The sequence below is a fragment of the Echinicola soli genome, assembly GCF_006575665.1.
GTDB lineage: Bacteria > Bacteroidota > Bacteroidia > Cytophagales > Cyclobacteriaceae > Echinicola > Echinicola soli.
Window position 1 is genome coordinate 413,530 of sequence record NZ_CP041253.1, and the last position, 57,671, is coordinate 471,200.

The following is a 57,671-nucleotide window of genomic DNA, read 5'->3' on the forward strand; positions in this document are numbered from 1 at the left end:
TCAAACGGCTTGTGGCCTTAATATCAAAGGCATTTTCACGAATTTGTTTGACCGTGCTGATTCCTGCCAGTGGTAGAAAAAAGCCAAAGTGGTCATGGAAACTATGAAATTCACATGCGACGGTTTCTCCACTATTCAAATCTTCAGCCTGAAACTCCTTTCCGTCTGTAGCTAGAATGAACTTGGCTTTGGCCTTGGTTGTGGCCGAGCTTTCCTTTAGACGTTTAAGAGTTTCTATAACCGTACCTTCATCACAAACCGCTATATGAATATTGTTGTGCTGAAGCACCCCTCCTTTAATATCAGATTTGTTATTATTACCTGTTTTGAGGCGCTTTATAGTCGTTGGCTTATTGCCAAAAGCTTCCAGAAATAAATACGGAAATTCAACCGGATCAAAATCTTGTTCCGAGAGTAATGATATGGCCTCTTCAATTTCTACTGCATTCATTCCTTGTGATATCTCTTAATATAAATCTGCAAAGGTAAATTTTTATTTAAAATTCGTTTTTAAAAGTAAAAAATAAAAGCCAAAATCATATGGCTAAATTCAATTGCGCCCTTCCTTTTTGGTGTTTTAACAAAATTATCCTCCTACACAATCCTCTTAATATACATCGAATATTTGTTAACTCTCTTTGGAATTATTGGGGCTTTTAACAAAAAAGAGTAATAAAAGAAAAACCACAGTGTTAAATGCCACTTGCTTGATTTATAAGCAAACTTATTTTTGTTTAAATCAACTCAACCGAACGGTTACAGCGTTAAATTCAAAAAAAATAATCACTTCTAAACAACATCCAGCGGTCTTAACCCCTCATAACACTCCTCGGCCAAGTACCACAGTTCTTCACCTAAACTGGAAATAGGATAATCAAGGCATCTATCCATATAGCCCATATAAGTATCTAAAAAATCATTCTCGAAATGCTCTGGAACTTCCATCAGCCTCTTGACCAAATCCATAATGCCTAGATGATGGCGATGGCCAGCATCCAGGTCTAAATTATCCAATCCCTGAATCAGCTGGTTATGCTTAAGGTCTTGGCGGATCAATTCTATGATAAGCTCGTCTTTTTGAATATTGATCATATTGCTCTTGTTAAGTTTAAACAATAGCCTCCTTTATCAGGCTTTTTAAGACATCATTGCTGTTTTTGAGTTCTTGAAGTATCTCGATTAAGGAGTCAAACTGGTTGCTCTCCATTTGAATTTTCCTTTTTTCGAGTTCATATAAATACTCGATCAGTTGCCCCGGCTTAATGGTCAAAATATGAATGGGATCAACCTGCACATAATCAGCATATTTTTTAATAAGCTCCACGGTGATTTTGGTTTCTCCACGTTCATATTTGGTATAGGTGGCTTCGCTGATTCCTAAATGGAAGGCTAGCTCCATGGCCTTAAGGCTCCTCAGTCTTCTAAAGACCATCATATTTTGTCCTATCGACTGATTATCGAGGAGAGCTTCTTTGAATTGGCTTGGATCACTCATATCTACATAGTTTAGGAAAGGATCATTGCTATAATACAAATTCCTCAAACCGCCTTTTCTAAACTATTCCTTCAGGAATAATATATTCCTAGATTCTTGTATCCACCATTTATAAAAACCATTTCCCAAATTCCATCAATTTCCTTAACTTGTGTTTTAGTTTTTCAGCAATCAGGACGTATGACTAATTCAGCAGCAAGAAATATCCATCAAGGACGAAACATCAAACGCTTTAGGGAAATGCTCGGCATCAAACAAGATGCGTTGGCCCACGAAATGGGAGAGGATTGGTCCCAAAAGAAAATTTCCTTATTGGAACAAAAAGAAAGCATTGAAGAAAGTATATTAAAACAGGTAGCAGAAATCCTACAAATTCCAGTTGAGGCCATCCAGAATTTTGACGAGGAACAGGCGGTGAATATTATTTCGAATACAGTCAACAATAGTGATCATGCTACTGGAAACTCGCTCTATAGCTATTACCCAACCTTTAATCCGATTGATAAAATCGTTCAGTTGTATGATGAAAAGATCGAATTATATGAAAGGATGTTGAAGGAAAAAGATGAGATGGTAGCGAGGTTGGAGCAATTAATAAACAACAAGTAACAGCTAACCTACCGGCATGGAATAAATTATTCTTCTGGCGAATTTTCTACCCTATTGAAATGGATGAAATTATTACCATGTTTCATCTAAACTTTTAAGCTATGCTAGTGATCAATAACTTCAATACAGGAAATAACAGCCGGACCATTATTGCGGATCAGGTCTTTACCTCGGATGAGGAAACTTATATCCCCACACTCCTTTCCAAATCAGAGAAAGAAGATTTACCAGCGTTCTTTACACATTTTTTTACCCAGCAATATGCCTTACCAGAAGCTAGGGCAGCTCTAGGTGCCTTGTCCATCAAAATAATCCATGGGGGACTGGTCACTTATTGGGAATCTGTAAGCCACGCATTTAGTTTTAAGCAGGATTTCGCCAAGCTGATTGAAGCAGCCTTTCTGATTTCACAGGAAAACCACCCACAGTTGAAAGTGAAAGCTATCTCCAAATCCAATCTTGTCCCCAAAGCCATTTTGAAAAAGAGCAGAAAGCTATCCCATATCCTGCCATATTTACCTTATTCTACTGATCCAAAAGACTCCCTAGATCCACTCCTCAACCTAAAGATGCTTTTTATCGACCCCAAACCTAAAAAGTTGCTATCTGTCTTAAATGACTGGATCCTGTGTACTCTGGGAGACTTAAACCCCTCCTATGAACTTAAAAGTGATCATTATTTTTACGATATGGTATTTAACCTGATCCTGGATGCTTGTCACTTGGTTTATGTTCGTGAGAATATTTAATGTTGTGCTCACTTCCGTTTTAATCAAATAAGATAAGTAAGTCATGAGTTATACGAACAATACAGTACTTTATGATATCGTAAGCAACCACTATAATAATTGACATGAAAAAAATCTAACGATTTATCTCATAAAGACTTCAAAGTCAGCTCCAGAATAAAAACAAAGGTGTGCTTTCCGTTATCTCAACAGCTGGTAAATCTGAATCAAACCATTTTGACCTACATGAGTGTATATAGCTTTCCTTTGAATCTGAACAAACGCATTTATCCACGGAATAGCCGTAACTGATTATTAAACCGTTGTCAAAATATTTTTGAAGATCTATATTTTCAACCTCAAATATCAAATTTTCATTTTCATTTTCATCTAGTTTGAATTCATAGTCAAATTCCAAAAGAGTCCTTTTGGCATAAATAACACCATCTTTCTGAAGTATATTATCCATTATTGGGGTATCTCTTCTTTCATATCCTCCAACATATTTTTTTTGCTTTTCAAGCCAGTCAACTACAGTTTCTCTCTTGGTTGGTAATACAAAATTCCCTTTGAACCACTTAACTATCTCATTAATACTACCATAAATCCCAAATTGAATTATCACTTCATCAATTACTAATCCCAGATTAATTGCAATATTGAGATCAATTTCTTTCTCTATCATTCCATCAAACAATAATTGTACTGCTCTTAGCGTTTCGAGAAATAGCTTTTCGGATTGAATACCATTATGCATTATTAGTGGTATATTCCAATAACCGTCGTTTGTTTTAATAAGTAAGACATCATCAGGAATTTCTAAATCACCGCCAATTCTTTGAAGAGCTTTTCTTATTTCAATAGTAAAGAAATCAATACATTTGAATTCTCTCTCCTTTGATGCTATAATATCATATGTATGGATATACCTACCTTTCCTTAAATCCTTTGGTAGTGTAAAATGGGATAGTTGAAACCTTAAACCATCTTCCTTTTTAATTTCATAAGGAACTAATTTTTGACGTAAAGATAAAGTCAAGTCATAGGGAGCCTTTAACATCTCTAGCTCCTCCGACTTTCCAAAATATTCATAAATTAAGGGGTTATCCCTAAGAAAGAGAGTTACCATTAGTTTCCAGTCTGCAATTCCAAGATTACCATTTATCTTAAAAAGCTTAGTATAACCGGCTTTCTTTCCATAGACATTAATTGGCGTATCAATCCTACCAAGCATATCTTGAGTTGAGTAACTCCTAATTGCCCCATCAAAATGGACCAAAGAAGAATCTACTTTATCATAAATAGTATGTACATATCTACAATTATAAATTTCCTTATCCGAACGTGATTCTTCATTTTTTATTTCTTCCATTTGAAATGAAAATCTTCTTTTCTCCTTATCCCACTCCCATAAAAACTCACTCCCACTGATATCATAAATATCCTGCTCATCTCTATTAATTATATGTTTAGAAACTCCCTCTTTAATCGACTTAATTTCATCATTGTATTTTGGCCCCCATTGATAATCTAATTCTGCATACTCTGTAAAAGAGGGTGAATACCCCACCATATCTTCATCAATTCTTAAATAAACTTCTAGCTCTCCCGAATAATAATATTCAATTAATTTATTTAAAAATATTACGTTCAAAGTATTTTGGATGGATTCAGATCTTCTAAAATACTTGTGGGCAACAATGACAAAATCCGTTTTTAAATTTTTAAAGACTCCATTCCCCAAGTATTCAAAATCTTTGAATATCCTACCTAAAGGCACTAAGCCATCTCTATCTTTCTTTTGGAACAAATCTGGAAATATTTGTTTTACAACTCCCCTTTTTATTGCATAGGCACAGGCTTGATAGAAAACCTTATAATCATTAACATATTTATCTTCAAGAATCTTCTTAAATGGCTCCAAGTATTGCTTAGTTGATTCTACCTGCCTATTCCTCTTAAAAGCCTGGTTATTTTGAATTATTATATTTTTATCATATTGTGTTTCAGGAACAAAATGTAATACCAATAATCTTGATAGACCAGGTTCAAGATATAGCCCAAATGTTTTTCCCCACCCTAAAAGTTTATGCTGATCGTGATTAAAAAGGAGAGGGATTCCATCCTTAAAATTATCAAAAAGTGAATGGTATAATGCTCCGATTGTCATACAGCTTCCATACCTGTTTACTGTGTCCGTTGAAATTGTAAAAATTGAGGTTTTCATTTTCTAATTTATTTTCTGTATATATCACATATGCTTAGATCTGATTTAAAGGTAAAAAATCAAATAATCATTTATTAAATAAACATCCTTTACTCGCTACTATTTGTAATAGTTTCATTAGATTATCTAAATCTTCTTTCCTCTTTTCCGCTTCTTCTTTCTCTTTTTAGGTGTTTCTCCTACCTCCCCAGCAGTAGGAGCAGGCCTAAGCAACAGGTCAAGAATATTAATGGCACTGCCAATAACTTGATCACCAAGGTCAATTTCTTTTCGATCTTTTGGTGCTGCTCCTGCTGGTGTTGAAGCTGTATTTTGACCGATTCCAGTTTGGAATTCATTTTCACCCCGCATTGATAATTGGTCTCGATCTGTTCGTTCTGTCTGTCCAGCTTTCTGCTGATGTGCAGGAGACTGTCCTGCATCTTCGGAATGTAGCCCATGAACTCGAGTTGTTTTTTGACCATTTCCTGATAACCCTCCCGGGTATTTTGATGTTGTTCTTGTGTTTGCCTGGCCAATTGCTTGGCGATCTCTAGCTTGCTCATAGTGTAGTATATTTGCGATGTTCTTCCATTTGAATTGGTTGCCCAAGGATTGCCCTTTGGCCTTGAAGCCATCATAGCAGTAGGCCACTCCTGATACCCTGCCGGTACTGGCCTGGTTGAACAGTAGATTGGCGCCAGCTGCCTCGACTTGTAGGATAAAGTCTTCCATGGTATTGGTCTGGTTCAAGGCCTCTCCTACTATTTGTTGGAGCACCATTTTCTTGGAGGGTTTTCCGGTCCTCATCACCATTTCGATTTCATCCTTATTGGGTGCCTTGACTTTGGCTTCCTTGCTGCTTTTTACTTGTTGAAGCCCATATTTCTTTTCCAGTTTCCGTACCAGGCTTTCACTCTTTCGATAGTTGTTGCTGTCAGAAACCACCGATCCATCAAACCGGTTTCTCAGTGCCAACAAGTGGCAGTGGGGATGGTCGGCATCATGATGCCTGAAAATAACATAGGCATTGTCATCGAAGCCCATGCCTTTCAGGTACTCACCCGCAATGGACATCATTTTTGCATTTGATATTTTTTCCTCCTTGGCAAAGCTTAGACTGACGTGGTAGGTGTTCCGTTTTAGCCGGGGATTCATACTCTTCATCAACTCCACTTCTTTCTGTACCATTTCCCTGTCCAGGCTACTAAAGTTTGTTTCCAGGATCTCCGCTCTTTTTGACTGCTCCCGGACAAACATCTTTTTGATATTGTAATCCAATGCTCCCATAAAGTTTTTTCCGATGGACTGTTTAGCGATCATGGAGCAGCAGTTTGATGATTTGATCCAGTTTTGTAGAAAGGGCATCAATGGCCTTCATCCTATCTGCAGACACCTCAAATTTTGAATTGAGGTGTCTTGCAATCTGGTTGATATTGTTGCCAATTCTTTTGAGCTCCACATAGGCCTGCCTGTCCACTTTGGCTACCTTTGCCTTGGGCAACCTGCTTTTGAATACGCAGGACCTGACCACGTCCGCGGCCGGCATCGCTGCCACTTCGCATAAACTTCCCAACAACCTCACCTCCTCTTCGGTCATGCGGAAAGTAAACTTTATATTCCTCTTCTGATCTTCGGGTTTCTTTGGTCTTCCCATGAGTGAAATGAACGGAGTGAATTTCAACCTGAGCGAAGCGAAGCAAGCCGTTTTGGTAAGACCAAAACATGGCTTGCTTCGCTTCGACTTATAAAACGTTGCTACCTTCGCACGCCAACGCTTTTTGACTTTCGGTGGTAATCGTTTAGATCCTTATACCCTAAATATTTACCTGATTGGTCAATGCATTGACTGAAGTCTTTAAGCAATCTTTTTGTCCACACCTTGCCCTGTATATCATTGTCCAGGTAAAGGTTTACCCGTGGAAAATCTACTATAATCTTTCTTGCCGCATCCATGTTGGACAGGGAATTCAGCACCAGAAAGTCATCGGGTTCGACATCTTTTTGATTGCGCTCATAGAAGCTGAGCAGGTCAAAAATCCCTTCGAACATATGGAGGGTTTTGCCTTCCCCTGGATAGTAGCTGATGCCCTGCCCACTGCTGCCTTTCCAATAGGCATTCCGGATGGCCCAGCCGTTCTCGTTTTTGTTTCCAATCCCGAAATACTTTTTGTCCCCAATGGAATAATACACCTCCATACAAAACCTGGATGCCGTCTCGGTGCTGACCTTCCGATGAAGAAGGTAGTCCATTAAGGCCGGGTTACTTCCAATGGCTTTGACCGATCGGATTTCTATTTTATGCTCACGCTCCTTTTCGAAGGATACCTGTGGGTGAAAAGAAAAAGAGTTACCAGTAATATCTTCGATGTAATGAAGGGCATCGGAAACGGACAAGCCTGGTTTCAATTTCATGACCAGGTCAAGGACCTTTCCCCCATAATTGTTGTCCCCAAAATCAATCCATAGGTTCTTGGAGGCACTGACCTTAAAGGAAGGTGTGTTTTCTTTCCTGTAGGGTGAATGATAGAAATAACTGTCCCCGGAAACCTTTGAGGGCCTGATGCCAAGCTTTTCCAGAAAAGCAATAATGGACAGCTCGCTTGCTTGTTTGATGTTCATGGTAAGGTTGTTAAATGGTGAAAATGTAAAATATGTCTACTACAACTACTACATACTACAAATCGCTCCCTAATGAATATTGGAAGGTGTTTTTAGGGAAGTTTGTAGTGTAGTACCTTTTTTCTGGTGCTACTACAGGCTACTACAAGTAGCTGTGTAGTAAGCTGTAGTAGTTTTCTCTTTCAACCGCCCACTACACTTAAACCACTGTATATCTAATGGTTATAACCTTTGTAGTAGGTAGTACCCTGATTTTCTACTTTGACATAATACCCCTTTCTGGGATAGGCAGAGGAATGGTGGCCACGCTTGGAGCACTGCTCAAAGCCCAATCTTTTAAGCGCCTTTCCGACCTCCTGTATGCTGATCCTGACCTTTCCATCTTCAAGACCGGTCAACATGGTGACAATATCCGATGCGGTCATAAATGGATCTTCCTTGGTCCCAGGAACCAGGTATTTCTGGACCAGCTCAAACTCCACGGTAAGGGAACTGAAAAAGACATTGGCTCTTTCATTCTCCTCTATTTCTTCCCTAGTCATTTCAAACCGATAACCGGAATGCAGGAGCTGATAGGCCTGGGACCAGACAATGTTGATGTTAATGTCCTTTTTGTAGTCCCAGTCAATTCCCTTAAGGGGAAAGCAGAGCCAGCGGACACTCCCTGTTTCATCGATCAGGAATTCGGCCTTGTTGGTACTGCCCCAGATTGATGCCCTTCTTGGCTCCATCTTGGCCTTGCGATCATAGGGGTGACGAACTTTCACGGTTGACTTGCTCATCAAGGTTTTCTGCGCATTGATCTCTGCCCGGGAGAGGGTGGACAGTTCATCCTGAATAATCCCGAAATTCTGGCAAAGGGCAATTAAACTGTCCTTGTCCACTGAGATATTCTCGGCATAATACTCTCTTAGTTCCGGAGGGACCAAAAAGCGTGTTAGCGTAGTCTTCCCGGTATTCTGTTTGTCCTGGATAAAGATGAACGCCTGCTTGTTGTAATAATCGTCCCGTATACTGCAGGCCACACAACGCACCAGCCATTTCTTGAACTGTACATTAAACCTATCCTGGTCTTCGGCATGGATATAGGAAGCAAAGCGGGCGATATAATCGCCATGCTCTGCCTGGTTCCATAGTTCCTTGTGCTTCTCGAAATAGGCCACAAAGGGATCTGTTGAAGGGATATAGTCCGAACTGAGAAAGGAGGATATTTCACCCTCCGAAGTCCGGTAACCTCCTGCCCTGGCTTCTATGTAGAGTGTATTGGGATTGACCGGATGGTAAGGGTTGGTTTCTTTCTCACTGGCAAACACCTCGTTCAGTACAACGTTATTGATGAAATCATACTTGGACATAAGATACTTGATCATTCGTACCGTGGAAGAATTCGAGCCGCCGTCAAGGTCTTTGACTTTTTTATGGGTTCTCATAATTCTGCACTTAATCATTTGAAAATAAAGGCAGAAACAGTACTTTTATAATGAACAATAGGAAATACTGTTTCTGACAAAAGACTATGCAGGCTTTGACCGGCCTGCTTTTATTTTTTCAGGCCGTTCTTTTGCCTACCAGCATTCATTACTTCCGACTTCTTGAAATAAACCCTGGTATTAAAGACATGCTCCTTTAGAAAACCTTCTTTTCGCCAATTGTTGATCGTCGTGCGTGACCTCCCCAGTAGTTTCATCACCTCTGGGATTTGGATAAGTTCATCCTCTGGCTCTTGCGCAGGTAAAGGAGAGGAAAGCCTGGTTGCAACTGCATCAGCGATTTCGTCTACCAGTACTTCCTTGTCAATTTGTGTTAAGATTACATCATTCATGGCATAACTGTTTGATTATGCCCCAAACTTGTCAAAACTATCTTTCGGGTAGTTAATCCGGGTATACCCAAGTTTTCAAAAAAAGTTAGATTCTCACCAAAGGACTAGAAAATCTTCAGAATGACAACCTATTTCCGCATAAATCAATACAATTATTGAAATACAACCTTTTTGCCTACAGAATATTTCGGTATCTTTACCATTACTATACTGTTTTGAAAATTGATAAAGAAAAAACCCACTAGCTAATTTGGAGAATGAGCTCCTCGTTTTCACCAAAACTGCAAACTTCACTTTTTAAGAGGTATTTTAACAAGTTGGTGAAACCAAACAATAGTACATATGAAAAAAATATATTTAACATTTTTATTTGCTCTCACATCTGTAATAGTTTGTGCTCAATCGGCTATAACAAAAAACCAAACAGAAAACAACCAACAGCCAGCCGAAAACTCAGTTTATCAACTCTTTCCCACGCAAAACATTTGGACGTTTTTAAAGCTGAATACAAGGAATGGTAATATTTGGCAAGTTCATTTTAGTATAAGTGAAGACGGCTCACAAGGAGAGTTGCCTGTAAATACATTATCTCTTGTCAGTGAAGAAAGACAGGTTAATGGGAGGTTTACATTATACCCCACAGAAAATATTTACAATTTTTTATTACTGGATCAAATTGATGGGCAAATTTATCAGGTACAATGGTCTACCGAGGAAGATAAAAGAGGTCTAGTTGATGTATTCTAATACCTTATTATTTTTAAAAACAAATATGAGGGAACAAATACAATAGGAAGGGCCTTTATAGCCCTCCCTTCATCAGCATAGGAATAATAGGATTCACTTGTGACGATTATATGATCTAGAACCGGCAATTCCATCAATTTACCTAGGTTGACCATTCGTTCAGTTAAGTTGTTATCGGTATTGCTTGGAAATCGGTTTCCTGAAGGATGGTTGTGAGCCAAAATCATTCCTGAGCTATTCGATTTTACCGCAGCTGCAAAAATGATTTTTGGATCTGCAACAGTTCCAGAGGTCCCACCTGTTGAGACATCAACGACTCCAAGAACTCTGTTAGAACGGTTAAGCAACATCACTTTAAACTGTTCTACGAACTGCAGTTTTGACTCATCCCAGTTTTCTAAAAGCACGTCATAGGCTTCTTTGGAAGAGGTGATTTTAAGAACCTCAAAAAGTTTGACATGAGGTTGGTAACTAAGGACGATTTCGGCTACTTTGTTGGGAACGATTTTTCTGTTTTGGGTATCCATAACATTTCAATTTAAGGTTAGAAATTAATTTGGATACCATCCCAGCTTGAGGGCAATCAAGGCCAAGTGGCAACGGAATAAATGAAGGCTAAGCGGGCAGCCCTGTGTTTATGCCGAACGCTCTTGGCACGCTACAGCAGCCCGAAAGCTAACTTTGTATCTGATTAATGAATTAAATTAACACTGAACATATTTCGAAATTATTCCAAAAGCTATTAGCTTCAATTGTTAATTAGATACAGTAAATTCCATCCTCCTTTCTAATTAATAAAATATCAATCTATATTTTACTTAATGGCAATAATTAATATATTTGATTTGGCAATTCCCACTTTTTAACAAATAACACTACTCTCACTATGCAATCACACACTCACCGCGCGATGGCCATGGCGTATCTTAAGCGTTCATTCGGCCGGATTACACTCAAAGACATAGATAAACCATTGATTTCTCACCACTCATTAGCTAAAAACACCTTGTTTATGGTATTTTTTGATATCTGGGGATGGAGTAGTTTTAGGGAATGTTCGTTTGTAAGCGGCTGTAAACCTTCATTGTAGTTTGCGAACGGTTAAGATAAAAGAAATAGAAGCAATAGAGGTGCTGAATACAAGTGTTGTGCAATATTTGAATAAACCATGAATATAGAATCAGAATACTATAGCAACCTTAGCAAGATAATAGCTTCGGCAAAGTTTAACCTACCTGAGAATTACCTTGAAAAGCTCCGTGAGTCTTTACAATCATTGCAGACAATTGACTTTGATAATATTTTAAAGAATTTACCCGCCACAAGTAAATCAACGTCCTCGACTGCAATAAAAAAACTGAAGCAGGCTCATGAAGCAGAAAATTTAAATCTTGTATTAGGTGCAGGGATTTCTAGGCCCTATGGTTTGCCAACTTGGGATTTTCTATTACAAAAATTACTTCTTAAAACAATAGAAGAAACACCAGAAAAAGCCGTAGTTCTCTCCAAAGTCTTTTCTAAAGTTTTTAACCCAAGTCCATTAATAGCAGGAAGATACCTTCAGGGGTCTCTATTTAATTCTAAAGACAAGAATAAATTCGAAAAGGAAGTAAGAAAAACATTATATGAGTCTTTTGATAAAAATGCAGCTTCTCCAATAATGGACGAAATCGTAAAGCTGTGCGCCGCACCAGGAAATAGCCGGAACCTTGATGGAATAATAACCTATAACTATGATGATATTATAGAAACAAAAATCAAGGAAAAGAAAATGGACATACCATTTCAGTCAGTTTACGGTCAAGCGGTTGATCCAGATAACAGAGCTTTAGCGATATATCATGTACATGGTTTTTTACCACAAGAAGGAGAAATCAATGAATTAAACAATATTACACTTGGTGAATATGTCTATCATGAGCAGTACAGCAATATCTACAGTTGGAACAACATTGTACAGATAAATAAATTTAGGGATAAAACTTGCTTATTCATTGGAACATCTTTATCCGACCCAAATATTAGACGTCTACTCGACATAGCCAACTCTCAAAAAAAAGGAAGAAAATTCCATTATATAATAAAAAAGAAATCATCGAAAGTTTGGGTCCGAGAAAGACTTAAGCAAATTCTCGATGATAACCCACAAATATTCAACGAAAAGGTCAAAGCAAAACTTGACTTTGATGAAACAGTTAGCCTTCTGATTGAAATTCAAAATAGATTTGAAGAGAAAGACTCTGAATCGCTTGGAGTCAAAACTGTGTGGATTGATGATTATGATAAGGATATAGCAAATATTTTAAGGAAAATAAGAGAATAAAAAGATTGCAATCGAGTAGCTCGACCTGAGCCAATTGGCTCAGGTTAAGGCTCTCACACCACCGTAGGTACGGGTCTCGTATACGGCGGTTCGTAAAGCATAGGAATGTCGCTCTTTACACCACCCCCCCTTTCCGCTACTTCTAAGATAAGGCTACACAAAGGCTCCTTATCGAATTTTCACTTCACAATACATTCGGCCCTTCATCAACCCGTGAGAACTCTTCGGTTTTACGAAGCTCAAGTCCTGTTGACTACTATGGTCTCTGCTGACTTCTTGTAACCACCTTATAAAGTACATGTTTCATAGTGAGTTTTGACCACCTAGCTTTGTGGAAAAACAAGAAGATATGAACCTACAAGAAGAAATGCCCCAAGGTTTTCATGTATAAAAATATTATTTTCGATTGAAACCTGAGCCAGGGCCCAGTTTTTCATGCCACAGTTTTCTGTGAGGACGATCAGTTTTTCAGGACTTTCAGATAATTCTGCTGAAACTGTGATAAAGATAAGTGCGAATTTAACTTCTGCGGAATTTGCTGACCTTCTCAGTACTATTAGGTCCTATCCGCCAACATATAATCTAAATTCATACAATTGCACAGATTTTGCAATCAAATGTTTTAGTAAATCAAATACACAACTTCTAGATACACACGGGACTTGGCCTGGAGGAGGGGGGAGTAACCCTGGCGACCTTGGAGAGGATATCAGGGATATGACATCTAATTCAGATTATACTGTTATGACATCAAGCGGAACATCCAATTCAAATTCAGGCGATTGTGATTAAAAAAACTTAAAATCATGAAAAAAATATTTGTTTTCTTTATATATTTGTCTTTTTCCAATTTTCAGGTAATGGCACAAAATGAAATTGGCAATAACATCATCGATCGATTTATTTCCTCTATCGAAAAAGATAAAATCTCTCTTGGTGAATTGAAGGCTGATGGAATCATACGTCTATCAGAAAGTAATGAAGATTCCGTCCAAAAGTTTGACCAAGAATATGCACAACCAGTTTTTGAAGCTATCAGAAATAACCTTGAAATATGTAATAATTCTAAAGAAAATATTGAAATTCTTTCACTTAAGGAGGCTAAGGCAAGAAAGAAATATTTTCCTGAATTAATTTCTACCCCAGATGGAGATGTGTATTTATTATATTGTAAGGAAGAACTTATTGCACCTTTCTTAGTACAGGAAGGTAAAATCTCTTCATTTTCTACATTAAATAAAAGTGGAAAGGAAATATTTCTACTATTATAGAACCTAGAAAGTGTACTTGAATAAATCAAAAATATTTCAATCCAGATAAGTGCCCAGTAAAATTGGCCTTATTTGAGGGTAGGCTCTACTATCGGATACGATCTTAAATGGCATAACATAAAATGTACTGCCATGAAAAAGAAAAAATCTAAAGTGATCGTAGTGGACAAATACGAAAAACACACTGAGATCGGAAACATGTATTCTTCACGCTGGAGAAAAAAACACCAGGAAAGAGGGCCTTTCAGTATTGGAGAAATTCTAGGCTACTGGTGATGTGCATTAAGGCCTCAGATTCTCTTGTTTTTGTAACCATGATTATTTTCTAATAGAGTGTCTCAAACGACATCCATTAAAATACCCCTTATTTTCACATTATACTATGAAAAATACTAGCCTATCCCTCAACAAGAATAGGATAATCATTAATTTTCACACTATAATGTGATTTGTTTTGATTCACAATCGATTTATTGCTAATTTCATCAAAAATCACATTATAATGACAATTAATGAGATAGGCAATAGTATTAGGGAGCGTCGCAAAATGTTGGGCATAACACAATCAGACCTTGCGGAAATGGCCCAAATCAGCATCAACACTCTCTACAAAATCGAAAGAGGTGAGGCAAACCCATCGATAAGGGTCTTGAACAAAATTGCCAATATCCTGGGGTTGGAAATTTCCATTAATGTCAAAAAATTAACTGATCAATGAAAAGGGCCAAGGTATTAAGAAACGGAGAATTGGTAGGCTGGCTGACCAAGGAAGGCCCTGAAAAGTATACTTTTTCATATGACCAGACCTGGTTTGATGATCCGCAAAAACCTGCGCTTAGTCTTACTTTGCCCAAAAGCCAAAAAGATTATCGATCAGAGCACCTATTTCCTTTCTTTTTCAATATGCTTTCAGAAGGCGTAAACTTAAAGCTCCAGGCCCGTCAATACCAAATTGATGAATCCGATTATTTTGGACTTTTATTGCTCACCGCTGACAAAGAGACCATTGGCCCCATCACTATCCACCCCATAAATGAACCATGATTAAGATTACCAACTGCCCTGGCACACTAGCACCCGATCACGAGACTTATAGTACCCGTTGTATTAGGCATATGTTTGAAGGTAAAAAAACAAGCCACTTTTTACCTTACCAGAGCCATCAGTCCAATAATGACCAGGAAATGGCAGCATTGATGGATAACCGGAAACGGATATCCATTTCCGGAGTCCAGGAAAAATTATCTGTAATTTGGGATAAAGGAGTAATCCGCTTGACCAAAGCAGGTGAACAGGGCACTTATATCCTTAAACCAATCCCTAGGGATTTGGAACGGGTGGGACAGGTCCCTGCAAATGAGCACCTGACCATGCAGATCGCCAAGCAAGTATATGGATTGACAACCGCTGAAAACGCCTTGATATTCTTTCAAAATGGAGAACCCGCTTATCTCACCAAAAGGTTTGATGTATTGAAAAACGGAAAAAAATTAGGGATCGAGGATTTTGCCACACTAGCCGGTAAAACAAAGGAAACCGATGGTGATGAATTTAAATACAATTACAGCTATGAGGGTATTGCAGACCTCATTAAACAATATGCCACTGCTGCTCCCATAGTTTTGGAAAACTTCTATAAATTGGTATTGTTCAATTTCCTGTTTTCCAATGGAGATGCCCACCTAAAAAACTTCAGCCTTTTGGAAACCCCTGCAGGAGATTACCAATTGAGTCCCGCCTATGACCTTACAAATTCCCAGCTCCATGTAAAAGATCCGGAACTCGCACTAAAAGACGGTCTTTTCAAAAACGATTATGAGACCGAAAGCTACAAGGCCAATGCATTTTACGCCTATGACGACTTCTATGAATTTGGTATAAGAATAGGGCTATTAGAATCACGAACTTCGAAAATCTTGTCGAACTACATCGCCGAGCAAACCGAAGTTAAAACATTAATTTACAGGAGTTTTCTCAATGAGGAAGCCCAAAAGATATATATGCAGACGTACCAACAGCGGCTGAGGTCGTTGAATTACTCCTTTAATACGAAATTGTAGCGTAAACGAGAAATTCTCCCTCTTAATTAAAAGAAGAACAAAATGAACAAATTTTCATTTATACTTTTATTATTCCTGTTTGCTGGATGCAATGCAGATGCCCCCGAACCAATCCAAACTATGGATGGTATTAAAAAAGAAATAATAGGAGAATGGAACTGGGAAGAAACGATCGTTCAGCACAGAGGCCAAGACCCAGTCGTCAAAACACCTGAGAGTGAAGGAAAAACCAAAACCCATATCTTCAACGAAGAAGGCAGGTTGATCATCTTAGAAAATGGAGTCGTTTTACAAGAATCAAACTATATTGTTGTTTCCTCCCCTTCTCAAAATCTTCCAGAATTTAAGTTGAATATTTCAGAGCCAGCTGGATCTTTAAACATTACAATCTCCAATAACAAGTTAACCTTATCCACCGGATTAGGAACCAGCAGTAGTTTTACCGGAAAGCTAAACTAGGCTAAATGGTCATTACCTACGGCACTGTTAGGATACTGCATTCACTTTCCATTACCAAGCTAGTGCTCCTATCGGAGCATCACTGCGGCACCTTCTGTCCGCTAAAATAGTGAAGCGGATGTCTTAGTTAATTCCGCCAGGCATTAAACCCGCATGCATCAGAAAATCTACGGCGGGTTTAATCGGTATGTATAAAATATAGCGCAACCAAAAAAAAGCCGGTGAGTCATCCTCACCGGCTTTACTGTTAAAAGGTTTATAGGTTAATTAGTAACCAGCATTTTGCTCCAAGAAGCCTGGCTCACTGGAAGCGCCGTCCATGGCTTTTTGGGGAATGGGGAAAAGTCGTTTGTGCACGTCCGCATCGTTTTTCTCTGTCCAGCTGTCCTCGTACTTGCCATAGCGGATTTGGTAGTTTCTTCTGTGGCCTTCCCAGTACAGCTCAAAGCCACTCTCCCTGAACAGGATGTCCAGGTCAATGTCATCGAAGGGAGCAGGGGTCTGCGCAGGACGTGCATCTCTGGATGTCCTCAGTGTGTTCACATCGGCCAGGGCACCAGCATTGTCGCCTTTTCTCAGCTTGGCCTCGGCACGCATCAGGTAGATTTCTCCCAGTCGGATCAGTACCAAGTCCACACTACTGTTGCTACAGCAGTTGGGAGCCGTATGGCTAAACTGATACTTGGAAAACCGGTAGCCCGCATTGTGCAAGCTTCCCTCGGTGGTAAAGTCCACTTTGAGCGTATGATCTACATAGCGAATGTCTGCACCGCTGCTTCTTCTGTTTATCACAGGATAGATCCTTACAGTACCATCCTCGCAGGTCATGATATTACCACTCTCATCCTTTCTGGGTCCCCAGATGATATTGCGGAGGATTCCCCTGTCCACTTCAAACTCGGTGGCCTCCACGCAGTAGTAGTGATCTGCGTCATTGTTGGGATTAACCCCGGTAAGGTCCCTAAGGTCTTCAGGGATAACCGTATTTTCCTTAAAAAAACGTGCATCGGCATCTGCGGGATCCACATCACCATAAGCATCCACCCAGGACTGATAGAAATCGGGGGTTGCTGCCACAGCATCGGTTCCCCGGGTATTGGGAAATTCAGGTCGTGGAATTTGATCACCGGACATGGACCAGTAGGCCCATCGACTATGCTCTGTCTGAAGTACACCCCTTTGATCAAGTGAAAATATAACCTCTGGGCTGGCATCATTATCATCACTGAATAGGTCAAAATACTCTGCGGACAAGGCATATGGTCCATCAATGATATTACTTGTATACTCGATCACCTTATCCATGTCCTCTTGACGGAAGTCAGGTGTGCCATACGGATCGCGATACACCGCTGCATTCAGATACAACCGCGCCAGCAATGCTTCCACGGCATATTTGTTCAATCTACCGGGTCCTTTGTCACTATTGATCACATCGACCACTGACAACAATTCCCCTTCCAGGTACTCGACGGCTGCTTCACCCCTGAGGATCTCGGAAAGGTCATTGGAATATTCTTTCCTGAAAACCAATCCCCAGTTGTCCAGCGCGAGCATGTTGAGGTAAGCTTTCATGGCGATCATCTCATACAGTGCATCTTGTGCAGCCGAATTGCCATTTTCCACCTCAAGGCGTAGTCTTTCTTCTGCCAATACCGCTCTGGAAAGCGTCTGTGTAATATACGTCCAAGCGTCCCCTACCAAGCCGTTTGTAGGGGTCATCAAGTGCTGGTGAACGGCAATAAACTTACCGCCATCAAACCAATCCGTACCTCCACGGTAAGGGAGTATTCCCTCATCAGAAGCGACCTCCTGAAGACCAAAATTAACAGTATGCATCCATACCTGACGAAGCAGGCCGTATACCGGCGCGATAGATCCGCTGACCACCTCGGCCTGACCTGTACCGGTCAAGGACTCATCCAGTACCTCTTCTTCTAACGTCGTACAACTTAGAAATGCAAATATCAATGCAACGATCAGAAGTGTCTTGTTAAACATGCTATTTTTCATTTGATTAAAATTTTCTCTATGATTCGATAATCATCAATTTTCTTTTTAGAAGGTCAAATTCAGGTTGATCGAATAAGTCCTTGCTCTCGGATAGGTAAACCGGTCGATCCCGAAAGTCTGAATACCTCCGGCCGTGGAGCCCGTGTTTACCTCTGGGTCAAATCCAGTATAATCCGTAATCACAAACAGGTTTTGGCCTGTCACCGAAATCCGGATATTTTGGAAGGCATCACCCAAACCAATCATTGCTGAGTTCAGGTTATAGCCCAACGTGGCATTGTTCAGCCTGAAGTAGGAGCCATTCTCCAAGAAACGGGTGGATACCGTATTGGAATTATTAAAGGACTCTTCTGGGTATTGTGTCGCGAAATCCGTCGTGTTATTGGACCTGGCCAGTTGAGCCTTGGTAAAGAGTGACATGGTCGTGTGATTATACACTTTACTTCCTGCAGAACCATTAAAGTTCAGGCCTAAGTCAAATGACTTATAGTTGAAGTTCATGTGTGCACCATAGATCACTTTGGGGATAGCACTTCCGACCACCGTACGATCATTGTCCAGCACTTCGCCATCGCCATTGGTATCCTTAAATCTATTGACCCCATCTTCTGTAATACCATCAAACTCCAACATATAAAACGCCCCGATAGGCTCACCGTTGATATAGCCGTTAATGGTCGCGCCCGTTTGGCCGGCTCCCTGTGCAGCTCCTGTAGTCAATACCGAATAAGGGGAATCCTTTACCTCATTCTGAATGAACGTAACATTACCGCCGATCGAATAAGAGAAGTCACCGCGCTCTACACTTGCATAATCCAGGGCCAGCTCAATCCCACTGTTGTGGATTTTCATGTTTTCGATATTGTCCCAATAAGTAGAAGTGGGCTCTACAGGATCAGCAGGCACGACTTCCAGCAGGATATTTGAAGACACTTTCTTAAAGTAGTCCAAGGTACCGGTCAAGCGATGGTCAAAGAAGGCAAAATCAATCCCGAAATCGATTTGGGTGGACACTTCCCACTGCAGGTCAGGATTGGCCAATCTGGTGAAGACGATACCATAAGGATACCCGTCCAATGACGTGGCGTCGGTATCGATGGGGTAGGTATTGAGACTGCCCGATCCTTCTGACAACCTATCTTCGGAATAACTTGCTTTCGTAATTTTCGAAGGAATTTCCTGATTTCCGGTTTGTCCCCAGCTGGCACGCAGCTTCAGGTTATCGAAAACAGAATTGCTCATGAAATCCTCCTTGGTGATATTCCAGCCCAGGGCAAAAGAAGGGAAATAGCCATATTTGTTGTTCTCTCCAAACTTGGAAGATCCATCAGCCCGGAAGGTGCCGGTAAACAAATATTTGTCGTCAAAGGTGTAATTCACCCTCGCAAAAAACGATTGCAGTTCATTCTTAACAGCAGAGGAACTCACCGTAGTAGGATATTCACTGGTACTGTTATGGTCTTGATACCGAGGTTCTATATTATTATCGGCAAATCCCCTGGCAGAGGTCAACCTGTACTCATCCAAAAAGGTCTGGAAGGAATGCCCCGCCAAAACAGTCAGGTTATGCTGGTAATTATGCCAATTATACGTCAGCGTGTTCTCGACCAGTTTATTGGTGTTCTCGCTTATTCCTTCATCCAATGTACCATCCGATATATTGGACTCATTGATCACAGCCGTATAAGGTCTGTATTGCTGGTATCTATTGGTGCTGGAATAATCCACACCTAAGTTCAACTTATAGGTCAGCCCATCCAGGATCTCAAAAGAAGGCGAGATCGTCGCCAAGATCCGGTTGTTTGCCGCATCGTCGCTGTACAGCTCATACCGCTTCAACGGGTTCAGGGCATTGGTATTGAGCAAAGTGGGCTCACCATCGGTGTAGGTAGGAACCGTGGGGTTTAAGCTCAGCATATCGCTAATGGTAGAACCGATACTTGGCCGCAGGTTTTTGGTGTGGGAAGCCGTCAAGTTATAATCTACGTTCAGCCTCCCGTCAAAAGCCTTCTGGTTCATGTTTAGCTTGCCAGAAAAGCGCTCCAATTCACTGTTCTTCAGGATTCCTTCCTGATCTTGATAACCCACTGAAGCGAAGTAGGAAAATTTACTGGAGTTGGATCCACTCATCGAGAAATTGATGTTTTTCGATAAGGCCACTTGAGTCAATTCATCCTGCCAGTCCGTATTCCCCCCATAATCTTCCAAATCTCCTCCCGCAGCAACGACCTGCTCACGGAATTCATCAGCACCAAAAACATCTATTTTATTGGCCATCGAAGACCAGGCGGTGGAAGCGGACAAGTTCATCTGGGTCGCACCGGATTTTCCTTTTTTGGTGGTAATTACTACTACCCCATTGGAAGCTCTCGATCCATAAAGTGCCGTCGCACTGGCATCCTTCAGCACCTCGATACTTTCGATATCACTCGGATTTAGGAAGTTAAGCGGATTAGAGGCAATTCCCGTATCGGAATTGTCCAACAAAAAACCATCCAGCACGTAAAGCGGCTGTGTTCCAGAACGCAAACTACCAATCCCCCTGATAATGACATTTTGGGCGGCTCCAGGCTCCCCACTGGTGGAAGTAATGTTCACACCGGCCATTTTGCCTTGCAATAGATCCACTGGGTTAGAGATCACCCCTTTATTAAAATCTCCAGCTTTGACAGAACCAATGGCACCGGTAATGTCTGACCGCTTCTGGGTTCCATAACCCACGACAACCATTTCATCGAGTTGGGCAGCATCAGAAGCCAACTGAATGGTAAACGAAGTCTGGCCATTTACGGGCACCTCTTGCGCAACAAAGCCCACAAAGGAAACCTGAAGCACAGCACCTTCTTCTACTTCAATGGAAAATTCACCATCAACATCGGTAACCGTACCATTGGTGGTGCCTTTGACGCGAATGGTAGCACCCGGTAACGGGACTCCCTGATCATCCGTAACGGTGCCTGAGATTACTTTTTTCACTGAAACTAAATCCGAAAATGAGTCGTTACTCTTTAGGAGAACATCATTTCCAGCACCTTTGGCGATTAGGCCATGGGGGACAGTACTTGCCCCTGCCCATAAAGCCAGACATGCCGAGGCATAAATGGCTTTAGAAAATCGTAATTTTGAAATCATAAAATTTAAGTGTTGGATACCTGAAAATTTTCAATGCTTATTTTTGAGAGCCTGTTGGAGCAGGCTCTTTTTAAATCCGAACACAAAAGTAAATGATATATCGCCCTATGCGGTTAAGGATTCTTTAGCCTTATATTAATTATCCATGGACAAAAATTAATCTAACCAGCAATTGGTCATTCTTACTTAATTTGACTGCAAAATCGATTTATTAACTTGATTCCTTAAGGATCCACTTTCTTACCAGTCCAAAAAAGATCCGCTTCTCTGAATAGCTATATTTTACACTGAATACATAGAAAAACAAGGGTGTTACCGGAACCCCTTGGTCCACCATTGGTGCTTAAACAGTTTATATTTAGTCAGAGACTCAATTTATTTATGTACCGGGTGCTGAGATCCGGCAACACCTACACAAAGGGCCCTGTCCCCGCACATGGGGTAAAAAAATGAACACACATTGAGCTCCCTTTGCGCCGTATATGAGTAAAATATTTTATGCCCTACTACGCCTCATACTCCTTAAAAATAGCAGTGGCAATATGTCCTCCAAAACCAAAGGTATTGCTCATCGCGTACTGGACGGGCCGGTTCTGTGCCGTGCCCAAGGTCAGGTCAAAGCCCCTTTGACAAGCCGGATCCACCTCGACCGTATTGATAGTTGGCGGAATGACGTCATCCTGGATCGCCTTGATGCAGGCAATGGCCTCTATTGCCCCTGCTGCGCCCAGCAAATGACCGGTCATGGACTTGGTCGCACTGATATTGAGTTTACTGTCTCGACCAAAAACCCGCTCAATGGCCTTTAATTCACTGACATCACCCAAGGGAGTCGATGTCGCATGAACGTTAATATAATCGATCTTTTCGGGGCCTATGCCCGCTTCTTCCATTGCCGCTAACATGCCCAGATAGGCACCTTCTCCCTCAGGGTGTGTACCCGTCAGGTGATAAGCATCTGCCGCCATGCCGCCCCCCACTACTTCAGCGATGATTGTGGCACCGCGTCTTTTGGCACATTCCAGCTCTTCCAAGATCAGTGCTCCCGCACCTTCCCCCATCACAAATCCGTCCCTACTGACATCAAAAGGCCGGGAGGCTGTTGCTGGATTTTCATTATTGGTGGACAGGGCTTTTGCCGAACCGAAGCCACCAATGGCACTTTCAGTAATAGCAGCTTCTGACCCTCCCGTGATGATCATATCTGCCTTGTTCCACTTGATATGGTTAAAGGCATCAATGATCGCCGTATTGGAGGTGGCACAAGCAGACACGGTCGCAAAGTTTACTCCCCGCAACCCATATTTGATGGAAATCACCCCTGAGGCTATATCCACAATCATTTTCGGGATAAAGTACGGATTGAACCTGGGTGTGCCATCTCCTCGAACGTACTCCGCCACTTGCTGGTGAAAGGTATCTATTCCCCCATTCCCGGATCCCCAGATCACCCCGATGCGGTTCTTATCCAGTTGATCAAATTCAACCTTCCCATTCTCTATTGCTTCGGCTACCGCCACCAGGGCATATTGGGTAAACAAGTCATACTTCCTGGCTTCAGCTCTTGGGATATGGTCCTGCGGATTAAAGTCTTTTAGCTCACACGCAAATTTTGTCTTGAACTTTGAGGTATCGAATTTGGTAATGGGTGCCGCACCGCTTTCCCCCTCCTTCAGTGATTGCCAGAAATCTGCCACATTATTTCCGGTGGGCGTCAAAGCTCCCATTCCTGTAATTACTACTCTTCTCATGGTTTTCTATTGATTAAATCATTGATAATAGTCGCTTTGGCCTGCCTGAAATTATGGTAAAATGTAACCCTGGACAGCTGCTCTGCTCCAAGAATACTCGTAATGACCATTTGGGCCTTGCTTTTAGGATCTGAGGTATAGTTAAACGCCCCTTGCTCCTTCCCTTCTTTTAATGTCTCCATCAGCCACTGCAATGTACCATCGGTCAACACCTTAAGCTCGAGCTGTATGGCTTCATCTAACGTGAGGTAATCACTGGCCAAAGCGCCCAGAATACTTATTTTCCCATCAGATCTGGCCGTTGTGTAGGTAGTTAAAAACAACCTGACTTTTTCCAGGGGATCTTCTTCAGCCACCCGTCGCTTGAATTTCAAAAGAAGGCGACTGTGCTTTTGGATCACCGCTATGATCAGTGCCGTCTTGGTGGCAAAGTGATAGTGGATGGAGGCATTCTTTATATGAAGTGCTTTCGATATATCCCCGAAACTAAAGGCATTGCACCCCTTCGTCCTGATGAGTTCATCGGCAAGCTGTATGATCCTCTCCTTTGTATTCATGCCGCAATATACCTACCTACTAGTAGGTAAACAAATTTAAACACATTTTTTCTCAACACGCACATTCTGCCAAATCCAATTTTATCCAACAGGATGGAGGAAATGATAGGACACTACTCCGCATCTTTTCCCTACAATACAGGAAATCCCCCCCTCAAACCGTCGCAATAGCACCTTACTTTAATCGATAGAGTTGTCGAAATTTGGGATATAAACTTCCGACAAAAAGATCACAACCATGGATATGAAAACGTCATTGCTAACACTAATGCTTATTTTCAATCTAGCAATCAGCTCAGTAGCACAGACAAACAACGCCTCAAAAACTGGCTATGCCCCCGTAAACGGCCTTAAAATGTACTATGAAATCCATGGGGAAGGCCGGCCATTAGTGCTTGTCCATGGAAGTTTTATGACCATTCCTGCCAATTACGGCCAGCTTATTCCCGAACTCGCCAAAACCCACAAAGTCATCGCCCTAGAACTGCAAGGTCATGGGCGCTCAGCTGACATTGACCGCCCTTTTTCGTATGAAAATTTTGCAGACGATGTGGCTGGGCTCTTGGAATATCTAGAAATCGAAAAGGCCGATTTTATCGGGTATAGTCTTGGAGGAACCATCACGCTCCAGACTGCCATCGCCCATCCAGAAAAAGTAGGAAAGATCATTTTCATCTCTTCTGCTTTCAAGGACACCGGCTGGTCCTCGGATATCCAACAGTCCATCGCAAATTTGACAGTGGGGCAGTTTGAGGGGACTCCCATCCAGACGATATACGAGGAAGTAGCCACAGATCCGGGCAATTGGCGTGACTTTATGTCCAAGATGATCGCTTTCGAAAAGCAGCCCTATGATCTTGGTCTATCAAATATCAAAGCAATCCCCGGTCCGGTATTGATAATAAAAGGCGATTATGACGGTGTGGACATGACACACACCATGGAGCTATTTGAGGCTTTTGGAGGGGGAGGCACAGGCATGATGGAACCCTTGTCACCGTCCGGCTTTGCGGTCATCCCCAGCACAACCCACATCACACTAATGGAAAAAACGGAAGATCTCCTTGACTTCATCCAACCTTTCTTAGCGGTAGATTAAACACTTGGATCAAATTATATTGTTCTATAAGATTATGGTGGGTAAATATCAAAATGTGTATTGGAACGAGCCACTAGACTTCAAGGCATTTGGATAAACTCAACCCAGTCAATTTAGAAAAAAACAAAACCCTTTGCGTCTTCAAGTCTTGGTGGCAGACAAAATAAGGAAACTAAGGCACCGAGCCTTTTTGGACAATCACAATTCATTCTTAAAATTCACACTTTAAACATTAAACACTATGGCAGCAGTAAGCACTTATTTAAATTTTGATAGAGACACTGAAGCGGCATTTCTCTTTTACAAGTCCGTATTTGGAGGCGAGTTTTTCGGTGATGGCTTTATGCGTATGGGCGATGTACCACCGCAAGAAGGCATGCCTCCCCTCGCCGATGAAGACAAAGCTCTCGTGATGCACGTGGAACTAAAAATCCTTGGTGTCCACAACCTCATGGGAACGGATTCTCCTGAAAGTATGGGCTTCAGGCTGAACAAAGGAAACAATGTCAGCATCAACCTACAGCCCGACACCCGAAAGGAAACCAAACGGCTCTTTGACGCCCTTTCAGAAGGAGGAAACGTGACGATGGAACTCCAAGAAATGTTTTGGGGAGACTATTTCGGAAGCTGCTTTGATAAATTTGGCGTCCAATGGATGTTTAACTGCGGCGAAAAACCATCCTCGTAAGAAAGAAAGTTAAACCCTGCATGTTGGAACAGGAACATTATGGAATTTGTTACCGATCGTAAGAATCAAATCGATTTCTAATTTATCATGACATTTTCATAATTTTCACTTAATTTCATTGAATCATGAAATACAACTACGTAGGCAACACAGGGCTACTGGTTTCTGAACTTTGCTTTGGCACCATGACGTTTGGTGGCCAAGATGCTGGAATGTGGACCCAGATCGGGCAGCTACAGCAAAAGCAGGTCAACCAAATGCTTCAGGCGGTCATCGATGCGGGGATCAACTTTATCGATACCGCCAATGTGTATTCTTTTGGCCAATCGGAGCAGTTACTGGGCCAAGGCTTAAGGGATCTTAACATCCCCAGGGACGAAGTGGTCATCGCCACCAAAGTAATGGGCAAGATGAGCGAGCATCCCAACAGTGCAGGCCTCTCCCGCTACCATATATTCAACTCCGTCGAGGCCAGTCTCAAACGCCTTCAGGTTAATTTTATAGACATTCTTTACGTTCATGGTGTAGATCCGGCCACCGATGTAGAAGAAATAGTACGCTCACTGAATGACATCATTGATAGCGGCAAGGTCCGCTATGTGGCCATCTGTAATTGGCCTGCATGGATGGTGGCACAGGCCCAGACCATCGCGCAGTATAGTGGCTGGCACAAGTTTATTGGCCTCCAATATCATTATTCGGCCGCGACCAGGGACATTGAACACGAACTGGTACCCGTGGCAGAGGCACATCAGTTGGCCATTTTCCCTTGGAGCCCGCTGTCCGGAGGTTTTCTTACTGGGAAGTTTACCAGGGAAGGCAGCAAATCGGATAATGCCAGAAGGGCTAATTTTGACTTTCCTCCCATCGATAAGGAAAAAGCCTTTCACTTGGTGGATACAATGGCAGAAATCGGTAAGTCCCATGGGGCAAGCATCGCACAAGTGGCATTGGCCTGGGTCAGGCAGCAACCGGGCATTACCAGCACCATCATAGGCGCCAAAACACAAGAGCAATTAACATCCAATATTCAGTCTGTCGATCTTACATTGAGCAAGGAAGACTTATCAAAAATAGAGGGAATCAGCCCGCTCCAATCCCTCTATCCAGGATGGATGGTCGAGCACCAAAGTGAATACCGAAGGCCTATAAAATGAGCATACTTAAATCCATCAATAACTCAAAATAAACCACTATGAGACACAAAATCCTAAACGTCGTCGCTATTCTGTTTGCTCTGCTCATGGTCAATTCCGGCCTGGACAAATTCTTCCATTACATGCCCATGCCCGAAAACTTACCAGAAGAGATTATGGAAGTCATGGGTGCAATGATGCAGATAGGCTGGCTATTTCCCTTGATTGGTATTGGAGAAGTAGTCGGCGGGGTGCTTTTTGCCATCCCAAAATTCAGGGCACTGGGTGCTATCATGCTCTTCCCGATCATCATCGGCATCAATTTACACCACGGCATGTATGCCCCAGAAGGAATGGTCATCGCACTTATCGTCCTGGCCATTGATCTTTGGGCCATTGGCGAAAACTGGCACAAGTACCTTCCAATGGTAAAGAGCTAGTTTTAACATTAGCCCTGCCTATCATTAATATAAAAAAGCCATTGCCATTCCGGTTTTAGTCGGAATAGCAATGGCGTTTTTGGTAATTAATATGGCCACACCCCTTAAATACCGCAATTGATCACCAGTAATTAACGGATAGCTCCGGCATTAGCTACTTCCTGTCATTTTCTAACATTATTTCACCAAAAAATATTTCCCTCAGAAGATATTAGCCCTATCATGAATTGTTTAAGTTAAGGTTTCCGAAGCCTTGCGCAAAAAGACAATATCACGGATCAATTTAACTTACGCCAACTTTTATACTAAACTATAAACTATGCAGCTCTTTATCATTGGAGACGTTCATGGATGCTATCACACCTTCCAGCTGCTGCTGGAGCGCTGGAACCCAGCAAAGGAAAGGCTTATCCAGGTCGGTGACCTGATCGACCGGGGAAATTATTCAGCAGAAGTACTCCAGCTAGCACAACGTTTACAAGAAAAGCACCAGGAAAATGCGGTTTTTCTTCGAGGAAACCACGAACAAATGATGATTGACCATATCGAAAACGGAAAAACAGGAGGCAGCTGGCTTTTCAATGGTGGAGAAAAGACCCTACATCAGTTCAAGGCAAAGGATATCCCCGTCGAAAGCATGCTCCACTGGCTCAGAAATACCCCTCTCAAATGGGAAAGTCCAAGTCTACTGGTAACACACGCCGGAATTGGCAAAAACATCCCAAATCCTTACGATGTCCATGACCCTGACGGCATCCTATGGAACAGAAAGAAACTCAAAAAACTGCCTAAACTCCAAGTGATCGGCCACACTCCGCAGCAAGACGGACAAGCCAGCTTTACCACTGCCAGCCAGCATTGGAATGTGGACACAGGAGCATATAGGGGCATTTGTCTGACAGGCCTTAAGCTTCAGGAAAACGGGAATTACATGGAGGAAATCAATATCCCTACTGATGAACGGGATGTTCAGACGTAACCAGGATTTTCCTGTCCAACGCATCTTCCAACACGAAGCAGTTGCGCAGTGCCTCCCAAATTTCCAGGTCAGGATTTTCTTCACCGTGCACGGTGATACGTATTTTCTTGTCACTGATATCACAGCGCAGTCCTTCCACCCATTGGTTTTTGGTCTTGTCCAAGCCAATGGCTATTCGGAGAATTCCGGCGACCACATGGATCATTTTACGTTGTGCCTTCGAAAGCTTTTTATAGCGTTTGTGCTTCTTTCGGGGGCCTGATTTTCGATGGTAGCGGACGATCACCCCGAGCAGGGTAATCTCTTCATTTGTAAATCCCCTTAAGCGGCTATGTTCGATGATGTAACGGGAATGCTTATGATATTTAGGATAACCAATAAAATGGCCAACCTCAAAGACAAAACTGGCAAAATCCAATAGATCCCGACCATATTCTTCAAGCTCATGTAGGGACTTTAGCTGATCAAAAAGTGTCAGGGCGAGGTACGAAATATGTTTCTTTTGCTCCACGTCACTTTTATACTTCAGCGCCAAGTTCATCACACTCCGGAACCGAAGATTCTCTTCTGGATAGAGCATAGAAGGGCTTTTGCCCATGCCATTAAGATAGCCCAAGATCAAACCCTCCCGAAGAGAGGCATCGCACAAAGTAATCTCAGAAGCCTTGGCCATCTGTAGCAATCGAACCAGCAGTAAACTCCCCAAATGAATGGCATCCACCCTATTGGCGCTGATGCCAGGAACCTTTTCACGCTTCTTTGGTGGCATTGACAATAGCTTCTCTGACAGCTTTTCCAGCTCCTCAGTGGTGACCACTTCGGCGTTTACTGTAGCCAGGGAAGTCCCTTTGCCTGCAAGATGGGCCGCCTCGCCCAACGTCCTGATGGTGCCAGAGGTACCGATTACCCTGGTAAACCCCGCCTCCACGGCCTTTTTCATGATTTCCTCAGCAGCCAGATTGATATGATGGGTCAATTCCTCAATATCATTTTTCTCCAAGGTATCTTTCCCGCCAGCCATATCAAGCAGTCGCAACACTCCTAACTTGATGCTTTTCTTGAAGAATATCTCCTCCTGATCTCCTACCGTAGCTTCCGTGGAACCTCCACCAATATCCAACACCAGCACTTTCTCATCCCCAAAGGCAATCGCCCTTCTTACAGCCAAAAAAATCAAACGAGCCTCTTCGTTACCACTAATCACCTTTGGGGTCAGCCCGGTCTCTTCTGCCAAACGTCCCAGAAATTCTCCCCCATTCTTGGCCTCACGTGTGGCACTGGTAGCAGCTGTAATGATGTCGTCCACGCCATATTGGTCGGCCAGCTGAACGTATCGCTTGATCACTTCGATGCCACGGTCAAAAGCCTCTTGGGAAAGTCGATTGGTAGCAAAAACGCCCACACCCAATTTGACCATCTCTTTTTCATCGATCAACACATTGATGTTTTGCCGCTTTGTTACTTCCGCAATGACCAAATGAATGGAATTGGTACCGATGTCTATTGCTGCTAATTTCATGGAATGGTTATTGGGTTATTGATTATTGAGTGATTAGGTATGGAAAAAGGAAGTGCCTATGGTACCTATTGGAGCTTGGCTCATACTATATACTATATTCCACATACTCCATACTTTATACCTTGAACTCGCTATGCTGTCTTATGGCTTTAGCGCACTTTCCATCCACGTATTATGGTGTACTTTTCCAGAGGCATCGTCGATCAAACGATAGCCGTGCTCTCCAAAACAATCCCTCAATGCCTGTACGAGATTGGCAGCGGACCGATCAGTGCTCATTCCATAGAAGAAGTTAATTGCCGCAGACATGACAGGCATGGCCACTCCGGCTTTCAAGGCCGCTCCTACCACTTCAGCCATCGCTTTGGCATCAGTCTCAAAGGACTTTTGCAGCACTGAAGATTCCATTAAGCAGGAAGAGCGCTTGAACACATCTGCCAGTTTATCCATCAATCCCGACTGGATAATGGAACCATTGGTCCAGCATCGTGCGATTTCACTCAGGTCTAAGTCCCATTTTTCGGCTTCTCCCACTTTTTTGATAAGGCTAAAGCCTATCTCATGGTTGATCAGCCGGGCAAAATCATAGGCTCCCTTCAGGGATTTCAGTACTTCTTTTTCATCAATATCGCCCGCTTTTCGCGGAAATTTTTTGGCCAATGCCACCCTTGCCTCACGGTGAGTAGACATAAGCCTGGCCGTAACGGCCGCCGTCAGCGGGGCATATGGAACACCATACTTCGCCGCTGTGCTCACCGCCCAGCCGCCAGTACCGGTATGTCCGGCCACGTCCAGTATTTTATCCAGTAATAATTCATCGCCTTCTTGCTTGGTCAAGATGGCCAGTGTAGCCTCCATCAAATAACTGTCGGCCCCATCCTTGCTCCACTTTTTTAGGGTCTTCACCATTTCATCTATGGACATCCCAAGCCCCTTTCTCATGAAAGCGTACATTTCGGCCAGCACCTGCATTTCGCCATATTCAATGCCATTATGCACCATTTTGATAAAATGACCAGCTCCTTCAGGGCCTACGTAATGCATGCAAGGTTTACCGCTTTGATCCTTTCCGGCGATTTTTTCAATAAACGGCTTGATCAAATCAAATCCCTCTTGGGTACCTCCTGGCATCAAAGAGGGGCCTTTTCGAGCACCATCACGACCACCAGAAATCCCCATACCTATAAAGTGGATCCCGTAACCCTGCAGGTACTGCTGACGTTTTGCACTATCTTCGAAAAAGGAATTGCCCCCGTCGATGATCACATCCCCCTTGTCCACAAATGTCAGGAGCCTGGCAATCTGCTGATCTACGATCTGTCCAGCAGGAATCATCATCAAAATCTTCCGGGGCTGCTCCAAGGATTCTACAAATTCATCCAATTTATCAAAAGGCAAAATCCCCTTTACTTCTGGATGGGCCTCTACCAGTTTCTTGGCCACATCTTCCTCGACACCTTGTAGGGTACGGTTATACACACTGACCTTGACGTTTTTCTCGGCCATATTGAGTGCTAAGCTACTGCCCATGACACCCATACCGATGATACCAAAGGAGGATATTGCTTTTTTGTTTTTTAAGTCGCTCATAATGTCTTCTAATATATTTTCAGGTGTTTGGTCTATAGCAATGGTGGTCGCAAAATGGGGAATCTCCAAGGCCTCCAGCTGAGAGCTTAGCAAAGCAGCAGGCATATAGTGTCCTTCACGTTGTTGCATACGATCAGCGATCAGCGCTTCATCTCCTTTCAAAAAAAACCAATGGATCTGTACCGCATTTCTCCGCAAAATCTTCCTGTAGTCTGCTTTCAGCGCAGAACATGCCAATAGGGCACCTCCTTTTTCCTCCCACTTTACCATCTCATCGGACAATTTCTCCAGCCATGGTGCACGGTCCTCATCATTGAGCGGCACGCCCGCCTTCATTTTTTCGACGTTCTTTTTGGGATGAAAATCATCGGCATCGTAAAAAGGAAGACCAGTCTCTTTGCTGAGCATCCTGCCAATTGTAGTTTTACCACTTCCGGATACTCCCATTAACAAAATAATCATGCTTTAATTTATGGAATAATTTCAAAATAGTAGTACCCACTGCGCTTAAAAATTAAAGCTTTTCGGGTCTTTAAAAAGATGTACCAAAAATTGTTAATATTGAAAATTAACCCTGCAAAAGTTACAAAATGAATGGACTCCCGATTTTCGTGGCACAAAAACGCCCAGACCAAGCATTGTCCCTTACCTCCCCAAATCTCCTGGATGACGCTTAGAGTGCCATCAGGGAAATCGCATTTAAAATAAAAAAAAATTATCGATTTAGTATATTTGAACCTTCACCGAAAAGACCTAATGATGACCTCACCAATAAAAATTTTAGTAGTCGGCTGTGGCAATATGGGCGCATCGCACGCGCTGGCCTATCACCAAATGGATGGCTTCGAAATCTGCGGATTAGTAGCCCGTGGAGATAGTAAAAAGGAGCTGAATGATAAACTAGGCACCGATTACCCACTTTTTTCCAGTTACGAAAAGGCATTGGAAAAAAGCAAGCCTGACGCTGTCTGCATTTCCACTTACCCGGACACCCATGAAGCCTATGCCCTGATGGCCTTGGATGCGGGCTGCCATATTTTCATCGAAAAACCCCTTGCAGATACAGTAACAGGATCTATTCGTATCGTCCAAGCTGCCCAAAAAGCAAATAAAAAAGTAGTTGTGGGCTACATTCTTCGCCATCACCCTTCCTGGATGAAGTTTACAGAAATCGCTCGTGGCCTCGGCAAACCACTGGTAATGCGGATGAACCTCAACCAACAAAGCCACGGCCGCATGTGGGACGTGCATCGAAACCTCATGAAGAGCCTTAGTCCCATTGTGGATTGTGGTGTCCACTATATCGATGTGATGTGCCAAATGACCCAATCAAAACCTACAAAAGTCAGCGCCATTGGTGTCCGGCTTACCGATGATATTCCAAAGGACAACTATAACTATGGCCAACTGCAAATCACTTTTGAGGACGGTTCGGTCGGTTGGTACGAGGCAGGATGGGGACCAATGGTCAGTGAAACGGCCTTCTTTGTAAAGGATGTTTTCGGGCCAAAAGGAGCTGCATCCATCGTCGCCAAAGAGGCCGGTGGTAGCGGCAAGTCGGACTCAGTGGATGACCATACCAAAACAGAATCCATCAAAATCCACCATGCAGAAATCAACGCGGCCAATGAATTTACGAAACCTGACGAATGGGTGGAGACAGCCGATGAGCCCGATCATAATGCCCTTTGTCAGCGGGAACAGGTTTACTTTCTGGAGGCAATCAAAAACGATATCGACCTTAGCCAACACCTGGAAGATGCCATTAACAGCTTAAAAGTAGCTTTCGCCTGTGACGAATCCGTTAAAACGGGAAAAATAGTGGAGATCAAGTAAACCTGCTGTTTCACTAATAGCCCTGAGAAATCGCTTTTAAACTATCAGTGAAGTGATGTCAGCCTGAGCGGAGTCGAAGGCTAGACATTGAACCTCTACTCTACCTGGCGGACAGACAGGTCCGCTCGGTCTGACACCATATTGCTTGATTTAAATAACATCATTGGCTAAGAGCGATTTCCCTGACCAATACCCTTAACATGGATCAAGCAATATTTCTGGTGGCGGGAGAAGATTTATATTCATTTGGTATGTCGCCACGAAGTCGCCAAGACACGAAGTTTTTTGTAGGCGGATTCCAAATTTCATGGAAAACAAACAGCTTTGGGGCTTAGAATCTTTGTGGCAAAAAAAAGAAATCCTTTTAAAATAAAGGGATTCATGCCCTCAACTTTTTCGCACATTTTGAGGATCAAGCAATATTTCTGGAAGATGAGAGATTTCCAGGTGGTTTTGGCAAGCATATTTCTCTTTAATTTAGCAATAGTAATGTGTAGATTATAAAATCAGTATAAATCCGTCATTGCGAATGCAGAGCAACGGAGTGAAGCAATCTCGTTTTCTTAATACGGAATTGCCACGTTCCCGATAGCTCGGGACAGGCTATACTTCCTCGCATGACGGTATTTTAAATCGCGTTTATTATAAAAAATAAGCGTAAATCTTATTAATCTGCATCATCTGCGTGCTATCGAAACCAACCCTAATCCCCCCAACTTTTCCGCTTGATCCCTTAACATTCTGAATCAGCAATAAGCATCTTCAAAATACGAATCCCATACTTACAGAGGCTTCAAGCCTGTCATTGGTAGGGCCATTTTGATAAAATATTGTTAGATCATCCTTTGCGCGAACCCATCTTCCTTCCAGACGGACATAACTGATGGAAGTAGGCTTGTATTCAGTGCTTAAAGTGTATCCCATGAGCTGGAGCCCTGTCATGTTGCCAAAGCTATCTTCATAAGTACCAGAGATGAATCCATCTGGATCCTGAAATGTCTCTACTCTTCCTGTCAACGAATAAGTATTCGTAAATTGATACCTTACGGTCGCCAGGGCATTGTACATTATGGCAGTTTTATCTGGCTTTACCAATTGAGAATGACTCTGTGTACCCACATCTCCACCCACGGTGATGTAGGTTTTTGGAAATGGATTATAGTTCAAGTACAAATTATGGTAAGTACGGTATTGCTTTGGACGGAAGCTATCCAGCGATTCACGACCAAAAAGGTTGGTGTAGGTGAGTTGTAAATCCTCCCGAAGGGAATATGAAAATAAAAGCCCAACAGACTTGGCATTATTGGCATCCAAGAAGTAATTGTAGCCATTCACCACCCAAAACTGGAAGTCAAACATATCACTCCCCTCATAGGTAATACGCACACCACTTTGGTAAAAGGGCTCATTATAGCTGGCCACAGTCGTGGAGGTAGTAAAATTGTCCTTTGGCAAAAAGCTCTCGGTACCAATATGGGTACGAAAAAAACCAGCATCAACCCACCATTCATTGGCAAATTTTACCCCGATATTAGCTTCTTGCAGCATTGGAAAATCCGGATCCCAAATGGCCTTGGGAATATCCCCGTAATGCAGGGTGAGGTTTCCGCGTATCAGTTCGTCCTGATAGTGGATTCCTACCTGGACAATATTTAAACTGAACCGCTGGTCGCGTGGTGCCGTTGTGGCAAATTTTTGCAGGGCATTTGCACCTAAAGAATCGGAATAGGACGCATAATACACTTCCGTATAGCCCGATAAGTCAAAATTCTTCCAAATACTGGCCTTTTCTTGCGCCTTAGCAACATGAAAAAAGTAAAGCGTCAAAACTGCCAAAAAAACGAATTTATTTCTAATGCTATTCATAAAACTTAACTGCTGTTTCTCTCTTGTTTAGCCGGGGTGTACTAAAAAAGAATAGGTTGAAAAATGCCTACTGACCGTTCATCGGCCATGTAGTTTATTCCCTCTCTTAATATAGTGAAAACTTCATTCCCAATATATTGAAGTCTTCAATGTGTTATTTTTATGCAAAATAAACGATTTTCCTCCCAAAACAATAAAGGCAGGTATTTACGAACCTGCCTTTATCCAAATTTGTAGCTAGGAAAGCTACGAACCAAAATCCCTAATCCACCAACCTGATCACATAGCTGTACTCATAGTGATCATCTTCCAGTCGGTATTGCTTATGCGGATAGGCTCCCCAGCTAGTATCTCCACCCAGACCGCGTTGCTTCCAGTCGATATGTAAGAACACGGTATTTTTAGGCTTTATATCCGTTGGGTGCTGCTGTTTCTTGGTCAGCCCTGGATCCAAGTCCTCCACGGACACATCCAATGCACTAAAGCTCAAAGGCTGCATTCCCTGGATCTGGATTCCTTGTCCTTTATCGTTTCTTAGCGCTAGCCACCTTACATCGGTTTTATTTCCTGACTCCTGGGGACGGACATAGCCCCAGTAGAATTGGTTTTCTACCTTGTCTTCATACTGTCCGACAAAGGATGAATGCTTCCTGTCACTGTAATTTTCCCAGGGTCCCCTGCCATAGTAGGAAAGTTCTCCAAATTGCCCGGGCAGCTCCATGCGCATACCGTATCGTGGAAGTTCAGGTAAATCCCTGCCCTCAAGATCCATGGACGCCGTTACTTTCACCGAACCGTCTTGCTGGATCAGGTATTCTACTGTGTAGGGAACATTGATATTGGTCAATTCGTATTGCACCGTAACGGGCAAGCCGTCACTTGTCTGTTCTCCTACAGTGATATCGAGGGCTTTCCGGCCCAAATGTGCGGTTCGCCATACCCCCAATCGGGAAGGCATGTGGTTACCAAAGTCATTATCGATCGGAGCCCTCCAAAAATACGGTGAAGGCAAGGAACGAAGCATCCGTGGTTCTCCATCCTTTAACGTATATTTTCTGAAATCACCTCGCTTCAGGTCAATCTCTCCGACCACCTTGGCAGTAGAAAACTTCAGCAATTCCTCTGTCTGCTCCACCTGAAGATCTCCTTCAGCTGCTTCAAGGTGATCAAAATAAAAACCCTCATTCAACGCAAACTGCTCCCGGGCGACTTCATGCCCCGCAGGTACCAATGCTTTAGTATTTTTGGTATAAGCATAGACATTAAGGAACGTTTCTGCATCTCCTACAGGCGGTAAATCCAACTCCAGGTACTCCTCACCATCAGCGGCCAACTGCACATCAAAGGCTCCTATTTTCACCACTTCTCCATCTTCAACCCATTCCCACTTGAAAGCGAACTGATCCAGATTGGTAAAATCAAATAAGTTTTGGACTTTCAGTCCCTCTTCTGGAGAAAAATCGAACAGGATATCCTGATACACTTTTTTCACTTCATGCAGTGCAGGATGGGCTTTTCTATCTGCCGTCACTAAACCATTGGCGCAGAAATTTTCATCATTTTGGAAAAAATATCCGCCAAGGTCGCCACCATACGCCCAGAAATCCTTACCATTGTCATCTTCGGCCAATAAGCCTTGGTCAACCCAATCCCAGATAAAACCTCCTTGCATCTGGGGACTGTCCATGATAATGTCCCAGTATTCCTGGAAGTTTCCGGTGCTATTTCCCATGGAATGGGCATATTCACACATGATAAATGGCCGGGTCTTATCTGTGGCATCAGCATATTCCTGCATATGTCCAATCCTTGGGTACATGGGACAGACGATATCCGTGTTTTCATTTTCCCCTGCCTGCTCAAATTGCACCAAGCGGGAATCGTCACGGTCTTTCATCCACTTATATGCCTCGTAAAATACCGGCCCGTTGCCGCATTCATTGCCCATGGACCAGATGATCACGGAAGGATGGTTTTTATCACGCTCCACTAAACGGTAAATCCTGTCCAAGTGCGCAGGTGACCATTCCTCGAGGTACGCCGGATGACGGTCTTTGTTAAACCACCCTTGCCATTCTGCGCCCATCCCATGGGTTTCGATATTGGCTTCGTCCACCACATAAAGTCCGTACTCATCACAGAGTTCATACCATTCCGGAGAATGTGGATAATGGCTCATTCGTACTGAATTGATGTTGTTTTGCTTCATCAGCTGAATGTCCTTCACCATGATCTCATAATCCGGCACGTGTCCCTTCACACCGTGGTGTTCATGGCGGTTGACACCTTTTACCAGTACAGACTGGCCGTTGACCATTAGTTGGGCATCTTTGATTTCCACTTTGCGGAAGCCCGTTTTCTTACTTACCGCTGCCTGGGTATTCCCCTCGCCATCCTTTAGACTGATCACATAACGGTAAAGATTGGGCTGCTCAGCACTCCATTTCTGTACGTTATTAATGGTCTTGGAGAAGGTGACTTCCTGATCATTATTGCTGATAGCTTTAGCCTCTCTGTACACCACTTCTCCATCGGAATCCTGGAGCTCAAAGGACAACTCACCTCCCTGCACATCACTGTCCGCAAAAGTCCTCAGCTGTACCTTGGCCTCTAATTCTCCATTTTTATACCTGCTGTCCAAACCACTTTTCACAAAGAAATCCCAAATGGTCAATTTAGGAACAGCCTGTAAGAATACGCTTCGCTCAATACCGCTTAATCGCCAAAAATCCTGATCTTCCAAATAACTGCCATCGTGCCATCTGAAAACTTGCACGGCCAAAGTATTCTTCCCTTCTTTTAAGTAATCGGTGATGATAAATTCAGCAGGAGTCTTGGCGGCTTTGGTCATCCCTACTTCCTGGCCATTGACATAGACTGTGGCATATCCTGAAATAGAGCCAAAATGCAAAACCACTTCCTGGGCGTCCCAATTAGCAGGAATGGTAAATTCCCTTCTGTAGGTTCCGACTGGATTGTATTGGTTGTCCACATGCGGAGGATTGGCCGGAAAGGGATAGGCCACATTGGTATAGACAGGCATATCGTACCCTTCCAATTCCCAGTTGGAAGGCACCTTGATCTCACCCCAGCTATCATCCTGAAAGTCCAGTTTAAAAAAATCAGTTGGGCGATCTTGTGGACGTTTTACCAAAGAGAACTTCCATAAACCGTCCAAGTTTTGGTAAAATTCATTGGCCATTTTATCTCCCTGTACCGCTTTTTCCTCGGAAGGATAACTGATAAAATAAGCCCTGGCGGCTTCTTTATTGCGATCCACTACTGTCGGATCTTCCCATTCATTTTGGGACTGTGCCTGCAGCAATCCACCAAAGGCAGCTACCAAAGCACCAGTCGTCCATAGTTTTTTATATCGCATTATGTTAAATTGTTTTATTGTTAAAATTCAGGATTGCTTCTCCCCTTGGTGGTCTTATGCTTCTCACAGGGACTTAAACTCCTTAAAGTCTTTAGACTTTTTGAATCCGGTAATTGCACTTTCCAATTCGCCACCTAACCTCCCCTAAAGGAGAGGAACACCTTCTTTACACTTTCATCTCAGCTATATCCTTTCAATTCCTTCCACGGTAGGCTCCACACGATTGATATTTCCATCCTCATCGAAGGTCAAACGATCTATGCACACTTCCCGGTGGAAGCCAGCCGCCCTGCCCATGGCGATACCATGGGGCCGGGTAAACCGGTGGTAAACGATATACCATTCATCTTTCCCCGGCACTTGGATGACCGAATTGTGGCCAGTTCCATAAATACCCTTTTCCGGAGCTTTGGCGATTACCATATTATCCTCTGGAATAGTCAGTGGTCCCATCGGCGAATCAGCAAATGCATATCTTACCCGATAATCTTCACTTCGGGTATCGTTCTCTGACCATAGGAAATAGTATTTCCCATTCCTAAAAAATATTTCCGTTCCTTCGCGAAAAGTACCGTCTTCAGGAGTCAGCAGTTTGATTTTGTTTTTGTCAAAGCTGACCATATCCTTATTTAAGGGAACCGCAGCCAGATAGCCATTGCCCCAGTAGAAAAAATCCTTCCCACTGACAGGGTCATGAAATACATCTGGATCGATTTCCTGCCCTCCACGAGCGCCTTCCGGCTTAAAGTCTACCAGCGCCTTTCCTGTATCCTTGAATGGGCCAGCAGGATGATCTGCTACGGCCACTCCGATTTTTTGGGCGGCGGTGAAGTAGTAGAAATATTTATACTCACCATCCACTTTCTTCTCTATGGCACAAGGCGCCCAAGCGTTTCGATTGGCCCAATCCACATCTTTGTGCAGGTCGAGGATAATACCATCATCCTGCCAATCAGCCAAGTCAGCGGAGGAAAATGATTTAAAATAGGTACCTGACCATGAATCAAAACCGTCACTGGTAGGATAGAGATGAAACTTACCTGTCTTATTGGAATAGATAATCTCAGGATCGGCATAATAACCCTTCAGTGCTGGATTATTATCCTTTTCAGCCAACACCTGAAATTCCTGGCTGCTTCCATCTGGCTTAGAAAGTGTATAGGAAACGGGACCATTGCTGAAATCCTGCACTCCTGATGGAGCAATTGCATATCCCACCATCAGGTCAAACCCTGGATCCAAAACCGCTAGATCTGCTTCATTTTTAACAGGTAGGTAGATCGTACTTTTTTCCTGATCCACCAAGACGTTATTTCCATAAACCAGCTCTTCATTCGTGCCGGTGATCCAATTTTGTTCATCAAGGCCAAAGGCATTTTCCAGTCGCTTGGCTTCTTCCAATGTGATGGGAAGCACTGAACCATGACGTGGATGGAAATTCATTTTTACTTGGTCGTCAATCACCTCAAAATGCTCCAAATCGGTGCTTTCGGTGAATTGGTAACCACCTTTGATGTAAACATCGTACATCAGAATGTACTTATCACTGTCGATCAGCTTAAAAATCCCCGAGCCCTCCACTGCTTCTTTGGTCTGCTGGAGGTATTCTTCCTGCATCTTATACTGCCCGGTCAATTGATCTGCTACGGCCTTTTTGATACCATTGCCATGTCCTTCTGTTTTGAAAAACAAATGGTACATCCCGTCCTTCTCTACAATGTCCCCGTCAATGCAGGACTTGTTCTCTGGATGAAAGAACAGTTGCTTCGGCTCCGACTCCAGACTGGTAAAGTCAGCATTGGCATAAGCGTAGTAAATAATGTCTGGCTCATCACCTTGCTTCATGGAGAAATACACCATGTATTTGCCTGCTGCTGGATCATAAATCGTCTGGGGTGCCCATACCCTGCTTACGTCACCAAATTTCTCTGGAAATAACTCAGGAATAAAAACCGTACTATGCTTCCAGTGCACCAAGTCATCGGAAGTCAGGAACACCATCCCTTGATTGGTCCAGCCATCTTCTGGCACATAAAGGTCTGTCAGAACCATTAAAAAAGTACCATCTTCCCCACGAAGGATATGGGGATCGCGAACACCTCCCCTTTTACTGATCGAATCCGCACTGATCACAGGCTGGTTATCATTCAAAGCCCGGTAGTCAAAGCCATCTTTGCTGACCGCAAAATGGACAGCTTCCTGCCCCGGCCCATTTCCGGTAAAATACGCAAAGAGGTAGGCTTCTGGTGCTTGGTTTTGGGAAGCACAGGACATCGTGAGCCCTAATCCCAAAACCAAGTACAATAGGTTAAATAGGTTTTTCATTTTTCACTTGTATCAATAGTTAGATTCCTTTCTTTCTCTACAATAATAACAAATGTTTAATCAACACTTATATAATTCATGTAAATGTCTCTTAGCTTCATGGGATTTCTCCTACCGTCGAAACAGCCTGTCCAGATAAATCGGGAACAGGACATGAGACAGCCTCATCTCATGGGAATCAATCCAAATACCGTAACATGGCCTCCACCAAATAATAGTCACCATAGGTCAATGGCACATCCACTTCCGAATTTTCAGGGATATGTCCTACGCCGTGCTTGAGGAGAAAGCCACCATTGGTCCCATGCTCAGCGATGTACTCATCGGTGGTCAAGGTTTGGAGCATGGTCTCGGCATCTTGGTAATAGCCTTTTCCTTTATCAGCATCCACATAACCCGAAAGTTCCAAAAGTGCTGAAGCGATGATCGCACCTGCCGAAGAATCTTTCAGCTCATTAGGAATCTCAGGTGCATCAAAGTCCCAATAAGGGACCTTATCTTCAGGAAGGTTGGGATGGTTCAGGATAAAATCGGCTATTGCCACTGCTTGGTCAAGGTATTTTTCATCCTTGGTCACACGATACATCACCGTATAGCCATAAAGCCCCCAAGCCTGGCCCCTGGCCCAAGCTGACTCATCCGCATACCCCTGAGCAGTACGCTTTTGCTGCACTTCTCCCGTCTCTGGATCATAATTGATTACATGATAAGAACTGTTATCTTCCCTAAAATGATTTTCGATAGTGGTATCTGCATGTTTGATGGCAATGTCATAATAGGTGGAATCACCTGTAGCAGCGGTAGCCCAGAATAATAGCTCCAAGTTCATCATATTGTCAATGATCACCAGGTAATCATCCTTCCTGGAATCCCACGACTTGATGGCCCCTACTTTTTCACTGAACCGGCTGGAAAGAGACTTGGCACTCTGGATCAGTATCTCTTTGTATTCCGGCTTAGGATCCAACCTGAAGGCATTTCCAAAGCTGCAATACATCATAAAACCCAAATCATGTGTACGGGTATTGAACTGCTCTTTTTTCAGCATATCCAGTGCTCTCAGCGCCTCTTTTTTCAGCTGCTCATCTTTCTGATATTCATTCAGGTACAATAATGTTCCGGGATAAAAGCCACTGCACCACCAGCCAGATCCACTGCCCTCAAACTTATCCGTATCCGGATGATAAGTCTTCGGGAATTCTCCCTCAGTCAGCCTGGTCATCATGTATTCATATTGCGCTGCAGCTCGATCCAGTGTACTGCTAATTTGCTTATCCAGGCCTTCTTCTACTGTAGCCGCCTTTACTGAATCCTCTTTCTCCGCTGTACTCTTACCACATCCTGCTACCATTAATCCAGCCGCCAAGGCCAGAAAACACCATCGCTTTTTCATTTCTAATTCTGTTTAATAGGTTAATGTATATTTCTTGTTCTACTTTTTTCTTTGCTCCAAAACAATCCCTTCCTAAGTTCCCCGCCGCGGCGGGGAGGAACGACGAGGCAGTCTCGTTTAAAGAGAAGGAGATTGCTTCACTCCGTTGCTCTGCGTTCGCAATAATCTTCCCCGATACTTTCTGGGACGTTATTCTCAGGTCTCAATACTCATATCTCACTACTTGATACTGACGTCCTGCTACTTTCTACACCCTTCACTTTACTTCCAAAATCCTCACCGGACTGGTCACTCCTTCAGCCAGGCCTTCTCCATCTATCTGCTCTACTTTTTGGACAAACAAGTGAAATTTCCGTTGGTTTTTCCACAGCTCAATGTCATAGCTTGGTTCCCATTGCCCCACACTTTGCTGGGTCAAGTCCTTGATCTCCCAAGGCTGCTTTCCGAGCTCCGGTGTATAAGCAATGGATGCTTTATGGCCGCGTTCTTCATCATTGAAAATAAGGTAAAGGGCGGTCTTATCACCGTGTGCATCTACCAAAACCTGTGGCCTGGAGATGGGGATCCGCTTTGTCCCTCCACCTCCCAAGACAAACTCACTTTGTCTAAAACCAGGGCTAATTTTCTTCCAAGAACCATTTTCTTGATAGATGATCTGATACTGGGTCACGCCTCCGTCGTTCCAATACGTGGCGATATAGGGATTACCATGGTGGTCGGAAGTAACAGCTGTTTGGTTGATCAAACTACTGTTTTGGGGGATCTCCCAGGCATACTCTGCACTTTCCAAGTTGATCGGTAACGCATAAGGTTCTCCTGTGGATTTCTCCCAGGTCTGTCCTCCATCTGTGGAACGGGCATAAGCCATATCATGATTAGTACTGACATCATAGGTCTCCCGCCACACCCACGAAAGGTGTACCGTACCATTTTGATCCACGCAGGCCTGCCAATAGGCATTGCGTTCACCTTCACCATCGATCAGGTTATGGTGCACTTGCTGCCAATTCCCTGTTTGGGCATCGTAGCGGTTAAGGACGAGATTGCCTCTCCCCGACACTCCTGATCGGTACAAAAACAACAGGTCCCCGTTGGGCAAATTATGGAATTCAGGATAGGTAACATCCTCCTCCAACTTACCTGTCATCGGCTGCTTATCCCCTAGCGCCAAACTCAATGGCGCGGTACCCTTGGCGTAGCGAAGCGGATTATTATGGTGATCCCAACTGACATGCAGGTAACCTGCACCATCCACTGCTATGCTGATGGTATTGTGTGCATCTGCCGTATTGCCGGTATATTGGGTTTTATGGACTTCCCAGTCCTTTTCTCCCAGTTTTCTTTTGGCCAAAACCAAATGGCTACCGGGATCATAATAGGCCGTAAACTGAGTATCCTTATACGTGGTCAGGGAGTTTCTCCTAAAAATCACCGCGTTCACTGAATTATTGGCCCAGCCTTCACCGACCACGGTGGCATGGACCGTTTCGCCCAATGGCTTAGTACTTTGGCAACTGGCCAATAGCCCGCACAAAAGCATAAGTCCTACCAGGAAATTAGCTATTTTCACGTTTATACCTCTTTAGATTGTTAAATGTCACGCTATGAATTTCTGGATACTGTTTACTTCTTTCTAGATGCTTATCCGCTAATTCCTTACACCTATCTGGTTAAGCTAAAATTGTCTTGGGCCTAATATCTCACGTCTCATTTCTTTCTACTCAAATCTCAAGACTATCCTCAAGCTACTTAACCAATCATTTCTCAGCCTTATCCCTTGAAGCATCACCACCGCTCCATATACGCTTTTGTGTCCATGGTTCCTCATCATCGGACCAAAACGGCGCATCCTGCGGCAGTCCAAGTACCAAAAACACTTCTGTACAGAGGTAAAGGCTTCCTGTAGAGATATAAGGTTCTGCCACTTCAGGCTGATGGCCATAGAAACCCAATGTCAGCCAGCCATCCTCATCAAACATGTCAGCGGCTTCCATATGCTTACGGATCACCGCTTCCAAGGCACCTCTCACTTGTGCCGGTTTTACCTTTTCAGGAAGCTCCTGCCATAGGGCTATTTGGCTCAAAGATTGAAAAGCACCAAAACGGTAAGCCATGGATCTTCCAATGATGGGATAGGTCCCTTCCGGGCCGATCAACCTTTCTTGGATGGCCGCATAGCGCTGCGCCCTTTCCAAAAACAGGTCGAAATCCCTGCCCATATTCACCTTTTTTTCCTTGAGTACTTTGGTAATATCCAGCAACATGGGCTGGATCACAAAGCTATTGTAATAATCCCAGTGAAATTCTGGGCCATCACCGTACATGCCATCGCCCAGGTACCATTCCTTGTGTTTATTGAGCGGATATGCCAATCGGACCATATCAGCCTCCCCATCGAATTTCAGCAAAGCCGCTTCTACCATCCCTGTAAACAACAGCCAATTACTGTAATAGGGAGAAATCACCCTTGATGACTTCAGGGCTGCAATGACGTTGGCCTTGGTTTCTGCTGAAAGTGGCTCCCAAAGTTGCTCTGGAGCCCTCAATAGTCCTTGCGCAAAAAATGCCGCATCCACCAATGGCTGACCATGCTGGGTGAAGTTCATAAAATCGGGCCCTTCTGGGTCGGTAGCATTATGGATTGCCTTTCGTGCCAACAGGATGTACTTCTCACGTAACTGCCCCTCTGGGCTCTCATCCGGCCCCAGTTCCAACCACGGACCTATGCCGGAAAGTAATCGGCCAAAAGCTTCCAAATAGGTCACCTCTTCCCTGCCCCCGTAATGGTCTTTGGTCTTTTCCACTGGCATCGTAGCCTTCAGCTTATTTTCACTCAGCGCCACCAAAACAGGATCGGCAATCTTAGTCAATGTGTTGACATAATATTCCCTGCTTTCACTTGTTTCCTGTGTCCCTTGGGCAAAGGCCATATGTACCCAGCTCAAAAAAATTAGACATAGGACGAATGGAACTGATTTCAGTATTTTCATGACTTTATTCTTTATAAAATTTTCACAGTTTTTTCTTTTACAAATACGGTTATAGGCCTGGCCAATAACTATCGCCAACTGGCTTTACCTCCTCCATATATGCCAACACTAGAGACTTTTAAATCCTCATTTTCGTTCGTTCCTGATTCCACATCAGGAACAGCAAAATTACTCTTGGCTCTTTTATCTATCTTCTGCCAAATCCTTGATTTGGATATTCCTGAATAACACTCCCTGGCCTTCAGACTGCAAGCCTATATATCCATCCTTCAACAACTTTCCATCTACCTTAATGGCCGGATCATAGCCATTGGCCACTCCCCCGCCAATCTGAGGTTTGGTATATCGTAACACAGTATCCCCATTGACCTTATGGATCACCAGTGAATCCTCAAAAACGATCAGTTCCGCCTTCACCCATTCATCCCATGGGTAAGTGGCCGAAGTAGAATTGATACAATGCCTCGGATCCATTTCTCCCTCAAAGTAAACCTCTGTCCCGGGCGAGCACATATTGCCCGTGGGTCTTTCCACACCGGATTCCGCCTCGGCCAGCATTTGGTATTCTACCGAAATGGGCCAGTCCTGCTCGTTCAAAATACTTTCGGGAGATTGGGAATGGAACATCACGCCGCTGTTTCTGTAAGTGTAACTCGGCGCATCGGCCAGCCACTCATCCGTAAACCGGTATTCCCATTTTAAGTGAAAAGTAGCAAAAGGCTGTTTGTAAAATAAATGCCCGTAGCGCTCATCAAATCCTTCATCATAAGCATCATAACTGACTAAAATAGCTTCATCTTTCACTCGAAAGGTGTTTCGATAATTTTCACCTGTTTCATGGTGGTGGATTTTGGGGATCCATCCGTCAAGATCATGGCCATTAAAGAGGGTTTGCCATTCCGGCTCTGCTGCTTTTTCAGATTTCACCTTAGTGGGAGAGCAAGAGGTCCCATTTATTAAAAAGGCAGTTACCACTGCCAAAATTTTATATCTCATTTTATACCGGTCGTTTTATCCACCCTAAAATAAGCCATTGCTTATTAACAGAAAAATTGGCCGCTCGAAGACTTATCAAAATATACTTCAAGCGACCAATTTAAACCCCAAATTTATTAGTAGCCGTCGTTTTGAGTCAGCTCAGCATCTTTGTTAAGGTCGATTTCTGTTTGCGGAATCGGCATCAGCAGATGATCTTCCGTCAGGCCAATGGTAGTTTCTAATGCACCATCTGCCAAAGGCTCCTCACCGGTAAGTCTTTTGGCGCGCTCCACCAATGTACCTGTCCGCACAAGGGTCTTTCTTCTGTTTTCCTCGGCCAGCAACTCCCTTACCCTTTCATCCAGGATAAAGTCCAGATCAATATCCGATGCACTTACCATGCTGGCATTTGCGCGGTCACGCAGCACATTGATATCTGCAGCAGCACCGTCCAGATTGCCTTGCTTCATTCTGGCTTCTGCTCTCAAGAGGTAGGTCTCGCCAAGACGCATCAGGATAAAGTCCTTCCACATGCCAAAACCGAAATTGTCTCGCTCGTCATACTGTCCCCATTTTAGGGTATATGGAACGTATTTATAAACCGTATCGGCGGCAAATATTTTCACCGAAGAACCGTCGCTAAGGATAAACTCCGCATCTTCTCCATAAGGCACTTCTTGACCTCTTATCTCATCATATTTCGAATCGGGATTGTTAAAATACAAGGTGCGCTTGAGACTAAACTTGCTATTCCTCATGTCATTTTGCTCGTACAGGTCATAGACCACCCAGTTGTTCAGCCTCATTCTGGCAATACCTCTACCTCCGGTGGAATCAGAAGGATGCATTCCCGGAAGGTCATGATAGGAGGCTACCCAGATTCTCCGCTGTTGGGGATTCCCGGAACTACCGCCTGTTACGTCGGTTGGATTTTCAGCTTCCAGTACCCAGATACCTTCCGTGTTTCCTTGATTTCTACGCTGGTTACCAAATAGGAACATGTCCGAAAAGGCATCACCGGGATCATTACTACGGACACCATAGCGCTCTTTTACCAGGCTCAACCTGCCGCCATTAATGATTTCTGTACACTGTGCTTCGGCTTTGGCATCTTCACCCATTCTCAGGTACACTTCTGCCAAAAGCTGTCGAGCCATTTCCTTGTTGGCACGGCCATCTTCTGCCGCCTCACCGATATTTGGCAAAAGCTCCACCGCTTCTAGCAAGTCCTCCTCAATGACATTGTCCACTTCTGCCACTGCTGTACGAACGAAATCCGTCTTTGGTGCAGATAAGGGTTCTGTCAACAAGGGCACATCGCCAAAATGCGTCACCAGATTATGATAGGCCAAGGCCCTGAAGAATTTTCCTTCGGCCCTGAAAACAGCCATTTCTTCCTCCGTAACTCCGGCCACCGGCCCACCAGAAGTACTCTGGATCAAGATATTGGCATTGTTGATCAGTCGGTAATAAGACCCCCAGATTTTACGGGCGGCATTGTCAGTGGAATTCAACACGGCATAGTCAAAGTGAGGCCTTGCATCGCCATTGGAGCGACCTGCCGCTGCCCACGCGATATCAGTACCCAACTGCCATACGCCCCGGATGGTCTGGTCATCCGCAGTGGTAAACATGGTTCCGTATTGGTAGTGCAGACCAACCACCGCAGCGTTGAACCCAAGCTCGTCTTTCAGTGCCTCCGGTGCATAGCTGTCCAGTACTTCTTCATCCAGAAAGTCTTCGCCACATCCGGACAAAACGCCCATCAAACACAGGCCACTGAAGAATAGTTTTATATGTTTTTTCATTGGAATATTCATAATTCAACGGGTTATTAAAGGGTTAGATTAAGACCAAAGGAAATCGTTCTGACCAGTGGGTAATTGTTTTCCCAACCATCAGATCCACGCGAAACTTGGGTGTTTTCAGGATCCCAGCCAAACCAATTGGTAAAGGTGTGCAGGTTTCTGCCCGCCGCATAGAGGGTCAGGCCTCCGATATTGTACCTTTCCAAAAAGGACTGCGGCACCACATAGCTTAATCGCACATCCTTGATCCGTACATAGCTGTAGTCCTCCGCAAACTGATATCCCCTGTAGCGATTGTACGCCGCCAAAGATGGCCAGTAGTCGCTAGGATTATCAGGCGTCCAGTATCCGTATCCAGCGGGAAGGTTTCTTCTCCACGCCTCATCCGCATAGGTCAGGTCCCTGTTGGATTTCAATCCACCTTGGGAAGTCTGGATAAAAATGCTCAGGTTCCAGTTTTTGTATTGGAACGTATTGGTCAATCCGCCCATCCACTTTGGATCCCTTTGTCCTAATACCACGCGGTCTTCGGCTGTAATCTGTCCATCACCGTTCTGGTCTTTAAACTTGAGGTCGCCGGGCTGGGAAACCGGATCGACAGCAGCGATGTCTTCACCTTCTTGCCAGATGCCAAGCTTTTCATAATCAAAAATCACCCGCAGTGGTTGTCCGATAAACCATCCATTTCCTATGTCATCTCTGCCATCGCCATAGAGATCAACGATCTCGTTTTTATAGGTAGAAAAGTTTAAAGATGTCTCCCAAGAGAAATCTCCACGCTCGATATTCACCGTATTCAAGGTCAGCTCAAAACCTTTGTTCTGCATTTCACCAAGGTTGGCCCATACGTTGTTATAACCTGTAATGGTTGGCAGATTTCTCCTAAGCAGTATATCTTCGGTGTTGGTCTTATACACTTCCACCGTACCACGGATCCTGTTCTGTACAAAACCAAAATCCAAGGCCAAGTTGGCGGAAGTAGTGGTTTCCCATGTCAGGTTAGCATTTCCCAAGGAGTTATATAATACCCCTACTTGAGCCGCTCCTCCAAATGGCTGTAGTACTGTGTTAGCAGTTGACACGGTTTGATTCGGATCAATCGCTTGGTTACCGGATTGACCGTAAGAGAACCTCAGCTTCAGCTCTCCCAGTCCGGGATGATCTTGCATAAACTCCTCATTGTGGATATTCCAACCTAAGGCCATGGAAGGGAAAAGGCCGTATTTACTGGTATTGGCACCAAAAGCTGAGTATCCATCCCGTCTTGCGGTCACTGTAAATAAATACCGGCTGTCATACGAATAATTCAACCTACCCATTTGGGAAAGCAGTGTGTAGTTATTGGCATCCGACCAAGTGGACTGGGTCGTACCCGCCTCCATGCCATTGTAAGATAAGGCGTCATTGATAAAGCCTCTTGACTGGCCTGCCGATCTAAAATAATCCACACTCTGTGCACTGTACAATGCGGTAATGTCAAAATGGTGCTTGTCAATGTCCTTGGCATAGGTCAGGATATTTTCAACCACCCAATTGGCCCTTTCGGTATTGGATACGTCCGCTGTACCGTTCAGGTCATAAAACTCTCTTCCGGTATATCCGGCAAAACGGTCAAAATTATACACATAAGTGGCATTGAACCGATACTTCAATCCCTCGATAAAACCAGGGGTAATGTCTGCATAGCCAGAACCAGAAAGCGTTCTTCTTCTATCCACACGGTCAGTGGTCAAGCCCAAAAGCGGGTTCTTAAACAACTGCTCAGGATTCATGGGGAAAGTGATATACTCGCCATTTTCGTCATAAGGAACGGAATAAGGGCTCATCGCCGTAGCTTCCAGCCAGTTCACTCTTCCGCCGTCATAATTGTTATCGGTAAAGAAAGAAGAGGTACCCACTTTCAGCCAGTCTGTGATGGTCGCATCGATATTCGTCCTGAAATTGGTACGTGCATACTGATAGCCTTTTACCACTCCTTTTTGCTTCAGGTGGCTACCTGATACATAATATTGTATTTTCTCGGTTCCTCCTGAAATGCTAAGGTTATGCTCTGAAATCCTGCCGGGCTGCGTGGCTTGGCCCAACCAATCAGTAGTGATGCCAGCCTCATAGTTCTCTACCTCTGAAGCATTGGGAAGGACATCGGTTTGAGGCTGATTGTTTGCCGTCAAATAATCCGCATATTTCTGCACGTAGGCATCCGGACTCATCGGATCCAGCACATGGGACATGCTCTCAAAGCCCATATAGCCACTGTAGTTGATTTTGGGAGTTCCATCGGTTTGATTCCCTCTTTTGGTCGTCACCAAAATCACACCATTGGCGCCTCGGGTACCATAAATGGCCACAGCAGAAGCATCCTTCAATATTTCGATGGATTCAATATCATTGGCATTCAAATCATTGAGTGTGCCAAAATAAGGTGATCCATCCACCACGATAAAGGGACTGGTTCTGGCATTGACGGAGTTGACACCCCTGATCTGCATTCCTCCAGTACTGCCCGGAACGGAAGAACCTTGGTTTACGGTAAGTCCTGCCGTGGTACCCTGGATCGCTTGGGTAAGGTTGGTCACAGGCAAGTTGGAAAGTCGGTCTTTTGGTACCGATGCCACTGAGCCGGTAATGTCCGAACGTTTTTGGGTACCGTACCCGACTACTACCACTTCCTCTAGCTGCCCCATGTCCTCACTAAGGCCTATGGCTAGTTCGGAAGCATTTCCTACAGGAACCTCTTTACTACTGTAACCGATAAAAGAAACCGTCAAAACGGGCTCTTCTGTATTTAGGTTTAGTGTAAATTTTCCGTCCAGGTCTGTAGCTGTTCCATTGGAAGTTCCTTTTTCCAATATTGTCGCCCCTGGGATGGGCTCCCCTGTCTCCTCATTGGTGACGACTCCCGTCACCGTTTTGCCACTGGACTGGGCAAATGAAAAACTGATACATAGGCAGAACACCATCAATGCGCCTGCCATTTTTAATAAAATGTGCTTCATAGTTTTTTAGGTTAATTGTTAATAATTACAACATCAGTAAAAAGCTCCTTGCTACTGGTGGCCGAACACATGCCTGGTATTTCCGACCTACAGTTTTTTTGCTGACGATTATGTACGAAATATGGAAATTCGAAACGAAAAATGTAAATTTAACACTAATTTAACGGTAATCTTAACCGTTACATATTCGGTTGTAGACGTCTAAAACCGCGAAATGAGCACCTGCCTCCTCACACTAAAACTTACTGATATTCAATGGAAAAGCATGAAAAACTTGAAACAATAGCACAGATCACTTCCAGTAAGACCTTTAGTCGAGCCCCTTCCAGCTGTGTCCTGTTGAGGTTTCTTACAGAAGCCACCATCGATGGCAGGGATCTTAAAGAAACTACCATCGGAATGGAGCTTTATGGTAAATCTTACGAGGACGAAAAGAGTGCCGCACACATCCGGGTCAATGTTTATCACCTGAGAAAAAAACTGGAAAAATATTACCAAGAAGAAGGCGCTGATGACCAGTGGCAAGTTCGTATTAAAAAGGGACAATATCAGGTAGACTTCATCAAAAGCAGGGAAGATGAACCCGCTACGAACAGGACTAAATACGGCATTGCCTTGGCAGGTTTTATTCTTTTGCTGGCAGTGGGCTTTTGGCTGGTTAGCAGAAAAACCTACACCCCACTTTGGCAAGCTTATTTCGAGAGTGACAAAGAGACGACGCTCTTCATTGGTGACTTTTTTGGCATCATGGGCACCACCGCTACCGGTGAAATAGGCTGGAATCGGGATTACAACATCAATAATATCGAAGATTACTATCGGTACCTTGAAGAACACCCAGAGAAAAAAGGTGAAATCAATCCCGCCAATTACCCTTACGTCACCGGCATGGCTGCCAATGGCACCATGAATATTTCAAGGCTCTTTCACCGCCAGGACAAGGACTTCAATATCCTATTCAGCTCCCAAACTTCAATTAAGGATATCACAGAAAATAATTCAATCTATATCGGGCCTATAAAAAATGGCAACTCATTCATCGACTTTTTCAATGATGCCAATCCTCATGTATCCATTAACCATGGCATGCTCGATTTTCAGGATGCTGAGAGAAACATCGATACGCTGATCAACCTGAGCGTCGACGACGGCCAAATTTACGAACACGCAGTCGTCTCCCGCTACAAAGGCCCCAACGAGACGGAACAGTTTGTATTTTTCTCTGATCATGACATTGGCGTGAAAGCCACCACGGAAAAATTCACCGATGCGGAATGGCTGGAAAATGATTTCAAGCGACTCCTGAATAACTCCACCTATTTCACGGCCATTTTTCTGGTCAAAGGCAAGGACAGGACCAGTATGGAACTGGAACTGCTGCTTTGGGATGTGTTGCATGATCGGTGAAGGTAGAAGGTAGAAGTACGAAGGAACCGCGGAGGCGCAAAGATCGCGGAGAGGAATGGTGTGAATGATTTTGCTGTTAGGGATTTGCCCGTTGCGGCAGATCCCTACGGGACAATCCCCCACCAAAAGATCCAAGTTCCTAAACCATCCATTTCAAACCCCTAAAACAATAGAAGCGTCAATATAAAATTTTCCAATCTTCAAATCCTCAATCCACCTCAAAAGGCCCTACAACCTCTAACTTATCATCGCTCAAATCCACTTCAAACAAATGAGGGATTCGGATATAGCGGCCATTTTCTTCCCGGTGACTATGTGCCGCCATAAGCCATATACCGTCAAAGGTCTGGAACAACATACCGTGACCATAATTGGGCGGCGTGATAGGTTCTTCCTCCTGAGTCCACGGCCCTTCCAGCTTGCCGGTTTCAGAATAGGCTACCCCCTGGGTATACACATCATAGATCCAACTCGTCCAGATCATGCCCAACCGATCAGTACCTGTCCGAAAAAGGTAAGGCCCGTCTGTCACCTGGCTGGGAGTCACTTCACCGTCCACTTTTCTGCGGCTCCATGGCGAAGCACTGGCCTTGAACAGTAATTTACTTTTTCCGATGGCCCCGCTAAGATCAGGCTTTAGCCGGATCATCTCCATCGTGCCATCGCCTACCTGCAGCCATTCATGGCAAAAAACCATATAAGGTACTTCATCTTCCACCCAAAACGTACCATCCAGCGTAGCCCAATTTCCTGGCAAATAATCTTCTTCTCCCACTGGCCTGTACGATCCATCTGGCTGATCACTCACCAAAACATGGCTGGCGCGACGCGGTACTTCAGTATCATCCACCGTATCGATAATGGTTCGTTGATTGGTAAACGTGGCAAAATAATAGTACTTGCCCATGTACTCGTGAAGCTCAGCTGCCCAGATGGCCGGTCGCTCACCAGCCCATGGGATCTCGCTTGCTTCTGCCACGCGGAATGGCCCCGTCCATGCTTTAAGGTCTTTGCTTTTCCAAAGCAATCCTCCCGTACCTGTCATATAGTACATTTCAGTCTTATGATCGGCCAAAATGCATGGATCACTTAACCGAATAGAATCTAACGGGATATTTTCTCTTACTTTCCATTGGGCCGTGGCAAGTTGACCAAAGCCTATGGTCATCAAGAGGCTTAAAGTCAATCCCTTAAAACAATTTAGTTTCATAATATTTCTTATTTAGTTGATCATTTCTTTTATACCGAAGAAGACCTTTTAAGTTTTAACTCCTTGGAACTTCAATCCACCGGCTTTACACCTTCAGTAGTCATTTGCACCCTTTTGAGTGTTCCGTCAAAATTGTAATACAATGGATCAATGCATACTGAACGGCTAAAGCTGGTACCCCCACGCTGTCTGCCGCCATTATGGTAGATGAAGTACCAGCGATCTTTAAATTCCACGATAGACTGGTGATTGGTATTACTGTTGCCAGCGATCTCGTTCAATATTCCTTGATATTCCCAGGGCCCTTCGATGCTTTCTGAAGTGGCATAGGCTATTTTTTCAGGAAATCCAGACGCATAGGTCAAATAGTACTTTCCGTCCTTCCTATGAATCCAAGGAGCCTCCTCAAAGGCAAATCCATCAAAATCTACCTGCTTTATTTCACCATCAATCTCAATCATATTGTCTTTCAGCTTGGCGTAATAGCACTCGCCATTGCCCCAAAAGATCCAGGGCTGACCGTCATCATCCGTAAAAATGGCCGGGTCGATACAAGCCCAGGAATGGCCCGAGGCAAAACAGTCTTCATTTGTTAGCAGCGGCTTGCCCAAAGCATCCTTAAAAGGTCCGGCAGGATGATCCGCCACTGCCACTCCGATACCTGTCCAGTTGGTACTGATGTACCAGTAATATTTACCGTTTCTCTCTGCCACATGTCCAGCGTAGGCATCTCCACTCTCTGCCCAAGCAAAATCCTCTATTTTTAACGGCACGGGATGCTCTGTCCAGTTGGCCATATCCGTAGTGGAAAACACCAGCCAGTCCTTCATCTTATAACCTTTCTGGCCACCTTCAAAGTCATGTCCGGTATACAGCCAAAGCGTATCACCCTCCACCATGGCAGCTGGATCAGCCGTATATTTGTGGGTAAAAAGTGGATTCCCCTTTGCCGTGATATGATTATAGGTAGAGTGCTCTTGAGCATGGAGCAATTGTTCCGAAAACACCAGGAGTAAAATCGGTAAGAGGCATTTTGGTAATTTCATAAGGTCGTTTAGTTTTTTTATTATAGTTATTCTATTTTTTCCTGCTATCATTCCCCTTCATATTTTGCCCTTTCATTATACCTCCGTTTCACACCTGACATTGTACTTCCCTGATTATTGTTGACCGGATTAATTATTAGATTTCATTGTCAAACATAGTATTAATTGGTCTTTCCCTAGATGGAATTTTAAACCAATTCCTTTCAAACTCCCCCGGACTTTTGCTCATTTTTGCTATAACGAGAGCTGTGACCAAGCATGACGGCATGACGAATTGTCTGAAGCCAAGCGGGCTGGTCTGAAGCCAAACAGACTGGTCTGGTGCCAAGCAGGCCTGTCTGGAGCCAGGCAGGCCTGTCTGGAGCCAGGCAGGGAGGGACAGCTTGTCCCGGAGGCTATCGGGAACGAGGCAGTCTCGTCTAATGAGAAGGGGATTGCTTCACTCCGTTGCTCTGAAGCGTCCGCAATAGCCTGCCCCGACACTTTCGGGGACGTTATGCTCATATCTCACTACTTGATACTTACATCCTGCTACTTGATACTTCCTTCGTTGCTCTCATCTTGAATCTTACATCTAGCGTCTTCTACGCTATCCTCTGTCTACTGCCCAATCAGCTCTTTTGGTACACCTCCCCACTTTTGCTCTAAGCGCCTGGCTTCTTCTTTGGTGATGCTGATTACACTACCATGACGCGGATAGAAATCCTTGGTAAAAACCCCTGTTGTATCAGAGAAATGGTACAAATCCGAACTACGTTGATATTCATAACGATGATCGGAATACAGGTCATACATGAGAAAATATTCCTCTTTCCCGTTCAATTTAAATACAGAAGACCCTTCCACACGTGTGGATTTTCCAGCATAGATATCCAAATACCTGAAGTTTTCCTTCCATGGGCCCTTCAGTGAATTACTCGTTGCCTGCTGGATGCCATTTTCAAACTCCTCTCCTTCCTTATTTCTCGTATGGCCTTTGTAAAACAAATGATAAACACCGTCTTTTTTCACAATATCCCCATCAATTGCCCCATATTTTGTTTTAAACATCAGCTGGGGTACCGCTTCAAAACCCGTAAAATCTTCATTGGCGTAGGCACTGTAAAAATCCAACCGGTCATCATAATAAAACCTTACCGTAAAATAAACCAGGTATTTGCCCACTTCCTCGTCATAGATCACCTGAGGAGCCCATACCCACTTCACATCATTAAACTGCTCTGGATAACTGGCTTCTAAATCTACCCAACCGTGTTTCCATTCAATCAAATCAGGAGATCTCAACAGTACCACGCCTGGGTTATGGTCCCAGCCATTTTCTTTGGTATACATATCGGTGGCCACCATGTAAAATTCACCATCGCCAGTTCCTCGAAGGATATGGGGATCCCTCACTCCCCCCGTTTGGGAGATAGTTGATGAAGAAAGCACGGGCTGGTTATTGTTCAGTGCCTGCCAGTTTACCGCATCGGCACTGACAGCAAAGCGTATCTGCTCCTGATTTGCCGCCTCTCCACCACCTTCAAAATAGGCAAAAAGGTAACCATCATATTTTTCAGTACCTGGTGAACAGGCCAAGAGCAGCATTAGACTGATTACCGAAAGGACGTGCTTAAGATTCATTTTCAACGTTTAATTTTATACTTCATTTCTTGATCTACACGGTTGCCATTGGGAGAACATATCCTCGATACACCATGAATTCCAATAGGCAGATAAGCTACCATTGGTGCGATGAGTATAATTGGCGGGGCATCAATCGAAATCCATCTCCAAGCCCCAATGTCTGGCCAACTTCTCTGCCTCAGGCCCTGTAAGGTGTACCACTGCTCCGTGTTTTGGTGATGAAAAATTAGTGGCTTTCATCACCCCTTCATTGAAATGGCCCAAATTATCGAAATGCTCAAAATCACGGGTTTCCCTAAAACCGAAATTATGCGGCTGAATCCCGTAAATATCATACATCAGCACCCACTTTTCCTCTCCAATGCGCTTCCAGACATTCGGAGCTTCACTGGCTTCGGATTCTGTATCATACCAAACGGAATCGTATTGATAATCTTTGTTAATATAATTGGAAATGGCCTGCTTGATACCCGGAACACCGTCATGTGGCGTGTAAAACATGTGGTATTGATCCCCTACCTTGGTTATGTCCGCATCGATAAAAGAGACTTCCTTGGGATATTCAAAAATCAGTTTTGGCTCGGTCAGTAAACTATCATATGCATCATTTACGTACGAATAATACATCTTATTCTGCCCCCTTCCCCACCTCATGGTATAGTAGAGCATCAGTTTGCCCTCTTCTTCATCATAGGTAGTTTCGGGTGCCCAGGCACAGCCTATAGTGTCATATCCAGCAAAGGCATCCGGCAAATTCACCTGTGCCACATCCCACTCGATCAGGTCATTGGATTTCATCAGCACAAAACCGCGGTTATTTCCCCACCCAAACTCCTCACCGGGACGCTGCCATTCCGTATCACGCAAACCATCCCTTTTCGCAAAAATATGAAGGTCAGTCATCGCCATGTAAAATTTACCTTCCGGCCCACGATAGATATGCGGATCCCGAATGCCCTTTTGCACTGCAATAGTATCCCCGGCGATCACCGCTTTGCCTTTATTGACATCTGTAAAGCTATACCCATCATTGCTGAGTGCCATGTGCAGGCTGTGGTCCTCATCTTTAAAATAGACCATCAGATAACCTTTCATATCGTCTTCTTTGGGAGAATTTTTAAGGTTGACTTCATGTGCTACCCGCTCTTTTGATGTACACGAAAAATTACCGAAAAGGCCAATAACCAACAATAAATGCAAAACGGAGCTAGTGGGGCGACTATTCATGGAAATTTTGAGTTGATCAGTTCATTTAAATTAATTGTCAATTTAACATTTAATGTTTGTTTTTGACAACCAAAGTATGGAAAAAAACAGCGGCAACTCGTCTCTCAAGAAAAAAGGACAGATAGTCGCCAGCAGCATAAACATTACACTGCATCAAATATCCAGAACTATAACGTAATAATCTATCGCATTAAAAAGTAGGACATGACTTATGAGAGGTCCAGGGCAAACGCATTCAAAAAATTCAGTCTATTTGGGGTTGCTAAATCTAGCTGTGTTTTCCTCGTCCAAGGATCGATCCTTGGACGAGGAATGGTTAAAACCCACCTAATCCCTTG

Annotated in this window: 46 protein-coding genes (1 of these 46 running past the window's edge); 17 read left to right on the forward strand and 29 right to left on the reverse strand. The window is 43.7% G+C overall.

Going from position 1 to position 57,671, the window contains the following annotated elements; all coding sequences use genetic code 11:
- The 3 genes from FKX85_RS01875 to FKX85_RS01885 all read right to left on the reverse strand — a co-directional run.
- On the reverse strand, positions 1-451 hold the 5' portion of the coding sequence (locus FKX85_RS01875; RefSeq protein WP_141613122.1) for a class I SAM-dependent DNA methyltransferase. 2,303 nt of this gene lie to the left of the window's left edge; 451 of the gene's 2,754 nt are visible here — the first part of the coding sequence; the start codon lies at positions 449-451; the stop codon falls past the left edge of the window.
- Positions 452-789: 338 nt separating this feature from the next.
- Positions 790-1,092, reverse strand: a complete 303-nt coding sequence (locus tag FKX85_RS01880) for a hypothetical protein (RefSeq protein WP_141613123.1) — start codon at positions 1,090-1,092, stop codon at positions 790-792.
- 16 nt (positions 1,093-1,108) lie between these two features.
- Positions 1,109-1,495, reverse strand: a complete 387-nt coding sequence (locus tag FKX85_RS01885) for a helix-turn-helix domain-containing protein (protein WP_141613124.1) — start codon at positions 1,493-1,495, stop codon at positions 1,109-1,111.
- 180 nt (positions 1,496-1,675) lie between these two features.
- Between FKX85_RS01885 and FKX85_RS01890 the strand changes: the two genes are divergently transcribed.
- Together FKX85_RS01890 and FKX85_RS01895 are read left to right on the forward strand one after the other, a co-directional pair.
- Positions 1,676-2,104 carry a helix-turn-helix transcriptional regulator gene (locus FKX85_RS01890; protein WP_141613125.1) on the forward strand — a complete coding sequence of 143 codons (429 nt, stop codon included), beginning with the start codon at positions 1,676-1,678 and terminating at the stop codon, positions 2,102-2,104.
- Between the two features lie 101 nt (positions 2,105-2,205).
- The gene (locus FKX85_RS01895) at positions 2,206-2,853 is read left to right on the forward strand and encodes a hypothetical protein (RefSeq protein WP_141613126.1); all 648 of its coding nucleotides are present in this window, start codon (positions 2,206-2,208) and stop codon (positions 2,851-2,853) included.
- A gap of 145 nt (positions 2,854-2,998) precedes the next feature.
- On the opposite strand, the gene FKX85_RS01900 is transcribed toward FKX85_RS01895, so the two are convergent.
- The 6 genes from FKX85_RS01900 to FKX85_RS01925 all read right to left on the reverse strand — a co-directional run bounded on the left by FKX85_RS01900 (position 2,999) and on the right by FKX85_RS01925 (position 9,482).
- Positions 2,999-5,059 carry a hypothetical protein gene (locus FKX85_RS01900; protein ID WP_141613127.1) on the reverse strand — a complete coding sequence of 687 codons (2,061 nt, stop codon included), beginning with the start codon at positions 5,057-5,059 and terminating at the stop codon, positions 2,999-3,001.
- 126 nt (positions 5,060-5,185) lie between these two features.
- Positions 5,186-6,361: a relaxase/mobilization nuclease domain-containing protein gene (locus FKX85_RS01905; protein WP_141613128.1), complete on the reverse strand. Its 1,176-nt coding sequence runs from the start codon at positions 6,359-6,361 to the stop codon at positions 5,186-5,188.
- Positions 6,351-6,695: a plasmid mobilization relaxosome protein MobC gene (gene mobC / locus FKX85_RS01910; RefSeq protein WP_141613129.1), complete on the reverse strand. Its 345-nt coding sequence runs from the start codon at positions 6,693-6,695 to the stop codon at positions 6,351-6,353. The genes FKX85_RS01905 and mobC overlap by 11 nt, the downstream gene beginning before the upstream one ends.
- A 101-nt stretch (positions 6,696-6,796) precedes the next feature.
- Positions 6,797-7,660: a toprim domain-containing protein gene (locus tag FKX85_RS01915; RefSeq protein WP_141613130.1), complete on the reverse strand. Its 864-nt coding sequence runs from the start codon at positions 7,658-7,660 to the stop codon at positions 6,797-6,799.
- A gap of 215 nt (positions 7,661-7,875) precedes the next feature.
- Positions 7,876-9,090, reverse strand: a complete 1,215-nt coding sequence (locus FKX85_RS01920; protein ID WP_141613131.1) for a VapE domain-containing protein — start codon at positions 9,088-9,090, stop codon at positions 7,876-7,878.
- Positions 9,091-9,200: 110 nt separating this feature from the next.
- Positions 9,201-9,482 (reverse strand): helix-turn-helix transcriptional regulator, encoded by a 282-nt coding sequence (locus FKX85_RS01925; RefSeq protein WP_141613132.1) that lies wholly within the window; start codon positions 9,480-9,482, stop codon positions 9,201-9,203.
- A 342-nt stretch (positions 9,483-9,824) separates the two neighbouring features.
- On the opposite strand from FKX85_RS01925, the gene FKX85_RS01930 reads away from it, so the two are divergent.
- A complete protein-coding gene (locus FKX85_RS01930) occupies positions 9,825-10,229 on the forward strand; it encodes a hypothetical protein (RefSeq protein ID WP_141613133.1) in 405 nt (134 codons plus the stop codon).
- On the opposite strand, the gene FKX85_RS01935 is transcribed toward FKX85_RS01930, so the two are convergent.
- Positions 10,226-10,756 (reverse strand): JAB domain-containing protein, encoded by a 531-nt coding sequence (locus FKX85_RS01935; RefSeq protein WP_229239733.1) that lies wholly within the window; start codon positions 10,754-10,756, stop codon positions 10,226-10,228. The two genes, FKX85_RS01930 and FKX85_RS01935, sit on opposite strands and share 4 nt — an antisense overlap.
- 641 nt (positions 10,757-11,397) lie before the next feature.
- Between FKX85_RS01935 and FKX85_RS01940 the strand changes: the two genes are divergently transcribed.
- The 7 genes from FKX85_RS01940 (at position 11,398) to FKX85_RS01965 (ending at position 16,342) form a co-directional block, all read left to right on the forward strand.
- Positions 11,398-12,552 (forward strand): SIR2 family protein, encoded by a 1,155-nt coding sequence (locus tag FKX85_RS01940; protein WP_141613134.1) that lies wholly within the window; start codon positions 11,398-11,400, stop codon positions 12,550-12,552.
- An 806-nt stretch (positions 12,553-13,358) separates the two neighbouring features.
- Entirely contained in the window at positions 13,359-13,823 is a 465-nt protein-coding gene (locus FKX85_RS01945; protein WP_141613135.1) for a hypothetical protein, read from the forward strand.
- 132 nt (positions 13,824-13,955) lie between these two features.
- Complete coding sequence (locus FKX85_RS21370; protein WP_168196199.1) at positions 13,956-14,099, forward strand: hypothetical protein; 144 nt, start codon at positions 13,956-13,958, stop codon at positions 14,097-14,099.
- 226 nt (positions 14,100-14,325) lie between these two features.
- On the forward strand, positions 14,326-14,541 hold the full coding sequence (locus tag FKX85_RS21705; RefSeq protein WP_210416896.1) for a helix-turn-helix domain-containing protein: 216 nt from the start codon (positions 14,326-14,328) through the stop codon (positions 14,539-14,541).
- On the forward strand, positions 14,538-14,867 hold the full coding sequence (locus FKX85_RS01955) for a HipA N-terminal domain-containing protein (RefSeq protein ID WP_141613136.1): 330 nt from the start codon (positions 14,538-14,540) through the stop codon (positions 14,865-14,867). The genes FKX85_RS21705 and FKX85_RS01955 overlap by 4 nt, the downstream gene beginning before the upstream one ends.
- A complete protein-coding gene (locus FKX85_RS01960) occupies positions 14,864-15,883 on the forward strand; it encodes a type II toxin-antitoxin system HipA family toxin (protein ID WP_141613137.1) in 1,020 nt (339 codons plus the stop codon). The genes FKX85_RS01955 and FKX85_RS01960 overlap by 4 nt, the downstream gene beginning before the upstream one ends.
- A 42-nt stretch (positions 15,884-15,925) precedes the next feature.
- Positions 15,926-16,342, forward strand: coding sequence for a hypothetical protein (locus FKX85_RS01965; protein WP_141613138.1), 417 nt, complete (start codon positions 15,926-15,928; stop codon positions 16,340-16,342).
- A gap of 267 nt (positions 16,343-16,609) precedes the next feature.
- Here FKX85_RS01965 and FKX85_RS01970 read toward each other — a convergent pair whose 3' ends face one another.
- The 4 genes from FKX85_RS01970 to FKX85_RS01985 all read right to left on the reverse strand — a co-directional run bounded on the left by FKX85_RS01970 (position 16,610) and on the right by FKX85_RS01985 (position 23,795).
- Positions 16,610-18,355, reverse strand: a complete 1,746-nt coding sequence (locus FKX85_RS01970; RefSeq protein WP_141613139.1) for a RagB/SusD family nutrient uptake outer membrane protein — start codon at positions 18,353-18,355, stop codon at positions 16,610-16,612.
- Positions 18,356-18,400: 45 nt separating this feature from the next.
- Positions 18,401-21,487 (reverse strand): SusC/RagA family TonB-linked outer membrane protein, encoded by a 3,087-nt coding sequence (locus tag FKX85_RS01975; protein ID WP_141613140.1) that lies wholly within the window; start codon positions 21,485-21,487, stop codon positions 18,401-18,403.
- Between the two features lie 506 nt (positions 21,488-21,993).
- Positions 21,994-23,238 (reverse strand): beta-ketoacyl-ACP synthase II, encoded by a 1,245-nt coding sequence (gene fabF / locus FKX85_RS01980; RefSeq protein ID WP_141613141.1) that lies wholly within the window; start codon positions 23,236-23,238, stop codon positions 21,994-21,996.
- Positions 23,235-23,795, reverse strand: a complete 561-nt coding sequence (locus FKX85_RS01985) for a TetR/AcrR family transcriptional regulator (RefSeq protein ID WP_141613142.1) — start codon at positions 23,793-23,795, stop codon at positions 23,235-23,237. Before FKX85_RS01985 ends, fabF begins: the two co-directional genes overlap by 4 nt.
- Positions 23,796-24,033: 238 nt before the next feature.
- Here FKX85_RS01985 and FKX85_RS01990 point away from each other — a divergent pair, with 238 nt between their 5' ends.
- The 5 genes from FKX85_RS01990 (at position 24,034) to FKX85_RS02010 (ending at position 28,137) form a co-directional block, all read left to right on the forward strand.
- On the forward strand, positions 24,034-24,894 hold the full coding sequence (locus FKX85_RS01990; protein WP_141613143.1) for an alpha/beta fold hydrolase: 861 nt from the start codon (positions 24,034-24,036) through the stop codon (positions 24,892-24,894).
- A gap of 241 nt (positions 24,895-25,135) precedes the next feature.
- Positions 25,136-25,582 carry a VOC family protein gene (locus FKX85_RS01995; RefSeq protein WP_141613144.1) on the forward strand — a complete coding sequence of 149 codons (447 nt, stop codon included), beginning with the start codon at positions 25,136-25,138 and terminating at the stop codon, positions 25,580-25,582.
- A 125-nt stretch (positions 25,583-25,707) separates the two neighbouring features.
- Positions 25,708-26,739 carry an aldo/keto reductase gene (locus tag FKX85_RS02000; RefSeq protein WP_141613145.1) on the forward strand — a complete coding sequence of 344 codons (1,032 nt, stop codon included), beginning with the start codon at positions 25,708-25,710 and terminating at the stop codon, positions 26,737-26,739.
- Between the two features lie 38 nt (positions 26,740-26,777).
- Positions 26,778-27,158, forward strand: coding sequence for a DoxX family membrane protein (locus tag FKX85_RS02005; RefSeq protein WP_141613146.1), 381 nt, complete (start codon positions 26,778-26,780; stop codon positions 27,156-27,158).
- A 319-nt stretch (positions 27,159-27,477) separates the two neighbouring features.
- Positions 27,478-28,137: a metallophosphoesterase family protein gene (locus FKX85_RS02010; RefSeq protein WP_141613147.1), complete on the forward strand. Its 660-nt coding sequence runs from the start codon at positions 27,478-27,480 to the stop codon at positions 28,135-28,137.
- On the opposite strand, the gene FKX85_RS02015 is transcribed toward FKX85_RS02010, so the two are convergent.
- Both FKX85_RS02015 and gndA read right to left on the reverse strand, forming a co-directional pair.
- Positions 28,109-29,656 carry a Ppx/GppA phosphatase family protein gene (locus FKX85_RS02015; protein ID WP_141613148.1) on the reverse strand — a complete coding sequence of 516 codons (1,548 nt, stop codon included), beginning with the start codon at positions 29,654-29,656 and terminating at the stop codon, positions 28,109-28,111. The genes FKX85_RS02010 and FKX85_RS02015 overlap by 29 nt on opposite strands.
- A gap of 141 nt (positions 29,657-29,797) precedes the next feature.
- Entirely contained in the window at positions 29,798-31,708 is a 1,911-nt protein-coding gene (gndA, locus tag FKX85_RS02020; RefSeq protein WP_141613149.1) for an NADP-dependent phosphogluconate dehydrogenase, read from the reverse strand.
- Positions 31,709-32,005: 297 nt separating this feature from the next.
- On the opposite strand from gndA, the gene FKX85_RS02025 reads away from it, so the two are divergent.
- Positions 32,006-33,082, forward strand: coding sequence for a Gfo/Idh/MocA family protein (locus FKX85_RS02025; RefSeq protein WP_141616666.1), 1,077 nt, complete (start codon positions 32,006-32,008; stop codon positions 33,080-33,082).
- Positions 33,083-33,844: 762 nt separating this feature from the next.
- Here FKX85_RS02025 and FKX85_RS02030 read toward each other — a convergent pair.
- From FKX85_RS02030 to FKX85_RS02070, 9 genes are all read right to left on the reverse strand, one after another.
- Positions 33,845-34,948 (reverse strand): outer membrane beta-barrel protein, encoded by a 1,104-nt coding sequence (locus FKX85_RS02030; RefSeq protein WP_141613150.1) that lies wholly within the window; start codon positions 34,946-34,948, stop codon positions 33,845-33,847.
- A 262-nt stretch (positions 34,949-35,210) separates the two neighbouring features.
- Complete coding sequence (locus tag FKX85_RS02035; RefSeq protein WP_141613151.1) at positions 35,211-38,327, reverse strand: glycoside hydrolase family 2 TIM barrel-domain containing protein; 3,117 nt, start codon at positions 38,325-38,327, stop codon at positions 35,211-35,213.
- 183 nt (positions 38,328-38,510) lie between these two features.
- On the reverse strand, positions 38,511-40,652 hold the full coding sequence (locus tag FKX85_RS02040) for a family 43 glycosylhydrolase (protein ID WP_141613152.1): 2,142 nt from the start codon (positions 40,650-40,652) through the stop codon (positions 38,511-38,513).
- 178 nt (positions 40,653-40,830) lie between these two features.
- Entirely contained in the window at positions 40,831-42,045 is a 1,215-nt protein-coding gene (locus tag FKX85_RS02045; RefSeq protein WP_141613153.1) for a glycoside hydrolase family 88 protein, read from the reverse strand.
- A gap of 256 nt (positions 42,046-42,301) precedes the next feature.
- The gene (locus FKX85_RS02050) at positions 42,302-43,615 is read right to left on the reverse strand and encodes a BNR repeat-containing protein (RefSeq protein ID WP_141613154.1); all 1,314 of its coding nucleotides are present in this window, start codon (positions 43,613-43,615) and stop codon (positions 42,302-42,304) included.
- A 187-nt stretch (positions 43,616-43,802) separates the two neighbouring features.
- Positions 43,803-44,990: a DUF2264 domain-containing protein gene (locus FKX85_RS02055; protein ID WP_229239734.1), complete on the reverse strand. Its 1,188-nt coding sequence runs from the start codon at positions 44,988-44,990 to the stop codon at positions 43,803-43,805.
- Positions 44,991-45,218: 228 nt separating this feature from the next.
- Complete coding sequence (locus FKX85_RS02060) at positions 45,219-46,031, reverse strand: 3-keto-disaccharide hydrolase (protein ID WP_141613156.1); 813 nt, start codon at positions 46,029-46,031, stop codon at positions 45,219-45,221.
- 116 nt (positions 46,032-46,147) lie between these two features.
- The gene (locus tag FKX85_RS02065; protein ID WP_168196200.1) at positions 46,148-47,821 is read right to left on the reverse strand and encodes a RagB/SusD family nutrient uptake outer membrane protein; all 1,674 of its coding nucleotides are present in this window, start codon (positions 47,819-47,821) and stop codon (positions 46,148-46,150) included.
- 26 nt (positions 47,822-47,847) lie between these two features.
- Entirely contained in the window at positions 47,848-50,817 is a 2,970-nt protein-coding gene (locus tag FKX85_RS02070) for a SusC/RagA family TonB-linked outer membrane protein (RefSeq protein WP_141613158.1), read from the reverse strand.
- Between the two features lie 255 nt (positions 50,818-51,072).
- Here FKX85_RS02070 and FKX85_RS02075 point away from each other — a divergent pair, with 255 nt between their 5' ends.
- Entirely contained in the window at positions 51,073-52,224 is a 1,152-nt protein-coding gene (locus FKX85_RS02075) for a helix-turn-helix domain-containing protein (RefSeq protein WP_141613159.1), read from the forward strand.
- 208 nt (positions 52,225-52,432) lie between these two features.
- Here the strand turns inward: FKX85_RS02075 and FKX85_RS02080 are convergent, their stop codons facing one another.
- The 4 genes from FKX85_RS02080 to FKX85_RS02095 form a co-directional block, all read right to left on the reverse strand.
- Positions 52,433-53,434, reverse strand: coding sequence for a glycoside hydrolase family 43 protein (locus FKX85_RS02080; protein ID WP_210416897.1), 1,002 nt, complete (start codon positions 53,432-53,434; stop codon positions 52,433-52,435).
- Positions 53,435-53,505: 71 nt separating this feature from the next.
- Positions 53,506-54,480 (reverse strand): glycoside hydrolase family 43 protein, encoded by a 975-nt coding sequence (locus FKX85_RS02085; RefSeq protein WP_141613160.1) that lies wholly within the window; start codon positions 54,478-54,480, stop codon positions 53,506-53,508.
- Between the two features lie 600 nt (positions 54,481-55,080).
- Positions 55,081-56,103, reverse strand: a complete 1,023-nt coding sequence (locus tag FKX85_RS02090) for a glycoside hydrolase family 43 protein (protein WP_210416898.1) — start codon at positions 56,101-56,103, stop codon at positions 55,081-55,083.
- Positions 56,104-56,235: 132 nt separating this feature from the next.
- On the reverse strand, positions 56,236-57,333 hold the full coding sequence (locus FKX85_RS02095) for a glycoside hydrolase family 43 protein (protein ID WP_141613161.1): 1,098 nt from the start codon (positions 57,331-57,333) through the stop codon (positions 56,236-56,238).
- Positions 57,334-57,671 lie beyond the last annotated feature (338 nt).

Bases quoted from the DNA above. Each gene is read 5' to 3' on its own strand.
- FKX85_RS01880 (WP_141613123.1), bottom strand. From the start codon at position 1,092: ATGATCAATATTCAAAAAGACGAGCTTATCATAGAATTGATCCGCCAA.
- FKX85_RS01885 (WP_141613124.1), bottom strand. From the start codon at position 1,495: ATGAGTGATCCAAGCCAATTCAAAGAAGCTCTCCTCGATAATCAGTCG.
- FKX85_RS01890 (WP_141613125.1), top strand. From the start codon at position 1,676: ATGACTAATTCAGCAGCAAGAAATATCCATCAAGGACGAAACATCAAA.
- FKX85_RS01895 (WP_141613126.1), top strand. From the start codon at position 2,206: ATGCTAGTGATCAATAACTTCAATACAGGAAATAACAGCCGGACCATT.
- FKX85_RS01900 (WP_141613127.1), bottom strand. From the start codon at position 5,059: ATGAAAACCTCAATTTTTACAATTTCAACGGACACAGTAAACAGGTAT.
- FKX85_RS01905 (WP_141613128.1), bottom strand. From the start codon at position 6,361: ATGATCGCTAAACAGTCCATCGGAAAAAACTTTATGGGAGCATTGGAT.
- mobC (WP_141613129.1), bottom strand. From the start codon at position 6,695: ATGGGAAGACCAAAGAAACCCGAAGATCAGAAGAGGAATATAAAGTTT.
- FKX85_RS01915 (WP_141613130.1), bottom strand. From the start codon at position 7,660: ATGAACATCAAACAAGCAAGCGAGCTGTCCATTATTGCTTTTCTGGAA.
- FKX85_RS01920 (WP_141613131.1), bottom strand. From the start codon at position 9,090: ATGAGAACCCATAAAAAAGTCAAAGACCTTGACGGCGGCTCGAATTCT.
- FKX85_RS01925 (WP_141613132.1), bottom strand. From the start codon at position 9,482: ATGAATGATGTAATCTTAACACAAATTGACAAGGAAGTACTGGTAGAC.
- FKX85_RS01930 (WP_141613133.1), top strand. From the start codon at position 9,825: ATGAAAAAAATATATTTAACATTTTTATTTGCTCTCACATCTGTAATA.
- FKX85_RS01935 (WP_229239733.1), bottom strand. From the start codon at position 10,756: ATGGATACCCAAAACAGAAAAATCGTTCCCAACAAAGTAGCCGAAATC.
- FKX85_RS01940 (WP_141613134.1), top strand. From the start codon at position 11,398: ATGAATATAGAATCAGAATACTATAGCAACCTTAGCAAGATAATAGCT.
- FKX85_RS01945 (WP_141613135.1), top strand. From the start codon at position 13,359: ATGAAAAAAATATTTGTTTTCTTTATATATTTGTCTTTTTCCAATTTT.
- FKX85_RS21370 (WP_168196199.1), top strand. From the start codon at position 13,956: ATGAAAAAGAAAAAATCTAAAGTGATCGTAGTGGACAAATACGAAAAA.
- FKX85_RS21705 (WP_210416896.1), top strand. From the start codon at position 14,326: ATGACAATTAATGAGATAGGCAATAGTATTAGGGAGCGTCGCAAAATG.
- FKX85_RS01955 (WP_141613136.1), top strand. From the start codon at position 14,538: ATGAAAAGGGCCAAGGTATTAAGAAACGGAGAATTGGTAGGCTGGCTG.
- FKX85_RS01960 (WP_141613137.1), top strand. From the start codon at position 14,864: ATGATTAAGATTACCAACTGCCCTGGCACACTAGCACCCGATCACGAG.
- FKX85_RS01965 (WP_141613138.1), top strand. From the start codon at position 15,926: ATGAACAAATTTTCATTTATACTTTTATTATTCCTGTTTGCTGGATGC.
- FKX85_RS01970 (WP_141613139.1), bottom strand. From the start codon at position 18,355: ATGAAAAATAGCATGTTTAACAAGACACTTCTGATCGTTGCATTGATA.
- FKX85_RS01975 (WP_141613140.1), bottom strand. From the start codon at position 21,487: ATGATTTCAAAATTACGATTTTCTAAAGCCATTTATGCCTCGGCATGT.
- fabF (WP_141613141.1), bottom strand. From the start codon at position 23,238: ATGAGAAGAGTAGTAATTACAGGAATGGGAGCTTTGACGCCCACCGGA.
- FKX85_RS01985 (WP_141613142.1), bottom strand. From the start codon at position 23,795: ATGAATACAAAGGAGAGGATCATACAGCTTGCCGATGAACTCATCAGG.
- FKX85_RS01990 (WP_141613143.1), top strand. From the start codon at position 24,034: ATGGATATGAAAACGTCATTGCTAACACTAATGCTTATTTTCAATCTA.
- FKX85_RS01995 (WP_141613144.1), top strand. From the start codon at position 25,136: ATGGCAGCAGTAAGCACTTATTTAAATTTTGATAGAGACACTGAAGCG.
- FKX85_RS02000 (WP_141613145.1), top strand. From the start codon at position 25,708: ATGAAATACAACTACGTAGGCAACACAGGGCTACTGGTTTCTGAACTT.
- FKX85_RS02005 (WP_141613146.1), top strand. From the start codon at position 26,778: ATGAGACACAAAATCCTAAACGTCGTCGCTATTCTGTTTGCTCTGCTC.
- FKX85_RS02010 (WP_141613147.1), top strand. From the start codon at position 27,478: ATGCAGCTCTTTATCATTGGAGACGTTCATGGATGCTATCACACCTTC.
- FKX85_RS02015 (WP_141613148.1), bottom strand. From the start codon at position 29,656: ATGAAATTAGCAGCAATAGACATCGGTACCAATTCCATTCATTTGGTC.
- gndA (WP_141613149.1), bottom strand. From the start codon at position 31,708: ATGATTATTTTGTTAATGGGAGTATCCGGAAGTGGTAAAACTACAATT.
- FKX85_RS02025 (WP_141616666.1), top strand. From the start codon at position 32,006: ATGACCTCACCAATAAAAATTTTAGTAGTCGGCTGTGGCAATATGGGC.
- FKX85_RS02030 (WP_141613150.1), bottom strand. From the start codon at position 34,948: ATGAATAGCATTAGAAATAAATTCGTTTTTTTGGCAGTTTTGACGCTT.
- FKX85_RS02035 (WP_141613151.1), bottom strand. From the start codon at position 38,327: ATGCGATATAAAAAACTATGGACGACTGGTGCTTTGGTAGCTGCCTTT.
- FKX85_RS02040 (WP_141613152.1), bottom strand. From the start codon at position 40,652: ATGAAAAACCTATTTAACCTATTGTACTTGGTTTTGGGATTAGGGCTC.
- FKX85_RS02045 (WP_141613153.1), bottom strand. From the start codon at position 42,045: ATGAAAAAGCGATGGTGTTTTCTGGCCTTGGCGGCTGGATTAATGGTA.
- FKX85_RS02060 (WP_141613156.1), bottom strand. From the start codon at position 46,031: ATGAGATATAAAATTTTGGCAGTGGTAACTGCCTTTTTAATAAATGGG.
- FKX85_RS02065 (WP_168196200.1), bottom strand. From the start codon at position 47,821: ATGAAAAAACATATAAAACTATTCTTCAGTGGCCTGTGTTTGATGGGC.
- FKX85_RS02070 (WP_141613158.1), bottom strand. From the start codon at position 50,817: ATGAAGCACATTTTATTAAAAATGGCAGGCGCATTGATGGTGTTCTGC.
- FKX85_RS02075 (WP_141613159.1), top strand. From the start codon at position 51,073: ATGGAAAAGCATGAAAAACTTGAAACAATAGCACAGATCACTTCCAGT.
- FKX85_RS02080 (WP_210416897.1), bottom strand. From the start codon at position 53,434: ATGAAACTAAATTGTTTTAAGGGATTGACTTTAAGCCTCTTGATGACC.
- FKX85_RS02085 (WP_141613160.1), bottom strand. From the start codon at position 54,480: ATGAAATTACCAAAATGCCTCTTACCGATTTTACTCCTGGTGTTTTCG.
- FKX85_RS02090 (WP_210416898.1), bottom strand. From the start codon at position 56,103: ATGAATCTTAAGCACGTCCTTTCGGTAATCAGTCTAATGCTGCTCTTG.
- FKX85_RS02095 (WP_141613161.1), bottom strand. From the start codon at position 57,333: ATGAATAGTCGCCCCACTAGCTCCGTTTTGCATTTATTGTTGGTTATT.